The following is a 55,045-nucleotide window of genomic DNA, read 5'->3' as shown; positions in this document are numbered from 1 at the left end:
ACGGGAGGAGCCCCCGCACCGCCTCGTGGCGGGTGCGGGGGCTCCTCCGCGCCGTGGATGGCGGGGTGTCAGACGCCCTCGGACCTGCGCTCGGAGGCGGGTTCCGAAGAGCCGGCGGCGACCTCGGCCGGTGCGACCTCCTCGGGGAACGGCATGGTGCTGAGGTCGAGATCCGGGTTGTCGTCCTGGCCCTCGTAGAGCTCCTGGGCCTCCTCGTGGGTCTCGACCGTGGGGAAGGAGCCCAGCAGCGGCTTGCGGGCCGATTCCTGGAACCAGATCAGGGCGATCCCGGCGAGCGCCGCGAACAGCATGATGTAGAACGCCGGCATGAGGCTGATCCCGGTGGTCTGCAGCAGCCACTGCGAGACGAGCGGGGTGGTGCCGCCGAACAGCGAGACCGACACGTTGTAGGTCAGGCCCATCCCGCTGAAGCGCGTCTTGGTCGGGAACATCGCAGGCAGCGCCGAGGCCGACATCGAGACGAACAGGCCCACGGGGATCGCGACGAGGAACATCGCGCCCATGACCGCCCAGAACGAGTTGAGGTGCATGAGCAGGAAGGCGGGGACCATGAGCACGAGCGCCGCGATCACGGCGGCGAGGTACATGGGCTTGCGGCCCACGCGGTCGCTGAGCTTGCCGACGAGCGGCAGGCACAGGGCCATCACCACGAGCGCCGGGACGGTCGCGAGCGCCGCGCCCGTCGTGTGCAGTCCGATCTCCTCCTCGAGGTAGACCGGCATGTAGCTGGTCAGCGCGTAGCCCGCGGAGTTCGCGGCGGCCACCAGCGCGATGCCCACCAGGATCGTCCCGAGGTTCTCGGAGATCAGCGTGGTCAGGGGCTTGGCCCAGCGGCGGATCGCGCCGGGCTGCGAGGCCTCCTCGCGGGGGGCGTCGGCGACGATCCGCTCGGCCTCGTCGGCGACGGCGGTGTCTGCGGCGGCCGCGGCCTGCTGCTCGTTCTCGAAGGCCGGGGTCTCCGGGATGCGGGTCCGGAGGTAGACGGCCACCGCCCCCAGCGGGATCGCGGTGAGGAACGGGATGCGCCAGCCGTAGTCGGTCATGGCGTCGGGGCCCGAGATGGACTGCGTGATGAGGGTGACGACCGCGACCATCGAGGCGCCGGCGGCGAAACCGAGGTAGGAGCCGAGGTCCAGGTAGGCACCGAAGTACCCGCGCCGCTTGTCCGGCGCGAACTCGGCGACGTAGGTCGTGGCACCGGCGTACTCGCCGCCGGTGGAGAAGCCCTGGACGAGCTTGAGCAGGTACAGCAGCACGAGGGCCGCGCCGCTGCCGACGGTCGCGGCGGTGGGCAGGAGCCCGATCAGCGCGGTCGCGATCGCCATCGCCGCCATCGTGAAGTACAGGACCTTCTGGCGTCCGATCCGGTCGCCGAGCGGGCCCAGGACCAGCCCTCCGATGGGACGCACGATGTACGAGACGGCGAAGCCGAACATGACGGCCAGCAGCTGCAGCGAGTCCGGCAGGCCCGCCGTGAACACGGCGGTCATGGTGACCGTCAGGTACCCGTAGATCCCGAAGTCGTACCACTCCATGAAGTTGCCGACCACCGTGCCGGTGATGGCCGGGCGGACCTTCTTGCCGGGGACGACGTTGATGTCGTCGAGCGCGAGGCGCCGCTTGCGCGAGCGGGGGACACGTCGACGGGACGGGGGGGCCTGGGGAGCTTCCGGCATGGATTCCTCATGCGGTGCAGAGCGATCCCGGGACGGACGCGCACAGCGCGCCGGGACTCACCACATGGTCCCGCTGGATACCGGTCCGGGAGACGGATCCGGATCGCGGATCACGTCACGGGGAGAAGAACGTACTGGCACGGGCCGACCCTGTCATATGCGGGTGACCCGGGTCACAGCATCAGGCGCCTGCGGAGCGGGGCCTCCCATCGGACCCCGTCGGACCCACGGAAGCGCCCGTGACCTCGGGGAACGGCATGTCGTCGAAGTCCAGGTCGGGGTTGTCGTCCTGCCCCTCGTAGAGCTCCTGGGCCTCCTCGTGGGTCTCGACCGTGGGGAAGGACCCCATGAGCGGCTTGCGGGCCGACTCGCGGAACCACAGCAGCGCGATCCCGGCGAGCGCCGCGAACAGCATGATGTAGAAGGCGGGCATGAGGCTGATCCCGGTGGCCTGCAGCAGCGCCTGGGAGACGACCGGGGTGGTCCCGCCGAACAGGGAGACCGAGATGTTGTAGGTGACGCCCATGCCGCTGAACCGGCTCTTGGTGGGGAACAGCGCCGGCAGCGCCGAGGCCGACAGCGACACGTACAGGCCCACGGGGATCGCGACCATGAACATCGCGATCATGACGGCCGCGAACGAGTTCAGGTGCATGACGAGGAAGGCCGGGACCACGAGCACGAGGGTCGCCACGACCGCCGCGTAGTAGGTGGGCCGGCGCCCGATCCGGTCGCTGAGCCGGCCGACGAACGGCAGGCACAGCGACATGACGACGAGGGCCGGGACGGTCGCCAGCGCGGCGCCCGTCGTGTGCAGTCCGATCTCCTCCTCGAGGTAGACCGGCATGTAGCTGGTCAGCGCGTAGCCCGCGGTGTTGGTCGCGGCCACGATGGCGATGCCGATGAGGATGGCCGCCTTGTTGTCGCGGATCAGCGCGACGAGCGGGCGCAGCCAGCGCAGGACGGCGCCGTCCGCGTGGTCGGCCCCGCGTCGGGTCGGCGTGCTGTCCGTGCCGGCGGACCCGGCGTGCCCGTCGGGCGCGTCGGCGCCGGCGGCGAGCTTCTCGTTCTCGAAGGCCGGGGTCTCCGGGATCCTCGAGCGCAGGTAGACGGCGATCGCGCCCAGCGGGATCGCGGTGAGGAAGGGGATGCGCCAGCCGTAGTCGGTCATGGCGTCCGGCCCCGAGATGTGCTGGGTGATGAGGGTGACCACGGCGACGACGGTCGCGCCCGAGGCGAAGCCCAGGTAGGAGCCCATGTCGAGGAAGGACCCGAAGTACCCGCGGTTCTTGTCGGGGGCGAACTCGGCGACGTAGGTCGTGGCACCGGCGTACTCGCCACCGGTGGAGAAGCCCTGGACGAGCTTGAGCAGGTACAGCAGCACGAGGGCCGCGCCGCTGCCGACGGTCGCGGCCGTCGGCAGGAGCCCGATCAGGGCGGTGGCGATCGCCATCGCCGCCATCGTGAAGTACAGGACCTTCTGGCGCCCGATCCGGTCGCCCAGTGGGCCCAGGACCAGGCCGCCGATCGGGCGCACGACGTACGAGACCGCTGATGACCACCACCTCCGGCACCGCCGCCGCCTGACCCGAGACCACACAAGGACACCCCCATGCACGTCATCAAGCAGGCCTTCGGGGCCAATTTCCGGCAGTTCACCATGGTGTTCGCCCTGGTCGCGCTCCTCGTCCTCTTCAACGTCCTCTCCGGTGGGCGGATGCTCACCTCGTCGAACATGCAGAACCTCCTCGCGGGCAACGCCTACGTGCTGATCCTCGCGATCGGCATGGTCATGGTCATCGTGATCGGCCACATCGACCTCTCGGTCGGATCGGTCGCCGGGTTCGTGGGCATGATCGTGGCGCTCTCGGCCCGTGACCTCTCGCTGCCCTGGTGGATCGCGCTGCTGGCGGGTCTCGTGGTCGGCATCCTGATCGGGTGCTGGCACGGGTTCTGGCTGGCCAAGCTCGGGATCCCCGGCTTCATCACGACGCTGGCCGGCATGATGATCTTCCGCGGCGCCGTCATCTGGATCAGCGGCTCGATCAGCGTTCCGGTGCCCCAGGAGCTGCGCTTCCTGGGCTCCGGATACCTCCCCGAGTGGGGCCCGGCCTTCACCGGGCTGAACAACTCGACCCTGCTGCTGGGCATCATCGCGATCGCGTTCCTGGCCTGGAGCCAGCTGTCCACCTACCGTCGCCGGGTGGCCGACGGCGACACCGAGCTGTCGCTGGCCGCCGTGGTCCTGCGGATCGTCCTCATCAGCGCCGTGATCGCCTACGTCACCTGGCTGTTCGGCAGCGGCCGGCCCGGCACCTCGTTCCCCGTGCCCGGCGTGATCCTGGTCGTGCTCGTGATCGTCTACCACGTGCTCACCCAGCGCACCACCTTCGGCCGCCACATCTACGCGGTCGGCGGCAACAAGGCCGTGGCGGCCCTGTCGGGTGTGAGCGTCAACCGCACCTACTTCCTGGTCATGGTCAACATGTCCTTCCTGGCCGCCCTCGCGGGCATCCTGTTCGTCGGCCGCGCCACCTCGGCGGGCCCCACGGACGGCACGATGTGGGAGCTCGACGCGATCGCCGCCGTGTTCATCGGCGGGGCCGCGGTCTCCGGCGGCATCGGCACCGTCACCGCCTCGATGATCGGCGGTCTGGTCATGGCCACCCTGAACAGCGGCCTCATGCTGATGGGCGTCGGAGCGGACAAGACCCAGGTCATCAAGGGCCTCGTGCTCCTGGCCGCCGTCGCCTTCGACGTCTACAACAAGCAGCAGGGCCGCCCCTCGATCTCGGGACGTCTGTTCCCGGGGTCCAAGGTCAAGGCCGAGGAGCCCTCGGCCGAGGACCGCCCGGCGGGCGACGCGATCGGCGACCAGCCCAAGCCCGCGGTCACCGCACCCTGAACCGCGGCGGGCCCGCCCTGTCGCCCCGAACCACCGGGTCCCGCCCCCGCGGGCCCCGGGGCCGGCTCCACCCGGATCCGGTGTTCCCCCCCTCGAACCACCCCGTGCGCGTCCAACGACGGACGACGCACCCACCCCAAGGAGAAACACCATGAAGCGACGGACTTTCAGCCTCGGCGCGGCGGCCATCGCCGGCACCGCCCTGCTCGCCGCCTGCGGCGGCGGCCGTGGAGACTCGGGCTCCGGCGGCGGCAGCGACGAGAAGGGCTTCGCCAAGGATGCCGTGATCGGCGTGTCCCTGCCGTGGCTGGGCACCCAGAACTGGGCCGAGGCCCAGGACATGTTCACCGATCAGCTGAAGAAGGCGGGCTTCGAGCCCCTCGTGCAGGCCGCCGACAACAAGGTGCCCCAGCAGCAGCAGCAGATCGAGGCCATGGTCCAGCGCGGCGCCAAGGTCATCGTCGTCGGCCCGATCGACGGCACCCAGCTGGGCAGCGCCCTCGAGGCCGCCGCCCAGGAGGGCGTCAAGATCATCGGCTACGACCGCCTCATCGAGAACACCGAGGCCGTCGACAGCGTCGTGCAGTTCGGCAGCATCAAGACCGGTGAGCTCCAGGGCCAGTCCCTGCTCGACGGTCTCGCGGCCCGCAAGGGTGCCGGCCCGTACAACATCGAGCTGTTCGGCGGCGGCCCGGCCGACCCCAACGCCCCGAACTTCTTCAACGGTGCGATGACCGTGCTCCAGCCCAAGATCGACGACGGCACCCTCGTGGTCGTCTCCGGCGAGACCAGCTTCCAGCAGGCCGCGACCCCGGACTGGGACAACGGCAAGGCGCAGTCGCGCATGGACTCGCTGCTCTCGGGCAACTACTCCGACAAGAAGATCGACGGTGTGCTGTCCCCCAACGACGGCATCGCCCGCGCGATCCTCACCTCGGCGGCCAACGCCGGCCAGGACGTGCCCGTCGTCACCGGCCTCGACGCCGAGACCGAGTCGGTCACCTCGATCTGGAAGGGCGACCAGTGGTCGACGGTGTACAAGCCGACCACCGCGCTCGTCTCCAAGACGATCGAGATCATCCAGGCCTACCAGACCGGCGGCGACGCCCCGGCGACCGAGGCCAAGGCCGACAACGGCTCCAAGGAGGTCCCGGTCTACGAGCTCGAGCCCGTGGTCGTGACCAAGGACAACGCCAAGGAGGTCTTCAAGGACGATCCGGAGCGCTCCAAGCTCCTCGTCTGAGCGGGGCACGATCCGGTCCCGACCGGATCCCACCCTGCGGGCCCGTGCGGCCCGGACCACCACCGCACGAGACGACGACCCCGGGAGCCCTCCGCGGATCCCGGGGTCGTCCCCGTCCACGCCGGCGGCCGGGGGGACAGAGACGTCCCCCCGGCGCGCGAACGCACCGGCCGTCCCCTGGAACGAGCGCAGCATGGACCGTCCCGAGCAGTCGCCCGGAGGTGTCGCCACCGAACCCACCCCGCCGCGCGGCGGGGGAGAGGTCGGGACATCGGCCTCCCCGACATCGGCCCCCACCGCCACGGGCCCGGCGATGTCGGCCTCCCGATCACGCAGCCGGCCCACCATGCGCGACGTCGCGGCGCGCGCCATGGTCTCGATCAAGACGGTGTCCCGGGTGGTCAACGGCGAGCAGGGCGTCGCCGACGACACGACCCACCGCGTGCAGCGCGCCGCGAGCGAGCTCGGGTACAGCCGGGACGTCGCCGCGGGGTCGCTGCGCAGCGCGCAGGGACGCAGCTGGAGCCTGGGGCTCCTGCTGGGCAGCGTCGGCAACCCCTTCGACGCGAGCATCAGCCGCGGGGTCGACGAGGTGGCCCAGGAGCACGGCGTGACCGTCATCGTCGCGAGCACGGGGGAGAACCCCCACCGGGAGCGCGACCTCGTCCAGGCGCTGATCGGGCGCCGGGTCGATGCGCTCATCATGATGCCGGCACGGGCCGACCAGGCCTACCTCCTGCCCGAGGTGCAGCACGGCACCCCGGTGGTGGTGGTGGACCGCCCCGCGAGCGGGATCGACGTCGACGAGGTCCTGGTGGACAACCGTCGCGGCGCACGCATCGGCGTCGAGCACCTCATCGCCCACGGGCATCGCCGGATCGCGGCGCTCGGGCACGTCTCGCGCCTGCGCACCGTCGCGGACCGCTTCGCGGGGACACGGGACGCCTTCGAGGCCGCGGGGATGGTCCCGGATCCGCGCCTGATGGTCGAGGGGATCGACGACGAGGCGCAGGCGGCGGCGGCCGTGCACGTCCTGCTCGCCCTCGCCGATCCCCCCACGGCGATCTTCTCCTCCCGCAACGAGATCACGGTGGGGGTCGTGCGGGCCCTGCAGTCCGTGGGCATGCAGCATCGGATCGCCGTGGTCGGCTTCGACGACTTCGAGCAGGCCGACCTCCTGGATCCCCCGGTGACCGTCGTGGCCCAGGACCCGGTGGCCACCGGACGCCTGGCCGCAGAACGGGCGTTCGCCCGGATCGGGGACCCGGGCCTGGAGGTCCGCAGCATGGTGCATCCGACCCGGCTGATCGTCCGGAGGTCGTGCGGCTGCCCGGACCCGGGCGTCCCGGAAGGGGACGAGGACCCCGGTACGCTCGGCCCATGAGCGCACAGCGGACCACGATGCTGGTCGACGGCGAGAACATCGACGCGACACTGGGCATGTCGATCCTCGGCCGGCGACCCCAGCCGGAGGAGAGGCCGCGCTGGAACAATCTCCTGGCCCACGTCGAGCGGCACTGGGGGAACCCCGTCCTGGGGCTGTTCTTCCTCGCGGTCGAGGGCGACCTCCCCGCCTCGTTCGTCCAGGCCCTGCGCAACCTCGGGTACCGCCCGGTGCCGCTGCGCGGCGAGGGCAAGGTCGTGGACATCGCGATCCAGCGCACCACCGAGGCCCTGGCGCAGATGGAGGACGACGTCGCGCTCGTCAGCCACGACCGGGACTTCGTGCCGGGCATCGAGACCCTCCTGGAGACCCCCGGCCGTCGCGTCGCGGTGATCGGCTTCGAGGAGTTCATGTCCGCCGATCTCCGCCGGATCCCGGGCATCGAGTTCCTGGATCTCGAGCGCGACGCGGGCGCGTTCACGAGCCCGCTGCCCCGCCTGCGGGTGCTGGACATCGACGAGTTCGACCCCTTCGACTTCCTCTGATCCTCGGCGCCCGCCCCGGCAGGGTCGCCCCGCGAGATCGGAGCGGGCGGGCCGCTCCGACGTGAGGTGCGCGATCCCTCGGCCGCAGGAGCAGAACGTCCCGATGGCCGGGGGCGCGCGGCCCGTACGATGAACGGAGTGTCCCCGGGCGTGCCGCCCGGGAAACCCCGGGCGCTGACGGCGCCGATGACGACTCCCGGGAGGGTGGACGGAGATGTCCGAGTACACAGGCGTGGCGGTCAGCGCGGGTCGCGTGATCGGCAGGGTCCGCACGATGGCACCGCCCGTGACGGAGCCGGATCCCCGCAGCACGATCGCCGACGGCGCGGATCCCGTCGCGGAGTCCAGCCGGATCGCCCTGGCGGCCGCGGCCGTTAAGGAGGCGCTCTCGGTCCGGGCGGAGCGTGCCGAGGGCAACGCGCGCGCGGTCCTGGAGGCCACCGCGCAGATGGCGGCGGACCCGACCCTCGCCCAGACCGCCGAGGGCCTCGTCACCAGCGAGCGCCTGACCGCCGAGCGTGCCGTCTGGCAGGCCGGTGACCAGGTCGCCACGATGCTCGAGAGCCTGGGCGGCTACATGGCCGAGCGCGCCGCGGACGTCAAGGACGTGCGGGCCCGCATCGTCGCCGAGCTGCGCGGCGAGCAGGCGCCGGGCATCCCCGACGCCGCCGAGCCCTTCGTGCTGCTGGCCGTGGACCTCGCGCCCGCCGACACCGCGACGTTGGATCCCCAGAAGGTCATCGCCCTCGTCACCTCCGACGGCGGCCCGCAGTCCCACACCGCGATCCTCGCCCGGCAGCTCGGGCTGCCGGCGGTCGTCGCCGCGCAGGGCATCGACGCGGTGGCCGACGGCACCGAGGTATTCGTCGACGGCGCCCGTGGCACGCTCTCCGACGTGGTCGGCGATCGCGAGCGGGAGCTCGCGAGCGCCTGGGCCGAGCTCCAGGAGCATCCCCTGACCTACGAGGGCGGTGGCGCCCACCTCACCGACGGGGCGACCGTGCCGCTGCTGGCCAACATCGGCGGCGCGGCCGACGGCGCCAAGGCGGTCGCGGCCCATGCCGACGGCGTCGGGCTGTTCCGCACCGAGTTCCTGTTCCTGGACCGGGAGGACGAGCCGGGCGTCGAGGAGCAGCAGAAGGCCTACCGTGCCGTCTTCGAGCAGTTCCCGGGCAAGAAGGTCGTGGTCCGCACCATCGACGCGGGTGCCGACAAGCCCCTCCCGTTCCTCAACGAGGCCGACGAGCCCAACCCGGCCCTGGGCGTGCGCGCCTACCGCACGTCGTGGACGCGGCGCTCGGTGCTGACGAATCAGCTCGACGCGATCGCGGCGGCCGCCGCCGAGACCGAGGCCGATGCCTGGGTGATGGCGCCGATGATCTCGACCGTCGAGGACGTGCGGGACTTCGTGGGCCTGTGCCGCGAGCGGGACATCTCCCCGGCCGGGATCATGGTCGAGACGCCCTCCGCCGCGGTCACCGCGGACCGCTGCCTGGCCGAGTGCGACTTCGCCTCGATCGGCACCAACGACCTCACCCAGTACACGATGGCCGCGGACCGCATGCTCGGCTCGCTCGCCCACCTCAACAACCCCTGGCAGCCGGCGGTCCTCGCCCTCGTGGGCGCGACCTGCACCGGCGCGCGCACGGCAGGCGGCGACCCGGACGCCTTCGGCGGCACGGCCGCCAAGCCCGTGGGCGTGTGCGGCGAGGCCGCGGGGGACCCCGCTCTCGCCGTCGTGCTGGTGGGCCTGGGCGTCAACTCCCTGTCGATGACCCCGCGCTCGCTGCCGGCCGTCGCCGAGGTGCTCTCGACGGTGTCCATCGAGGAGGCGCGTCGCCTGGCGGGCCTCGCCGTGGCCGCCACCACGGCCGACGAGGCACGCGACGCCGTGCGGGCCGAGCTCCCGGTGCTCGAGCGGATCGGCCTCTGAGACATCTGCCCGCCGGCAGCCGCCGGTGCGGCACAGCGTGGGGACGGCTCGGATGCGGGTCCCCGGTCGGGGGCACCCCGGGCCGTCCCCGCGGGCCCGCAGCCCGTGTCCGGGCGGCGGCGCCAGTGCCCGGTGAGACGGGCTCGTCTCAGCGGATATCTCGTATGTCGGACGTCCGAGGCATGTCCCGCGATCTTTCTCCAGGAGAGGCCCCGCAGGTCGAAGGCGCTTTCCGTCGCCCTGGACAATGAATCTCCTGACGAACCCGTGACCCGATAACGGTGTCACGCAAAGGATGGATGTCGTTTCGCGGCAGCTGATCGCGTTCACCCGAGGGCCACCAGCAGGACGGCCCGAGGGAGAGAGACACGACGAGAAGGGGACCCCCATCATGCGTGACGACCACACGAACCAGCCCACGAACGACCTCCGGAGCGCCGGCGGCACCACGCGCCGCGGCCTCCTCGCGGGCCTCGGTCTCGGTCTCGCCGCCGGCGTGGTGAGCCTTAGGGCGGCGAGCGCCGCGGCGGTCCCCGCGCCCAGCGCCGGGTACGACACCGACAGCGGCTACGACCCGGACGGCGGGTACGACCCGGACGGTGGCTATGACCCGGACGGCGGGTACGACCCGGACGGTGGCTATGACCCCGATGGGGGCTATGACCCCGACGGCGCGGCCATCTGATCCGCTGACGTGACGAGCGCGGCGTCCGCCTCAGGGCAGGCGCCGCGCTCGCGTCCGCTCAGCCGGCCAGCGGCAGGGCGGCCCGCAGGAGCGCGCGGTCGTCGTGCGGCAGACGCCGCATGCTGATCAGCTGCACGGTCTCGTCGCCCTTGCCGGCGACCAGCACCGTGTCCCCGGGGCGCGCCATGAGGACGGCCGCGACGATCGCGTCGGCCCGATGGGGGATCTCGAGGCAGTCCGGGCAGCCCGCGCGGACCTCGCGACGGATGCGATCGGGCGGCTCCCTCCGCGGGTTGTCGTCGGTGAGGACGATGAGGTCCGCGAGCTCGGCGGCGATCGCGCCCATCTCGCCGCGCTTGGCGCGGTCACGCTCGCCCCCGGCGCCGAAGACCACCACCAGGCGTCCCTCGACCCGCGGCCGGATGGTCGGCAGCGCCGTGCGCAGGGCGCCGGGGTTGTGGGCCGTGTCGACCATCGCCGTGACCCCCGCGTGCTCCCCGACCACCTCGAGACGACCCGGTGGGGGCGTCACCGTGGACAGCGCGGCGACGACGGCGTCCGGGTCCCCGCCCGCCGCGATGACGGCGGTGGCCGCCAGCAGCAGGTTGGTCACCGCGATCCCGTGCACCGTCGGCAGGGTGACGGGGTACCGGTCCCCGGCGAGGTCGAGGGTGCCGGTGAGGGCGCCGTCCACCTCGCGGGCATCGTCGAGGTGCACGTCCCCGCCCTCGCCCACCGTGATCACCCGGGCGCCGCGGCCCTCCGCGGCCTCGCGCACGCGCTGGCCCTGCTTGCAGTCGGTCGCGAGGACGGCCACCCCGTCGGGGCGCAGGTGGCGTGAGAACAGCGTGAGCTTGGCGGCCCAGTACGCCTCGACGCTGCCGTGGACGTCGAGGTGGTCGCGTTCGAGCCCGGTGCACACCGCCACGTCCACCGGGACGTCCTGGAACAGCCCGTCGGCCAGGATCCCCACGAAGGCCTCGAGCGTGATGGCCTCGGCGCCGTCGCGGACCTGCTCGGCGATGAGCTCGGGGAGATAGGACGTCGACTTGCGGATGTTCGAGGGGTGCAGGACCCCGGCGACATCGGTGATGCCGATCGAGTCGTACCCGGCCGACCGCCACCCTGCTCCGCGCATGAGCTGGATGGTGGCGGTCGCGACGCTGGTCTTGCCGTTGGTCCCCGTGACGGCCGTCGTGATCGGGCGGCCCTCGGGGCGGCGGACGGGCTGGATCATGGTGCTCCTGTCGTCGGGTCGGCGCACGACCCCCGTGCGCCGAAGGCGCGGCGCCGCCGCGAACCCCCACGACAGTGTGACGCACGACGCCCCGGTCCCGCATCGCTGCGGGGCCGGGGCGTCGGGACGACGGGCGTCACTGCTCGGCGTCGAGATCCTTCTCGAGGAGTGCCGCGAGGGCGTCCACGGACGCCTCGGCGCCGTCACCCTCGGCGCGCAGGACGACCTCGTCGCCGTTGCCCGCGCCGAGCGTCATGAGCATGAGGATGCTCGAGGCCTGGACGGCGTTGCCGCCGACCTTCTCGATGGTGACCTGTGCGGGCTGCTCGCCGGCGGCCTTGGAGAAGATGGCCGCGGGACGGGCGTGGAGCCCGGAGGCGCTGGCGATCTTCACGGTGCGCTCTGCCATGGATGTGCCTTTCGGAGATCGGACGTTCGGGATGTGCAGGTGGGGGACAGGTTACAGGCCCGGGACGGGCGTGCCCTGGATCCGTCCGGGGCGGCCGGGAGGGTTCCTGGGGGAGCCTCCCGGCGGCGCCGTGCAGTGGCGTCGGGACGTCAGAGGGACCCGATGCGATCGGCGACGGCCCGGCGCAGCGCTGGGTAGAGCGGATGGTCGGCCGCGAGGCCGGTGATCTCCGCGGTCACCGCATCGGCGTCGCCGCCGCGCAGGATCTGCTGGAGCTGCGTGACCTCCTCGTCGCCCTCGGGGGTGAAGGCGAGCGCCGCGGAGAACGCGCCGACGAGGTGGGAGGCGTCCAGCCCCCGCTCGACGAGCTCGGCGGCGGGGCCGACGATCCGCTCATGGCGCGAGAGCTTGCGCAGCGGGCTGCGCCCCACGCGCTCGACGGTGTCGGGCAGGTAGGGGTTGGCGAACCGGGCGAGGATCTTGGCGAGGTAGGCCTGCTGGACCTCGACGGGGAACCCGTGCTTGGCCACGAGCAGCGCCGAGGTCTCCCCGAGCACACCCTCGACGATCCCGAGGATGTCCGGATCGGCGATCGCGTCGGAGATCTTCTCGATCCCCGCCGCCCAGCCGTACCAGGCTGTCGTGGCGTGCCCCGTGTTGAGCGTGAACAGCTTGCGCTCGATGTAGGGGGAGAGGTCGTCCACGAAGGTCGCGCCGGGGATGTCGGGCACGTGGTCGCCGAAGGGGCCCCGCTCGATGACCCACTCGTAGAACGACTCGACGGTCACGTCGAGCCCGGCGTCCGGGGCCTGGGCCGGGACGATCCGGTCCACCGCGGTGTTGGCGAACTCGGCGCGCCGGTCGAGGTCGTCGCCCTGGTATGCCGTGCGGATCTCGGCGGACAGGATGTCCGTCGCGTTGATCGCGTTCTCGCACGCCATGACGGCCAGCGGTGCGGCGTCGGCCGGGCGGGCCGCGATCCCGGCGGCGATCGCCGGGGCCACGAAGCGCAGGATGTGGGCGCCCACGGCGGTGGTGACGACGTCGGCCGTGGCGATCTGCGCCGTGAGGGCCTCGGGGTCCTGGGCGGAGTTCACGGCGGTGAAGCCCTCGACCACGATGTCCTGCGGTGCGTCGCCGACCACGTGGACCGTGTAGGAGTCCGCGGCATCAAGCTGGGCGATGAGCCCCTCGGCGACGTCGGCGAACACCACCTCGTACCCGGCCTCGTGGAGCAGCAGCCCCACGAACCCGCGCCCGATGTTGCCTGCTCCGAAATGCACTGCCTTCATGTGGGGTTCACTCCTTCTCGTCGAAGATGGCCAGGATCTCGTCGGCGGATCCCGCCTGCTCGAGGCGCTCGACCTGTGCCGGGTTCGAGAACGTCATGGCGACGTTCTGGAGCAGCGCGAGGTGCTCGTCGCCGCGACCGGCGATCCCGACGACGAAGCGCACCGGGTTTCCGTTCCAGTCGATCGGCTCGTCGTAGCGGACGAACGACATGCCCGAGCGGACGATCGCGGACTTCGCCGCGTTCGTGCCGTGGGGGATCGCGAGCCCGTTGCCCATGAACGTCGAGACCGAGCTCTCGCGCTCGTGCATCGCCGCCACGTAGGCGCGGTCGACGGCGCTGGCGCGGACCAGCAGGTCACCGGCCTCGTCGATCGCGGAGTCCGCGGTGGTGGCACGGCCGTGGAGGTCGATGCTCCCCGTGGTCATGACGCCGGCGGCCTCGGGGGCATCCGTGGACCCGGCTGCCGGGGCAGAGGTCTCGACAGCGACCGGTGCGGCCTGGGACTGGGACTGGGACTGGGACTGGGACTGGGACTGTGACGGCGTGCCGGTCCTCCCGTCCGTCGCCTCCGCGATCGAGGCGTCCTCGGTGCCGCCGCCGTCGGCGCGCTCGCGGATCAGCTCGACCACCTCGTCGTAGCGCGGGGAGTTCATGAACTGGTCGACGGCCACGTGCACCGCCGACGGCGTGCGCTGGGCGGCGCGGTCGGCCAGCTCCTTCTGGGTGACGATGAGGTCCCAGTCGTCGCTGAGGTTCGAGATGGCCTTGTTGGTGACCTCGACGTCGTCGAAGCCGGCCGCCCGCACCTTCTTGCGCAGGACCGTCGCGCCCATCGCCGAGGAGCCCATGCCCGCGTCGCAGGCGAAGACGATCCGGCGGATCGGACCGGTGTGCGTGTCCGCGGAGCCGCCCGCCGCGGAGCCGCCGAGGGCCCCGGCGACGGAGGACTTCTTGCCCTTCATCTCCTCCATCTTGGCCGTGGCGGCGGCCAGGTCGCCGTCGTCCTTCTTGCCGATCCGCATGAGCAGCGCGGCCAGGACGAAGGAGACCGCGGCGGCGCCGGCCACCGAGATGATGATCCCGACGTAGGAGTCCGGGGCGGCGTTGCCGAGGATCGCGATGATCGATCCCGGGGCGGCGGGGGCGCGCAGGCCCGTGTCGAACAGGACGTTGAGGAACACGCCGGTCATGCCGCCGCCGATCGCGGCGAGGATGAGGATCGGCTTCATGAGCACGTACGGGAAGTAGATCTCGTGGATGCCGCCGACGAACTGGATGAGTGCCGCACCGGGCGCCGAGGCCTTGGCCGCACCGCGGCCGAAGATCGAGAACGCGAGCAGGATGCCGAGACCCGGCCCGGGGTTGGCCTCGAGGAGGAACAGGATCGACTTGCCCGTGGGGCCGGCGGCCTCGGAGAGTCCCAGCGGGGTCAGCACGCCGTGGTTGATGGCGTTGTTGAGGAAGAAGACCTTGGCCGGCTCGATGAGGATCGACACCAGGGGCAGCAGGCCGAGATGGATGAGCCCCTCGACGCCCGCCGACAGCAGGGTCATCAGCCCGTTGACCAGACGCGCGAGGCCGAAGAATCCGACGATCGCCATGACGAAGCCGAAGATGCCCGCGGAGAACATGTTGACGAGCATCTCGAAGCCGGCCGGGATCCTCTCCTGCCAGAGCTGGTCGAGCTTCTTCATGAGCCACGCGGCCAGCGGCGCCATGATCATCGCGCCGATGAACATGTGGACCTGGCCGAGGGCCTCGTACTTCGCGGGATCGTTGCCGTCGGCGACCCACTGGGCCAGCAGTCGGACGTTCTCCTGCGCGATGAGCGAGTCGGACCCGGCGATCACACCCATGGTGGCGATGACGCCCACGACGGCGCCGCGCGCCTCGTAGACCATGCGACCGCCGGTGTTCGCGATGAGCAGCGGCAGCAGGTAGTGGATCATCGGCCCGACGATCCCGGTGTGGGCCACGCCCTCGGCGTCGGTGAAGCCGCCCAGGGAGGCGACGGGCGTGAAGCCCTTCTCGATGAAGAACGCCGTGAAGATGCCCCACGCGATGAGCGCGGGGATGTTCGGCATGACCATGTTCGACAGCGAGGTGCCGACCTTCTGCAGGGCGACCCGGGGGCTGAAGCCCGGCCGGGTCTCGGTGGTGGTGCTCATCGTGTGTCCTCACTGGGATCCCACGGGTGGCGTCGACGCCGCCTGCGGGGCGGGGATGGGGTCGGCTCGGGGGAGCCGGGCGGCGGCGCCGGCACCGGGGAGCGCGGGGCCGCACGGCGACGGCGTCGTCGCGTCCCATCCTAGGCGCTCGCGCGCCGGATCCCGGGGGGTCCGAAGGTCCCGGTCAGTGGTCCTCGTCGCGCGCGGGCGCGGCGCTCGGCGGGAACACGAAGCGTCCGTACGTCACGTAGCGGAACGCCGTCGAGATGGCCTGGCCGATGAGGTTGCCGGAGATGTTGTCGGCCAGGGGCGTGTGCAGCCCCAGGACGTACCGGGAGAACGCGAGGCAGCCCAGCTGCAGGAGGGAGGCGATGACGTTGATCGTGATGAACACGGCCACGGAGCGGGCGGTGTGCGGCACCGTGCGGTCCGAGAAGGTCCACAGGCGGTTGCCCAGGTAGGTCAGCACCGAGGCGAAGGCGATCGACAGCGCCTTGGCGACCAGGGGGACGTGGAACAGCAGGCCGCGCCCCCACCCCTCCCCGGGGGTCCAGAAGACCAGCAGGTTGTAGACGGCGGCGTCGATGAAGAAGACCGTGCCGCCCACGGTGAGGAACTTCAGGCTCGGGCCCAGGTGGCGGGACACCAGCCCCCGCAGGCCGTGCGCAGCAGGCGGCGGGGTGCCTGCGGCGTCACGGGGCCGCGTCGACGGCGGACGGACGGACTCGGGGCGCGGCACGCGCTGCACTGTACTGCAGGCGGTCCGCGGCGGCGCGTAGCATGCAGGGCGCTCGTACCCGCCATGCCCAGGAGGCAGCCCAGTGATCCCCGTCGCCCTCACCATCGCCGGTTCCGAGGCCACCGGAGGTGCCGGTGCCCAGGCCGATCTCAAGACGTTCCAGCAGCTCGGGACGTTCGGCACCGCGGCGCTGACCTGCATCGTCTCCTTCGACCCGAAGAACGGCTGGGGCCATCGCTTCGTGCCCGTGGACCCGCAGGTGATCGCGGACCAGATCGAGGCGACCACCGCCCTGCACGACATCGACACCGTGAAGATCGGGATGCTCGGCACCCCCGCGACCATCGACACCGTGGCGCACGCGCTCGCCGCCCAGACCTGGAGGAACGTCGTCCTGGACCCGGTGCTCATCTGCAAGGGCCAGGAGCCGGGGGCGGCCCTGGACACGGACAACGCGCTCAGGGAGCAGATCCTGCCGCTGGCGACCTTCGTGACGCCCAACCACTTCGAGTCGATGGCGCTGTCGGGCATGGACGCGATCGAGTCCGTCGAGGACCTGCGCGAGGCGGCCCGCCGCATCCACGAGATCTCCGGTGCCGTCGTGCTCGCCAAGGGCGGCGTGGTCCTGCCGGGCGAGGACGCCGTCGACGTCTTCTTCGACGGGGAGCAGACCGTCGAGCTGCGCAGCCCCAAGGTCGGCGAGGAGCGGGTCTCCGGTGCCGGCTGCACGCTGGCGGCGGCCGTCACCGCCGAGCTCGCCAAGGGCGCCACCCCGCTCGAGGCCGCTCGCACCGCCAAGGCGGTCGTCGACAGCGCGATCGCCCATCGTCAGGGCGGCCATGCGCCGTTCGACGCGGTCTACCAGGGCGCCTACCGCGCCTGATCCCGACGCCGTCCCGGCGGCGCGGACCTTGCACGGGCTGAGGGGCGACCATCGGGCCGGTTATGGGTGCCACGCGCGCGGCGTCCCGCGGAACTGGCCCGCCACCTGCACGAACGGACGCCGCGGCGAGGTCACGGGTCCATCACGAAACGGGAGGGATCTCCCGGTCGACTGGACGCGGGCGGGACCCTGGGCACAGGATCAGGGGATGACGAGTCCTCCCGACGTGCCCGCGGACACCGCTGCCGAGGTCCCCGGAGCCGCGGTCCGCGCGACCTCGGGCCCCGGATCCGAGGCGGTCGGCGACGCACCGCGCGCCTCACGCACCCCCGGCGAGACGCTCATCTCCGTGCGCGGCGTGACCAAGCGCTTCGGCGACTTCACCGCGCTGGACGACGTCTCCCTCGACATCCGTCAGGGCGAGGTCGTCGCCGTGATCGGGGCCTCGGGCTCGGGGAAGTCCACCCTGTGCCGGTGCATCAACCGGCTCGAGACCATCTCGGCCGGGGAGATCGTCATCGACGGGCAGCCCCTGCCCGAGGAGGGCCGTGACCTCGCGCGCCTGCGCTCCGAGGTGGGCATGGTCTTCCAGTCCTTCAACCTCTTCCCGCACCTGCGGGCCGTGGACAACGTGACGCTGGGCCCCACCAAGGTCAAGCACGTCTCCAAGGCCGCCGCGCACGAGGAGGCGATGTCGCTGCTGGCCCGCGTCGGACTGGAGGGCAAGGAGGACAGCCTGCCCTCCCAGCTCTCGGGCGGTCAGCAGCAGCGCGTCGCGATCGCCCGGGCGCTGGCCATGCACCCCAAGGCGCTCCTGTTCGACGAGCCCACCTCGGCGCTGGACCCCGAGGTCATCAAGGAGGTGCTCGACGTCATGACCGAGCTCGCCGAGGGCGGCATGACGATGCTCGTCGTCACCCACGAGATGGGCTTCGCCCGGCACGTCTGCGACCGGGTCGTGTTCATGGACGGCGGCCGGATCCTCGAGGAGTCCGAGCCCGAGGCCTTCTTCACCGACCCGCGCACCGATCGTGCCCGCGCCTTCCTGTCCAAGATCCTCGCCCACTGAAGACCGGCCCCGGCGCGTGTCCGCGGGACCCCACAGCCCCTCCTGTCCGTGACCTCGGGCAGACCCCTCAGATCGGAGTCACCATGACCACCGCACGTCGCCCCTCGCGCCGCATCCTGCTCGGCGCCGCCGCCCTGCTGCCGGTCGGCGCAGCCCTCGCCGCCTGCACCGACAGCGGCTCCGACGCCCCCGCCGCCCCGGGGGGATCCGAGAGCGCCGCCTCGGGGGCGGACTTCGACGCGATCATCGCCGCCGGACCGGTGGCCGCCGATGCCGACATCGCCGCGAGCGCGTGGGCCCAGAAGGTCAAGGACGCCGGGAAGCTCACCCGCGGCGGCACGATCGTCAACCAGGTCTTCTCCCTTCAGGACCCCTCCACCGGGAAGGTCACCGGCTTCGACGGCGGGCTCACCCAGCTGCTGGCCCAGTACATCCTCGGCAAGGACTCGACCGACAAGATCGACTACATCGACACCACGGTCGACACCCGCGAGACGATGCTCGTCAACGGCACCGTCGACACCGTCATCGCGACCTACTCGATCACCGCCCCGCGGCTCGAGAAGATCGACTTCGCCGGCCCCTACTACCTCTCCGGCACCTCGATCCAGGTGCGCACCGAGGACAAGGACTCCATCACCGACGTCGCGGACCTCACGGGCAAGAAGCTCGTGACGCAGTCCAACTCGACCGGCATCACCGCGATCGAGGAGAACGTCAAGGACCCCGCGTCGGTCCAGCAGCTCCCCGACAACGAGTCCTGCGTGACCGGCCTCAAGCAAGGACGGTTCGACGCCTACGTCCTGGACCAGGGCGTCCTGCTGGGCAACTCCAAGGCCGACCCCACGGTCACCGTGGTCGGCAAGCCGTTCACGGAGGACCCCTACGGCATCGGACTGCCCAAGGACAGCGGCGCCCTCGACTTCGTCAACGCCTTCCTCACCGCGATCGAGGAGGACGGCACCTGGAAGAAGCTGTACGACGCGACCATCGGGACCGTCATCGAGGGCGCGGCGCCCACGCCGCCCACCCCGGGCGACCTGCCCACCGCCTGAGCCCGCGGGCACCCGTCGCCCGGCGCGGCGGGTGCCCGGCCGCGTCACCGACCCCAGGAGTGCGCCATGGAGTTCCTCGCCCGCGGGGCAGAGATCGTCCGCGACAACCTGCCGCTGCTGCTCAGCGGCATCGGCATCACCATCGCGCTGTCCGTGCTCGGCTACGCGGCCGCGCTCGTGCTGGGCACCGTGCTCGCCGTCTGCCGCGTCAGCCCCATCCCTCCGCTGCGCTGGGTGGCCACGCTCTACGTCGAGATCTTCCGCAACATCCCGCTCCTGAGCCTCCTGGTGCTGCTGGCCTTCGGCATGCCGGACGCCGGACTGCTGCTGCCGCTGTTCTGGACCGGAGTGCTGGGCCTGGCGCTGTCCAGCGCGGCGTTCGTCTGCGAGAACATCCGCTCGGGTATCAACACCGTGCCCGTGGGCCATGCCGAGGCCGCACGGTCCATCGGCCTGGGCTTCACCGGGGTGCTGCGGTTCGTGGTGCTGCCCCAGGCGTTCCGCACGATGGTCCAGCCCCTGGTCAACGTCTTCATCGGCACGACCATCGGCAGCTCGCTGTGCGCCGCGATCGCGGTGGCGGAGCTGACCTACGTCACCCAGCAGCTGAACACCCAGTACGCCGAGGCCGTGATCATGTTCGTCATCGCCGCGGCCGTCTACGTCGTCCTCGCCCTGCTCGTCGCCCTCGCGGGCGGCCGGATCGAGAAAGCCGTCTCGTCGACCTCGCGCCGCACCCGTCGGCCGAGCGTCGCGGCAGGGGCCCAGGCATGAGCGCCCGCACCGACACCGCGACCGCCGTCCTCTTCGACGCGCCCGGGCCGCGGGGCCGCCGCCGGATCGCGATCATCTCGATCCTGAGCGTGCTGGTGATCCTCGGGATCGTGACCCTCGCGGTGCTGCAGCTGCGCAGCCGCGGCCAGCTCGACGTGAGCCGGTGGGTGCCGTTCCTGCAGGGCGACTACATCGTCTTCCTGGGGCGCGGGCTCGTGGGGACCCTGACCGCCACCGCCGTCGCGGCCGTGTTCGCGTTCCCCCTCGCGCTGCTGCTGGCCCTCGGACGGCTGTCCTCCGTGCCGATCCTGAGCTGGCTGGTGACGGGATGGATCGAGTTCTTCCGCGCCGTCCCGCTGCTGCTGGTCGTCTACTTCTTCCTGCTCGCGCTGCCGGGGCCGGCGATCGGGATCACCCTGCCGCGCTTCTGGATGCTGGTGATCCCGATGATCCTGGTGAGCTCGGCGACCACCGCCGAGGTGTTCCGCGCCGGGATCAAGGCCGTGGACCGCGGGCAGTGGGAGGCGGCCGAGGCCATCGGCCTCTCGCGCAAGCAGATCCTGCGCGCGGTGATCCTGCCGCAGGCGATCCGCCTGGTGCTGCCCAGCCTGGTGCTGGCCCTGGTGAGCCTGCTCAAGGACTCGACCCTGGGCTTCGTGGTGAGCTACAACGAGCTGCAGTTCCAGGGCAAGAACCTCGTCGGGTTCACCCGGCTGCTGCTCCAGACCTACGTCATCGTCTCGGTGGTCTACATCGTGCTGAACTTCCTGCTGACGCGCCTCGCGATCGTGCTCGAGAAGCGGATGCGCCGCCGGGCCGGTGCCCCGCGCGCCCGCGCCGTCTGAGAGCTCCGGACCGGGACTCGCTCCCGTATCGCGGCGTCCGCCCCGGTGCGCCTGCCGGGCCGGTCGCGCGTCCCCGGCGCATGTGGCGGACGTCATCGCACGGCTGCGGCCCGCGGCGTAGCGTGGTGGGCGGCCCGCCGACGTGCCGCGCCGCTCCCCGTCGTCGTCCCCTCCCGGAAAGCTGGTCCTCGCGCATGTGCCGCCTGCTCGGTGTCGTCACCCGTTCCGCCGCCCCCCTCGTCGAGGCCGTCCCCGAGGAGCTGCCGCTGTTCACGGCGCTCTCGGAGCGGCACAAGGACGGCTGGGGCGTCGCCTCCTACGGCGGGAGCGCCCCCGCGGGCGGCCCCCGGGTGCGCAAGGGCATCGACACCGCCCGCGCCTCGACCGCGTACGGCGAGGCCGTGGCCGAGGCCGACGGCGACCTCACGGTGGTGCATCTGCGCCGCGCCAGCGAGGGCCTGGTCCTGACCCTCGAGAACACCCATCCCTTCGTCGAGGGGGACGTCACCTTCTCCCACAACGGGCAGTTCGACATGCCCGAGGGCTTCCGCGAGCACGTGCTGAGCCTGGGCGGCCGCCCGGTCGAGGGCACCACCGACTCCGAGCTCTACTTCTCCCTCATCACGGTCCATGCCCGCGAGCACGGCTGGGCCGAGGCCGTCCAGCGCGCCGCGATGGACGTGCACCGCCTGGTGACCGAGCGCGGCGGACGCATCCCCGAGGGGCTCAACTGCCTGCTGACCACGCCGCACGAGCTCGTGGCCTACGCCCACTCGGACCCCGACCAGCTGCGCCCGGACGCCCCGTGGGAGACCTACGACCTCCGGTTCCGCGCCGACGAGGCGACGGGCCGGGTGCTCGTGAGCTCGACCGGCTACCCTCAGGCCGGCTTCACCTCGATCCGCCAGGGCGAGGCGATCACCATCGCCCGCGGCACGCTCGACGTGCGTCACCACGCGCCGCGCGCCGACTTCGTGCCGGCCCCCGCACAGCTCGCCGGGGAGCAGGCCTGGGCGGCCTCCCGCGCCGGCGACGCCGGGGCCCAGGGCTCGCGCGTCGCGAGCTGACGGCGCAGCGGACCTCGGCCGCGCGCCGACCGCCGCGGGTCCACCGTGCACTGCGGGTCCCATGGCCGCAGCGGGGCCCACGATCAGGGTGGATCCTTCGGGCAGCGCGGGTCCGTCGGGCATGGCGCCCCACGGATCCGCTCGCCGGGCCTCAGGGCGCGGCGGCCTCGGCCAGGAGAGCCGCCCCGGCCTCGGTGTCCTCGTCGCTCCCGCCGAAGCCGATCACCACCCCGGGACGCGGGGACCCGCCGGACCAGTACCGCGCGAGCGAGCCCACCCGCACGCCGCGCTCGAGCGACCTCGCCAGCACCTCCTCCTCGGGGCGCTCGGTCAGCGCGATCGCGGCGAGCCCGCCCGGGACCTCCTGGAGACGGATGCCCGGAGCGTCCGCGAGCCGCCCCCGCAGCCGGTCCAGTCGTCGCCGGTGGGCGGCGCGGGCCCTCAGCAGGTGCCGTTCGAGGCCTCCGCGGTCGAGGTAGCCCGCGAGGGCACGCTGGGCGACCTCGCCGCTGCTCGCGCCGAGCACCGCCCGGGCGTGCCGCACGGGTGCGCGCAACGGCTCGGGCACGGTGATGTGGCCGATCGCGACCGCGGGGGTCAGCAGCGAGGACGCGCTGCCCAGCAGGACCACCCGCTCCCCCCGGGCGTCGAGGCCCGCGAGCGCCGGGAGCGGGGCGCCGTCCCAGCGCCACTCGGCCGTGTGCTCGTCCTCGACCACGAGGAACCCCTCGGTCACGGCGCGATCGAGGATCTCCAGCCGTCGGGCCAGCGGCAGGGAGCCGCCGAGGGGGTACTGGTGCGAGGGCGTCACGACGAGCACGTCGATCCCCGCCGGGATCCGTGACGGATCCACGCCGGAGGCGTCGGCCGGGGCCGCGAGCACCCGGTGCCCCAGCAGCTCGGGCACCTGTCGCAGGCTCGGATAGCCGGGCTCCTCGAAGGCCACCGCGAGCGGGCGCCCCCGATCCGCGGCGAGCGCGGTGAGCACGAGGCGCAGTCCGTCGCGGGCCCCGGCCGTGACCACCACGCGCTCCGGGTCGACCTGCACCGCACGCACGCGCCGCAGCCGGTCCGCGAGCGCCGCCCGGAGCGCCGGGTCGCCCTCCGGCGCCGAGCGGGGCGAGGGCGTGCGGGCGGCGGCCTCGCGCCAGGCGGCTCGCCAGGCGGGATCCGGCAGGTCCGGGGCGACGACCGTGCCCGGTCGCAGATCGAGCACGGGGTGCGGGGCCTCCGCGGACAGGGCTGCGGCCCGCCGCGCACCGGAGGCACCATGTGCTCCCGGCACGCACGGTGACCGGAGATCCCTCGGGGCCGGACGGGGCACGGGCAGGGACAGGTCCGGGTCCACGACCGTGCCGTCACCCGTCCGCGAGCGCAGATAGCCCTCGGCGACCAGCTGCTCGAAGGCGGCGACGACGCTGCCCCGGGCCACTCCGAGGGACTGGGCGAGAGCCCGGGTGGAGGGGACGGGCTCGCCGGGCCGCAGGGTGCCATCGGCCACGAGGCTCCTGACCTGGGAGGCCAGGCGCGAGGGCAGGGGCCCCGAGCCCTCCTGGGGGTTCAGCGGCAGCGTGACGCTGCGAGCGGTGCGGACGATGGCGTGCCTCCGGGCTCCTGGACGATGCGGCGCGGGCGGCCACTGCGAATGGTCCATCTGAAGTGGCCGTCAATGGAGCTTCCCATGAACCATTGGCAGCGCGCAGGATGGTCCGCATGACCTCTCCCGAGACCCCCGTGCCCTCCGTCGTCACCGCCTCCGATGGCGGTCGCACCGGGGGGACCCTCGTCCAGCGCGGCCTGGCCGACATGCTCAAGGGCGGCGTCATCATGGACGTCGTCACCGCCGAGCAGGCCCGGATCGCCGAGGACGCCGGCGCCGTGGCCGTGATGGCGCTCGAGCGGGTCCCCGCCGACATCCGCGCGACGGGCGGCGTGGCGCGCATGAGCGACCCGGCCCTCATCGAGGAGATCATCGCGACCGTGTCGATCCCCGTCATGGCCAAGGCCCGGATCGGCCATCAGGTCGAGGCCCAGGTGCTCGAGCACCTGGGGGTCGACTACATCGACGAGTCCGAGGTGCTGAGTCCCGCCGACCACGCCCACCACATCGACAAGCGACGCTTCACGGTGCCCTTCGTGTGCGGTGCCACGAACCTCGGCGAGGCCCTGCGCCGCATCAACGAGGGCGCCGCGATGATCCGCTCCAAGGGCGAGGCGGGCACCGGGGACGTCTCCGAGGCCACCCGTCACCTGCGCACCATCAACCGGCAGATCACCGAGCTCACCGCGCTCGCGAAGGAGGCGCCCGAGGAGCTGTACGTCGCCGCCAAGGAGCTGCAGGCCCCCTACGAGCTGGTCCGCGAGGTGGCCGAGCACGGCGAACTGCCCGTGGTGCTCTTCACCGCCGGAGGCATCGCGACCCCCGCCGACGCCGCCTTCATGATGCAGCTCGGCGCCGACGGCGTGTTCGTGGGCTCCGGGATCTTCACCACCGGGGACCCCGCCCGCCGCGCCGCCGCGATCGTCGCCGCGACCGCCTCCTTCGACGACCCGGCCGCGATCGCGGACGCCTCGCGGGGCCTGGGCCCGGCGATGGTCGGGATCTCCGTCGCGGACCTGCCCGCGCCGCACCGTCTGGCCGAGCGCGGATGGTGACCACCGACGGCCCCGCCACGGGGAACGATGCCGTGAGGACCCCTGGCGCCGGGGACGACCGTCCCGTCCGCGTGGGCGTCCTCGCCGTCCAGGGCGGGGTGCGCGAGCACGTGCAGCTGCTCGAGCGCCTCGGCGCCGACGTGGTGCCCGTGCGCCGCGCCTCCCAGCTGGCGGACATCGAGGCGCTCGTGCTGCCCGGCGGCGAGTCGACCGTCATCGACCGCCTCACCCGGATCCTGTCGCTGGCCCAGCCGGTGCGCGCGGCCGTCGAGGACGGGCTGCCCGTCCTGGGGACCTGTGCGGGCCTGATCCTGCTGGCCGACCGCCTGGTCGATCCGGGACCCGGCCAGCAGACCATCGGCGGGCTCGACGTGACCGTGCGTCGCAACGCCTTCGGCCCGCAGATCGTCTCGAGCGAGGAGGAGGTCACGACGGCCCTGGGAACCGTCCGGGCGGCGTACATCCGTGCGCCCGAGGTGCTCGAGGTGGGGCCCGGCGTCGAGATCATCGCGCGTCGCGGTGCAGGTCAGGACGATGTCGAGGCGCCGATCGTCGCCGTCTCCCGCGGAGACGTGCTGGGGATCGCCTTCCACCCCGAGCTCACGGGGGACGCCACGATCCACACGGAGCTGCTGCGCCGGGCCCGGGCGCGACGCCCTGTGACCGGTGATGAACGGCCCAAGCGGAGCTGATGTCGGTTCGTCGGACCGGTCGCGTAGGGTGGCCGCACCCGTCGACGAGGGGCACGGCCCATGCCGTGCAGGCAGGAGTTCCCGCGTGATCCGTTTCGAAGAGGTGGGCAAGTCCTACCCGGGCGGCTCGACCGCCGTCGAGGACTTCTCCTACACGATCGACTCCCACGCGAGCGTCGTGCTCGTCGGGACCAGCGGCTCGGGCAAGACCACCCTGCTGCGCATGGTCAACCGCATGGTGGACCCCACCCGCGGCCGCGTGCTCATCGACGACGAGGACGTCGCCCGGGTGGACCCTGTCAAGCTCCGACGTCGCATCGGCTACGTCATGCAGTCCAGCGGTCTGCTGCCGCACCGCACCGTCGTGGACAACGTCGCGACCGTCCCGGTGCTCACCGGCACCCCCAAGCGGGAGGCGCGGGCGCACGCCCTGGACCTCCTGGAGATGGTGGGGCTGAGTCGCGACCTCGGGTCCCGCTACCCCTCGCAGCTCTCCGGCGGCCAGCAGCAGCGGGTGGGCGTGGCCCGAGCCCTGGCCTCGGACCCCAACATCCTGCTCATGGACGAGCCCTTCGGCGCCGTCGACCCGATCGTCCGCGCCGAGCTCCAGTCCGAGCTGCTGCGGCTCCAGAAGGACCTCGGCAAGACCATCCTGTTCGTCACCCACGACATCGACGAGGCCTTCCTGCTGGGGGACCAGGTCGTCGTGCTCAAGCCCGGCGGGGAGATCGCCCAGGCCGGCACGCCCCAGGAGATCGTCGCGAATCCCGCCGACTCCTTCGTCGAGAGCTTCATCGGCACCGCGAGCGGCAAGCGTTCCCTGCACATCGAGACCGTCGAGGGCACGCCCGTCGTGGTCGACGGCTCCGGGCACGCCATCGGTGTGCTCGACGAGGCCGCGCCCGTGCGCGGCACTGCGGGCGGCGACCCCCGATGACCTGGGTCCTCGGCAACCTCGACACGATCTCCGAGCAGCTGCTCGCCCATCTCCTGCAGGCGCTGCCGCCGATCGTGCTGTCGTTCGTGCTGGCCGTGCCGCTGGCCAAGCTGGTCGGCGGCATCGCCTGGGTACGGGGCACCGTGGGCATCGCCTCGGGGCTGCTGTACGCCGTGCCCTCGCTGCCGCTGTTCATCGTCCTGCCGCTCGTGCTGGGCACGGGCATCCGCAGCACCGCCAACATCATCGTCGCGCTGACCCTGTACGGTCTCGCGCTCATGGTGCCCAGTGCGATCGGGGCCTTCCGCAGCGTGAGCCGTGACCCTCTGCAGTCCGCGACCGCGCAGGGGTTCGCTCCCTTCGCGAGGTTCTGGCAGGTCGAGCTCCCGCTCGCGGGTCCGGTGCTGCTGGCCGGGCTGCGCGTGGTCGCGGTGTCCACGGTCTCCCTCGTCACCGTCGGCGGCGTCCTGGGCATCCCGAGCCTCGGCGCCCTCTTCATCGACGGCTTCCAGCGCGGGATCATCGCGGAGATCGTCACCGGGATCGTGCTCACCGCGGTGCTGGCGATCGTGCTGGACCAGCTGCTGGTGCTGCTGGGTCGGGTGCTGATGCCCTGGAACCGCGCCTCGGCCACGCGGAGCGGGGGTGGGCGCGCCCACCGGCATGCGGCGGCGTCCGGGCCCGCCCCGGAGCAGACCGCCACCGCGGCTCCGGCCGCCGCTGAGGGGCAGGTGACCCGATGAACCAGTTCCTCGAGGCCTTCGCGTGGATCGCGGACCCCTACCGCTGGAGCGGCCCCGACGGGATCCCCGCCCGGCTGCTCGAGCACCTCGGCTACACGCTGATCGGCGTGGGCATCGCCGCGGTCATCGCCATCCCGCTGGGGTTGCTGGTGGGGCACACCCGCAAGGGCCGCGGCTTCGCGGTCGCCGCCTCCGGTGCCGCCCGCGCCCTGCCCACCCTGGGCCTCGTGACCCTGTTCGGGCTGCTGCTGGGGATCGGCCTCGTGGCGCCCGTGCTGGCCTTCGTGATCCTCGCGATCCCCTCCCTGCTGGCCGGCGCGTACTCGGCGTGCGAGTCCGTGGATCCGCGCACCGTGGACGCCGCCCGCGCCCAGGGCATGACCGCATGGCAGATCCTCACCCGCGTCGAGATCCCGCTGGGCGCACCGCTGCTCATCTCGGGGCTGCGCTCAGCGACCCTGCAGGTCGTGGCCACCGCCATGCTCGCCGCGTACATCGGCAACGGCGGCCTCGGCCGCTACATCTTCCTGGGCCTGAAGACCCAGGACTACGCCCAGATGCTCGCCGGGTCGATCCTCGTGATCGGCCTCGCGATCGTCCTGGAGGTCGTCCTCCTGCTCGTCCAGCGGATCGTCGCCCCGCGCGGCGGGACCACCGCCTGAACCTCACCGTCCGCACCCCGCACGACCACCCCCGGAAGGACCTCTCATGAACGCACCCCGCACCCCCCTGAGCCGTCGCAGCGCCCTGGGCCTGCTCGGCATCGGCTCGACCGCCGCCGCGCTCGCTGCCTGCTCGAGCGAGGACCCGCTGGCCAAGGAGTCCGCCAGCTCCTCCGACGGCGGCGCCGCGACGGGCGCCCTCGTCGTCGGCTCCCAGGCCTACTACTCCAACGAGATCATCGCGGAGCTGTTCGCGCAGGTCATCGAGAAGGACGGCACCGAGGTCAAGCGCGAGTACCAGATCGGCCAGCGCGAGGTCTACCTCCCCGAGCTCGAGTCCGGCGCGGTCGACATCTTCCCGGAGTACACGGGCAACCTCCTGCAGTACCTCGACAAGAACGCCGGCACCGGCGACTCGGCCGCGGTCGCCGAGGAGCTCGCCTCCGCACTGCCCTCCGGTCTGACGGCCCTGCCCTTCGCGGCGGCGACCGATCAGGACTCCTACAACACGACCAAGGAGTTCGCCGAGCAGAACTCCCTGAAGAGCCTCGCGGACCTCGCGGGGATCTCCGGGCTCAAGGTCGCCGCCAACAGCGAGTTCCAGACCCGCCCCTACGGCCCGGAGGGCCTGAAGAAGGAGTACGGCGCCGACGTCGAGCTGGTCCCCGTGGAGGACAGCGGCGGCCCCCTCACGGTCAAGGCGCTGACCGACGGCAGCGTGCAGCTGGCCGACATCTACTCCGCGGATCCCTCGATCGCCAAGAACGGGTTCGTGACGCTCGAGGATCCCAAGGCCCTCGTGCTCCCGCAGAACGTGGTGCCGATCGTCTCGAAGCGGGCCGACGACACGGTCAAGGCCTCGATCAAGAAGGTCACCGACGCGCTGACCACGAAGGACCTCATCGCCCTGAACACCCAGAGCGTCGACGAGCAGAAGAAGTCCGCGGACATCGCCAAGGCCTGGCTCACCGAGAAGGGGCTCGTGTGACGGTCATCGGGATCACCGGCGCGACGGGCCGGATCGGCCGTCGCGTCGCCGCGCTGCTCGCCGGGGCCACGCCCCCGGCGGGCGGCGACGCACCCACCCTGCGTCTCATCGCGCGGGACGCCTCGCGGGCGCCGGGGATCCCCGGCACCGAGGTGGCCGAGGCGACCTTCGCGGACGGCGCGGCGTGCGAGAGGGCGTTCGCGGGGGTGGACGTGCTGCTGCTCGTCTCCGCCGCGGAGGCCCCGGACCGCCTCGAGCAGCACCGGACGGCGGTGCGAGCCGCCGCGCAGGCAGGGGTGGGGCACATCGTCTACACCTCGTTCCTCGGTGCCTCCGCCCAGGCGGAGTTCACGCTGGCCCGCGACCACGGCGCCACCGAGGACGCGATCCGTGCGGCGGGACCTGCCTGGACCTTCCTGCGGGACAGCTTCTACGCCGACGTCCTGCTGGACTTCGCCGGCCCGGACCGGACCATCCGCGGACCGGCGGGGGAGGGGCGCTGCGCCTTCGTGGCACGTGAGGACGTCGCCGAGGTCGCCGCGCGCGTGCTCGCCGATCCCGCGCCGTGGTCGGGTCGGGCTCTCGAGCTCACCGGTCCCGTGGCCGTGACCTTCCCGGAGGCGGCGCAGATCATGATGGCCGCACTCGGCGAGGAGTTCCGGTACGTCGACGAGACGATCCCGGAGGCCCGCGCCTCCCGCGCGCAGTACGATCCCCAGCCCTGGCAGCTCGACGCGTGGATCTCCACCTACACGGCGATCGGCTCGGGTGCCCTGGACGTCGTGAGCCAGGACGTCCGGGAGGTCACCGGGCACGCGCCGCGCACAATCGCCGAGGTCGTCGTCTCGCCGCTGTGACGGTCGCCGACGACCGACAGCTCGGTCGACTCCCCTGACTCCTCAGGGTCGGTGTGGCACGGTGGAGGCATGACCACCACAGAGACCTCGATCACCGTCAGCCGCGTCATCGACGCGTCCGCCAAGGACATCTTCGACCTCCTCACCCTCCCGCGCCGCCACCAGGAGTTCGACGGCTCGGGCTTCGTCCGCGCCGACGAGAAGTCCCAGCGCATCCAGGGCGTGGGAGACGTGTTCGTCATGAACATGGAGGGCGAGCACATGGGCGGGGAGTACCGCATGTACAACCACGTCACCGCGTACGACGAGAACAAGATGGTGGGCTGGAAGCCCGCGCAGGAGGAGTCCAAGGACGAGCCCGGCGGCTGGGAATGGCTGTACACGCTCAAGGCCGAGGACGCCGACCACACCGAGGTCTCCCTGACCTACGACTGGTCCAAGGTCACCGACCCCAAGCTCCTCCCGATCTTCCCGTTGGTCTCCGCCGATCAGCTCGACGAGTCGCTGAACCTGCTGGCCGCGGCGGTCACGAATCCCTGACGCCGCCCCGAGCCGCGGCCCGGTCCCGGACGTCGAGGCGTCCCGACCGGCACGACGGAGCCCTCCGGGACCAATGGGTCGCGGAGGGCTCCATCTCGCCGGGGCCGTGCAGATCGGCGCAGCGGCGTCGCGGGTCCTGAGCCGCCGTCCTCTCAGGAGGTCGCGGCGGCCGGCACGACGTCCAGCACCAGCAGGCGCACGCCGTTGGAGTACGTCGCGTCCTCGACGAGGTCCAGCCGGGTGAAGCGGTCCCCGTCCTCGGCGAACAGCCGCTTCCCGGCGCCCAGCAGCAGCGGGAACGTCAGCAGGTGGTAGCGGTCCACGAGGCCCCTCGCCGCGAGGGACCGCGCGAGGGTCCCGGAGCCGTGGACGATGATCGGCCCGCCCTCGGTCTCCTTGAGCTCCCGCACGGCGTCGAGCGAGGGCAGACGGTGGCAGTGGCCCCAGGCGGTCGCCTCCACGGCGGCGTCCTCGAGGGTCGTGCTCACGACGTACTTGGGCAGGGCGTTGTAGTGCGCGAACTGGTCCTCCATCGAGGGCCACACCGGCGCGAACTCCTCGAAGGAGACGCGTCCCAGCAGCAGGGCGGTCGCCTCGAGCTGCTCGCGGCCCTTGATGTCGTAGGCCTCGGGCACGAACTCCACGTCCCAGAAGGTCCAGCCCGCGTGCGGGTGATCGCCGCCGCCCGGGGCCTCGATGACGCCGTCGACGGTGATGAGCTCGGTGACCACGATCGGCCTGCGGCCCACGCCCGTCCGCAGCGGTGGGGAGACTGCCATCAGGCGGCCTCGGGATCCGGCTGGTGGATCCCGAAGACGTTGTTCTCGGAGTCCAGGTAGTAGCCTTGCCAGGCCATGCCGGGCAGGGCGAACTTCGCCAGGGCCTCCGCGCCGCCTGCGGCCAGGATCGCCCGCTCCGCGGCGGAGTAGTCCGCGACGCCGATCGTCAGCACCGCCCGGCGCGGGATTCGGTCCCGGGCGCAGCACGATCGCACCGTCGATGCCCTCGCCCTGGCCGGTGCGCAGGCCGATGTACGGGGTGCCGGCGTACTCCGACCAGTCCTGCCCTCCCAGCCGAAGGCCGCGGCGTAGAAGGCGGCGGCGCGCGGGACGTCCTCGGCCTGGATCTCGAAGTGGACGGGTCGTCCGCCCGTGAAGCGCTCGGCCTCCGGGGTCCCGTCGGGGTTCTCGTGCGCGGAATCGGTCATGGGAGCACCTCCGGGGCTGCGGCCGCTCGACGCGGCCGGACTGCGCACAGCATAGGCCGCGAGAGGTGCCTCACACCCCGTGCCTGCGCGGGAGGTGTGCAGGCTCCTCGCCGCCGAGTGGTCACCTCCCGTTCAACATCGTCACCCAGCCCGTTCCCGGAGCGCTCCTACCGTCGCTCCTCGTGACCACCACCGATCCGACCCCGGCGCCGAGCCCGCCCGCGGCGGGGGCTCCCGCGAGCAGGGCCTCGCGGCTGCCCGCGCGGACGAGCACCTCGGGTGGCGCGCGCGCCAAGCACTGGGCTCTGTTCCTCGCGCTCCTCCTGCCCAACCTCATGCTGCTGGCCGTCTTCACGTACCGGCCGCTGCTGGACAACATCCGGCTGTCGTTCTTCGACTGGAACATCTCCAGCCCCACGGCGACCTTCATCGGCCTGGACAACTACGTCGAGTGGTTCACGTCCTCGGGCACCTGGCAGATCGTCTCGAACACGGTGATCTTCACGGTCGCAGTGGTCGCGGGGTCGATGGGGCTGGGCCTGGTGCTGGCGCTGCTGCTGGACCAGAAGCTCCGCGGCCGCAACCTGGTGCGCTCGGCGATCTTCGCGCCCTTCGTGCTCTCGGGCGCGGCCGTCGGCATCGCCTTCCAGTTCGTGTTCGACCCGCGGTTCGGGATGATCCACGACCTGCTGGACCGGATCGGCGTCGGCACCCCGGACTTCTACCAGGCGCCCGGGTGGGCGCTGTTCATGATCACCGTGACGTACATGTGGAAGAACGTCGGGTACAGCTTCGTCATCTACCTCGCGGCCCTCCAGGGCACCCGCCAGGACCTCGCCGAGGCCGCCGCGATCGACCACGCCTCGACCTGGACGGCTTTCCGCAAGGTGACCCTGCCGCAGCTGCGGCCCACCACGTTCTTCCTGTCGATCACCGTCATGCTCAACTCCCTGCAGGTCTTCGACATCATCAACGTGATGACCCGCGGCGGACCCCAGGGCGACGGCACCACCACGATGATCTTCCAGGTCTACCAGGAGACCTTCGTCAACCAGCGCGCCGGGTACGGAGCCACGGTCGCCACGGTGATGTTCGTGGTGCTCCTGCTCATCACCCTGATCCAGGTGCGCGCCATGGACTCCGGGAGGACCCGATGACCACGCGTCCCTCGATCCTGCGCCAGGTGCTCGGCTATGCCGGCATGCTCGTGGCCCTCGCCGTCGTCGTCGTGCCGCTGGCGTGGATCCTCATCGCGAGCTTCAAGACCCAGGGCGACATCTACACGCTGCCGGCCACCTGGATCCCACGGCCGATCACGCTGGACAACTACGCGACGCTGTTCACGGACATCCCCTTCGCGACCTACCTGCACAACTCGCTGATCATCGCCGGGTCGCTGACCCTCATCAAGGTGGTCCTGGGCGTCATGAGCGCTTACGCGCTGGTGTTCTCCGACGTCCCGCGGCGCCTGCGCTCGGTGCTGTTCGTGGTGATCGTCGCCGCGCTCATGATCCCCAACCAGATCACGGTCATCTCGAACTACGCGATCATCGCCCAGGCCGGTCTGCGCAACACCTTCGTGGGCATCATCGTGCCGCTGGCGGGCGTGGCCTTCGGGACGTTCCTCATGCGCAACCACTTCCTGAGCCTGCCCACCGAGATCATCGAGGCCGCCCGCATGGACGCCGCCGGACCCATGCGGACCCTGTTCCGCGTGGTCCTGCCCATGAGCTGGCCCACCCTCATCGCCTTCGTGCTCATCACGCTCGTCAACGAGTGGAACGAGTACCTGTGGCCGTTCCTCATGTCCGACCAGGCCGGCACCGCGCCGCTGCCCATCGGCCTGACGCTCCTGCAGAACAACGAGGGCGTCTCGAACTGGGGCCCGATCATGGCCGGCACCATCATCACGATGCTGCCGATCCTCATCGTCTTCCTGATCCTGCAGCGCCCGATGATCAAGGGCCTCACCTCCGGGGCGGTCAAGGGATGACCTCCGCCCGCAGAACCCCCTCCACGTCCCCCCGTCCGTCCCGCACCATCCGTCTCGCAAGGAGATCCTCATGACCGTCCGCACCCCCCTCACCCGCCGCAGCCTCCTGGGCCTGACCGCAGCCCTCGCCGGGAGCGCGGGCCTCGCCGCGTGCGCCGGCACAGGCGGCACCTCCGAGCAGGGCGGCGACGCCAAGAAGCTCCAGTTCTGGTCCAACCACCCGGGTTCCTCCAAGGACCTCGAGACCCAGCTCATCAAGAACTTCGAGAAGCAGAGCGACGGCGTGACGATCACGCTGGTCGACGGCGGGCAGAACTACGAGGAGGTGCAGCAGAAGTTCAACGCCGCGCTCTCCGGCGGCCAGCTGCCCGACATCGTCGTGGTCTCGGACGTCACCTGGTTCAACTTCGCCCTCAATGAGCAGATCACCCCGCTCGAGGACCTCTTCGACAAGGCCGGTGTCAAGGCCGAGGACTACGTCAAGCCCCTGTACGAGGACTACGCCTTCGGCGGCAAGCACTACGCGCTGCCGTACTCGCGCTCCACGCCGCTCTTCTACTACAACAAGGACATGTGGTCCAAGGCCGGCCTGCCCGACAACGGCCCGGAGTCCTGGGACCAGCTCGTCGAGTGGGCCCAGCCGCTCAAGGACGCGGGCGCGCCCCTGTCCTTCGTGACCGGTGACGGCGTGGGCTACCTCGACTGGATCGCCCAGGGGCTGCTGTGGTCCAAGGGCGGCGCGTACTCCGATCAGTACACCGCGAAGTTCACCGACCCCGCGACGATCGAGGCCGCGACCCTGCTGCAGAACTTCAAGAAGACGGGCCTGTACGACGTCTCGACCGATCCGGCTCCGGTCTTCAGCTCCGGCCAGGCCGCCGCGATGATCGAGTCCACCGGCTCCCTCAAGGGCATCCTCGACGGCTCGGCCGGCAAGTTCGAGGTGGGCACCGCCTTCCTCCCCGGCCCCGAGGGCAAGGCCTGCCCCACCGGCGGCGCCGGCCTCGCGATCCCCGCCGGGATCTCCGAGGAGCGCAAGGTCAACGCGCTCAAGGCCATCGGCTTCCTCACGAGCGCCGAGTCCACCGCGACGTTCGCCGAGGGCACCGGCTACATGCCCGTCCAGACGGCGGCGCTGGAGTCGGACACCATGAAGGCCTACCTCGAGAAGACCCCGCAGGCCCAGACCGCGCTGGACCAGCTGCCCCACACCCACTCCCAGGACTTCGCCCGGGTGTTCGTCGCCGGCGGCGGCAAGGAGATCGGCGGGGCGTGGGACAAGATCATCCAGGGCGGCGACGTGGCCTCGGTGTTCGGCGAGGTGCAGACCTGGATGGAGCCCAAGCTGGCCGAGCTCGCCAAGAAGGCGAAGTGATCGACGCATGGCATCGGTGACCTACGACGGCGCGACCCTCGTCTACCCGGGCAACGACGCGCCGTCCGTGGACTCCCTGGACCTGGACGTGACCGACGGGGAGTTCCTGGTCCTCGTCGGCCCGTCCGGCTCCGGCAAGTCCACGGCCCTGCGCATGCTCGCCGGTCTCGAGAACGTCACGTCGGGCTCGATCCGGATCGGCGACGCGGACGTCTCGCGCACCTCCCCGCAGGACCGGGACGTCGCGATGGTGTTCCAGTCCTACGCGCTGTACCCGAACATGTCGGTGCGCCAGAACATGGCGTTCGCGCTGACCAACCTCAAGAGCCCCAAGGACGAGATCGCCCGCAGGGTCGAGGAGGCCGCGCGGATCCTGCACCTGGACGGGCTCCTGGAGCGCAAGCCCAAGGCCCTCTCGGGCGGGCAGCGGCAGCGGGTCGCGATGGGCCGGGCGATCGTGCGGCGTCCCGCCGTGTTCTGCATGGACGAGCCGCTGTCGAATCTCGACGCCAAGCTGCGGGTGTCGACCCGCGGGGAGATCTCCGATCTCCAGCGGCGCCTGGGCACGACCACGGTCTACGTCACGCACGACCAGGTCGAGGCGATGACGATGGGCCACCGCGTCGCGGTGCTCGCCGACGGGAAGCTCCAGCAGGCCGCGACCCCGGCGGAGATCTACCGGGACCCGGTGAACCTGTTCGTGGCCACCTTCATGGGCTCGCCCGCGATGAACCTGTTCACCGTCCCGGTCCGCGAGGGACGAGTGGAGCTGGCGGAGGGCCTCGTGCTCGATACCCCGCACGAGGCGGGGGAGTCGGTCGTCGTCGGCATCCGTGCCGAGGAGTGGGACGTCAAGCCCGCCGGCACCCCCGGCACGCTCGACGTGCGGGTCCAGAACGTCGAGGCACTGGGTTCGGAGTCCTTCGCCTACGGCGAGGTGCAGAACCTCGCCGCGGGCGTGACCGTGACCGTGCCCCGCGTGGTGGTCCGGCTGGACCGTCGGGTGCCGGTGGCCGTCGACGAGGACTTCGCGGTGGCCCCCGTGGTCACGGACGTGCGCTGGTTCGACCCGGAGTCCGGGGCGGCGCTCGCGCGGCGCTGACCTCTCGACGCCTTCGGGAGGCACGACGGGCGCGCACCGGGCCGTGAGGCCGCGGTGCGTGCCCGTCGACGTCGGGCTACCCTCCGGAGGATGGCCGATCCCGTCCGGGCGGTCCCGTGCCCGTCGACAGGAGCCCCGCCGTGGACGGTGAGACGCTGCACCGCGTGGCCCGCGCACGGGCCGAGGAGCTTCCCGGAACCACCTGCGAGCAGCCCTTCGGGCCGGGCGCGGACGTCTTCAAGGTCGCCGGGAAGATGTTCCTCCTGCTCGCCGACCGCGGGGAGGGCCACATCTCGGTCAAGATCGATCCGGCCGATGCCACGGTGCTGCGGGCCATGCATCCGCAGATCATCGAGGGCTATCACCTGAACAAGCGCCACTGGGTCTCGATCATGGCCGATGCCGATGCCGATGCCGATGCCGATGCCGATGCCGATGCCGACGGCGCGCGCGGCTCCGGGCCCGCGGCGCGGGTCGACGAAGCCCTGCTGAGTGATCTGGTCACCGAGTCCTACCTGCTGGTCGTCGCCTCCCTCCCGCGACGCTCGCGCCCGGTGGATCCGGAGACCTTCCTCCGCCCCTCGCAGCACGAGGGCTCGCGCTCGGCTCCTCCCATCGCGGACTAGGCTCGCCCCCATGGCAGGGGAGTCCCGCAGCAGGCGCATCACCACCGTCCGTCTCCGTGGGGACCGGCTGTACGCGGGACGACGAGGACGCCGGCCCGCCGTCGAGGAACCGCTGGACCTGCGACTGCGTGGGATGCACCTCGAGACGCTGCTGCGCACCCCGGGTCACGACATCGAGCTCGCCCACGGCCACCTGTTCGCCGCGGGGACGATCACCGGCCGCGAGGACGTGGGGGAGGCCCGGTACTGCGACGGCGCCGTCACCGTCGCCGAGACCGGCTTGGCGCAGAACACGTACAACGTGCTCGATGTCGCCGTGCGCGACCTCGCCGCAGGATTCGTGGTCCCGTCGCCGGGCCTGGGCCTGGGCCTGGGCCCGGACGGGTCGGAGGTCGCAGGTCGCTCCGCGTCATCGGACCGGCCCGCGCCGACCGAGGACCCGGAACGGGCGATCACGGGGGAGCAGAGCATCGCGGACGTCCTGATCCGCCGCCCCGATCCGCTCGGCGCGACACCATCGCAGGATCCCGCCGTGCTGTTCGCCGGTGCACGTGCGCTCCTGGCCTCCGGCACCGATGACCAGGCGAGGACCCGCGGGCTCCTGCTGGACGCGCGGGGCGAGGCCCTGGCCTCGCGCGAGGACGTGCACCCGGAGAACCTGGTCGACAAGCTCGTCGGCTGGGCCCTGCTCGCAGGGCAGCTCCCGCTGAGCGGTGCGGCGCTGGTCCTGACGGGACCTGTCGGATTCGGGGTCGTCCGACGCGCATTCCTCGCGGGTGCTCCTGTCGTGGCGGCGACCGGGCCCGCGACCTCCCTCGCCCTCGATGCCGCGGAGGCCTTCGGCATCACGCTGGTCACCGCGCTCGCCAAAGGAGCGGACGGGGATGCGCACGCGGAGGTCCTCACCCACCCCGAGCGGCTGGATCTCACGCAGGCGCGATGACCTCACCGGCCCATCCCGCGACGTGCCAGGTCCCGACCGCGTCGCTCAGGACCGCACGGATCCCGCGTCCCCGAGAGTCGCGATCGCCGTCGCGCTGACCGCCGCCGCGTCGTCCAGGAGCGCGGGCACGTCGGCGCCGATGAACGCCCGCACCAGGCCGTACGGCGACAGCCGGGTCGCGATCACCAGGATCTCCTGCAGCTCGGGGGAGACGGACCCGTACCGTCGCGCGCACAGGTCCCCGGTCGCCCCGTCGATGTCGTCGTTCACGTGCTCCACCGCGGCCCGGATGCTCTCGGGCCCGCCCTGGAGCAGGTGCTGCCGGCTGAACAGGGTCATCGCCCGGGCCTCGGCCGGATGCGCGCGGCAGTGGGCCGGAACGTGCCGTGCGGCCGCCTCGATCGCCGCCTGCGGGTCCGGGAGGCGCAGTGCCGCGAGGAAGCCGACGTGGAAACGCCGGATAGAGCGCACCCAGAGCGATGCCAGGAGCTCTTCCCGGGATCGGAAGCGGTGGTAGATCGAGCCGACGGGAGCGCCGGCCGCGCGCCCGACGTCGGCCACCGACACCTGCGGGCCGTGGTCGAGCACCGCGCGGGCCGCGGCGTCGAGCAGGTCATCGGCGGAGAACTTCGCAGGTCTGGACATCGGGGCCGATCCTACCTACGCTCCGGAACATGCATTCTAGAACGCGCACTCTATTTGAGGCGGGCGTGGTCGGGAGATCGCCGCAGCGCTGGGCCCGATGGGCGGCCTGGGGTGCCTTCGCCTGCGCGGTGCCGTCGGTGCTGTGGCGTCTGGCGATGCTCGCAGGAGCAGACCTGGGCTTCGCCGAGGCCGCCTCGTTCCGCGAGGATCCGGGGCTCGTGGTGTACGTCCTCGCGCTGGACGCGGCCGAGATCCTCGCCGGCCTCGCCTGCCTGGGGCTGGTCATGGCCTGGGGCGAACGCGTCCCGCGGTGGATCCCGGGACTCGGCGGTCGGCGGATCCACCGGCTGCTCCCCACTGCGCTGGGGGCGGCAGGAGCGGCCGCCCTCGCCGGGATCTTCGTGCCGGTGCTCGGGTCGATCGCGCTCGCGGCGCTCGGCGTCACCGAGGGGTGGACCCCCTCGGCGGCCATGTCCGGAGGGCAGACGGCCCTGCTCCTCGCCTGCTATCTCCCGCTGCTCGCCTGGCCGGTGCTGCTCGTCGTCGCTCTTGTCGGGTACTGGCGGCGCCGGGCTCCGGTGCGGGCCTGACCCATCACCCCAGCGCCAGCAGGCTCGCCGCCGTCACCTCGTCGAGCACCAGGTCCGTCGCCGCTCCCGCGAGCAGGGCCGCCCGCAGCGGCACCGCCTTGCGGGTCCCCGCGGCGATGAGCACGCGGCGCGGGATCCGCGACAGCACCCGCGGGTCCGGCCCGGAGCAGCGCTCGTTCATCCGGATCCCCTCGGTGGTGCCGTCGGCGCGCAGGAACACCGTGCACACGTCGCCCACCGCGCCGTCGGAGCGCAAGCTGCGCACGTCGTCGGCGGTCAGGTAGTTGCCCGCGTAGACGTGGCTGGGCACCTCGGCATCGAAGGCGCCCACGCCGAACACCGCGAGGCCGCAGCGCTGCTGGGCGGCCAGCACCCGGCGCACCGAGCGCTCGCGCCACATCGCCTCCTTGGTCGCGGGGTAGTCGAAGAAGGCGGGCACCGGGAACTGCTGGACGGTCGCGTCCCACACCGAGGCCGCCCGGGCCAGCACCGTCGAGACGTAGGTCAGGCCCGAGCCCTCGGTGTCGATCGCGCCGTTGAGCTGGACGATCTGCAGCCCAGGTGTGGGGCGCGGACCCAGCTCGCCCACCATCGCCGCGATCGTCGTCCCCCAGGCCAGGCCCACCGACATGGCGGGCTCGAGCATCCCCTCGACGACGTGCGCGGCGACGGCCGCCGTCTGGCGCAGGCGATCGCGCTCGGTGCCCCCGGGCTGTGCGGTCACCACGCGGGCGTCGACGCCGAAGCGGCGCTCGAGCGCCCTCTGCTGATCGGCCACGCGCCGCACGCCCGGGGGGTGCAGGCTGATCCGGACGATGTCCGCATCCCGGGCATCGCGCAGCAGCCTCGAGACCGTCGAGCGCGAGACGCCGAGGCTCCCGGCGACGGCCTCCATCGTCCAGCCCTCGTCGTAGTACATCCGTGCAGCCTCATAGGCCCCATCGAGCCTCTCCTCGGTGCTCATGGCGCCAGTTTTGCACGTTCGTGCAGCCGTCTTGCATCGGGTCGCACGTCGGCCCACCATGTGAGGGTTGATCCCGATGCGAAGGAGCATTCCGTGGCGTCCACCAGCCGCTCTCTGCTGAGCCCCCAGACCCGCGCCGAGCACCTCGCCCGGCTCGAGGCCGCCACCGCCGAAAACCCGCTCGACGTGTTCGTCGTGGGCGGCGGCGTCACCGGCGCCGGTGCCGCGTTCGACGCCGCGACCCGCGGGATGTCCGTCGGCCTCGTCGAGGCCCAGGACTTCGCGCACGGCACGTCCTCGCGGTCCTCCAAGCTCATGCACGGCGGCCTGCGCTACCTGCAGATGCTCGACTTCAAGCTCGTGGCCGAGGCGCTGCGCGAGCGCGATTTGCTGCTGACGCGCACCGCGCCGCATCTGGTCAAGCCCGTCGCCTTCGTCTTCCCCTTCTTCCGCAAGGTCGTCGACCGTGCGTTCATCGGCTCCGGTGTCGCCCTCTACGACGGCATGCAGATGGTCGGCCGCAAGCGCGCCGTCCCGATGCACCGCCACCTCGGCCACACCAAGCTCGAGAAGGTCTTCCCGGCGCTGGACGGCGACAAGGTCGTCGGCGCGCTGGAGTACTACGACGCCCAGATGGACGACGCCCGCTTCGTCGCGATGCTCGCCCGCTCGGCCGCCGAGAACGACGCCGCGGTCGTCAACTACACCCGGGTCATCGAGTACCTGCATGACGGCCCCCGCGTCGTCGGCGCCCGCGTGCGGGACGAGGAGTCCGGCCGTGAGTTCGACGTCCACGCCCGCCAGACCATCCTCGCGGGCGGCGTCTGGACCCAGCAGCAGCAGGAGCTCGCCGGCGCGGAGACCGGACTCGAGGTCCTCGCCTCCAAGGGCATCCACATCACCGTGGCGCGCGAGGCGATCCCCGCCGTGCCCCACACCGGGATCATCACGCAGACCGAGAAGTCGGTGCTGTTCATCATCCCCAACGACGAGTACTGGGTGATCGGCACGACCGACACCCCGTGGAAGCAGGACGTCGCCACGCCCGCCGCGACCAGCGACGACATCGACTACGTGCTCGAGCACGCCAACGCGATCCTGGAGTCGAAGCTGACGCGGGACGACGTGATCGGCGTCTACACCGGCCTGCGCCCGCTGCTGCAGCCCGTCAAGAAGGGCGGCGACGCCTCGACGAAGGTCTCCCGCGAGCACACAGTGATGGAGGTCGAGCCGGGCCTGACCGCGATCGCGGGCGGGAAGTACACGACGTACCGCGTCATGGCCGAGGACGTCGTGGACTTCGCGATCAAGGACGACTTCCCGGGCCGTGCATGCCTGACCACCTCGATCCCCGTGATCGGCGCCCAGGGCTACGAGAGCCTGGTGCGCGACAAGGACGCGATCGCCCGCCGCTACGGCTTCGACGCCGTGCGCATCGACCGCCTGCTGTTCCGGTACGGTGCCCTGCTGACGGACCTGCTCGCCCTCATCGACGAGGACCCCTCGTTGAACGCCCCCCTCGAGCACGCCCCCCGCTACCTGCGGGCCGAGGTGCTGTACGCCGTGACGGCCGAGGGTGCGCGCCACGTGGGCGACGTCCTGGAGCGCCGCACCCGCAGCGACTACGAGATCCGCGACCGCGGCGCGGCGGCGGCCGACGAGGTCGCCGCGATCCTGGCACCCGTGCTCGGCTGGGACGCCGAGCGCGAGCAGCTCGAGGCGCAGACGTACCGCGACTACATCGCGGCCCGCCTGCGGAGCGAGGCCACCCACGACGACGCGGATGCCGCGGCGGCGGTGGCGAGCGTGCCCGAGGCGCCCGGCCGCATCGCCGGTGCCGCCTCGCACGTGCCCGAGGCGACTGCCCGGGCCTGAGCCCGGTGCCCGATCCTCCCGGTCGGGCGCCGTCCGGTCCGTGCGCGAGCACGGCCCGTTCCCGGGGGCAGCACAGGCCGCCCCTCCCCACCCCACCCCACCCCACCCCCGGCGCATCGCCGGGATCTCACCGGGACCGCACGGACGCGGCCCGTTCTCGATGAGGAGAAACCATGGGAGCCATCTTCCTGCATGAGATCGCCGGCACGGCGATCCTGACCCTGCTCGGCGGTGGCGTGGTCGCCAACGTCGTGCTCACCAAGAACAAGGGGAAGGACGGCGGCTGGCTTCTCATCAACTTCGGCTGGGGCCTCGCCGTCTTCGCCGGTGTCTACGTCGCCTTCGCGACCGGCGCCCACCTGAACCCTGCCGTCACCCTGGGCCTCGCGGCCTCCGGCAACGACCTCTTCCCCGGCAACGAGGCACTGGGCCTGCCCGCCATCGCGGCGACCCTGCCCAACATCGTGGCGTACATCGTCGCCCAGATGATCGGTGCCTTCCTGGGAGCTGTGATCTGCTGGATCGCGTACAAGAAGCACTACGACGAGGAGACGGACGCCGGGAACATCCTGGGCACCTTCTCGACCGGCCCCGCCATCCGCGCCTACGGCTGGAACTTCGTCACCGAGGTCATCGCGACCTTCGTGCTCGTCTTCATCATCCTGCTGTTCGGCAAGACCCCCGCGGGCCTCGGCCCGTTGGCCGTCGCGCTGCTGGTCGTCGGCATCGGCGCCTCCCTCGGCGGGCCCACCGGCTACGCCATCAACCCCGCCCGTGACCTCGGCCCCCGCCTGGCCCACGCGATCCTCCCGATCCGCCACAAGGGCGGCTCCGACTGGAGCTACTCGTGGGTCCCGGTCTTCGGCCCCATCGTCGGCGGCGTGCTCGCGGGCCTGGTCTCGCTGCTCGTCGTCTGACCTGCACCGCATCCACCGCACATCCGTGAGAACGAAGGAGTTCCGATGAACGAGCAGCAGCAGTACATCCTCGCGATCGACCAGGGCACGACGTCCTCCCGCGCGATCGTCTTCGACCACGCCGGACAGATCGTCTCGACCGGCCAGAAGGAGCACGAGCAGATCTTCCCGCGCGCCGGCTGGGTCGAGCACGATCCGCTGGAGATCTGGCGCAACATCCGCACCGTCGTCGGCGACGCCCTGACCGGCGCCGACATCAACCGCCACCAGCTCGCGGCGGTGGGCATCACCAACCAGCGCGAGACCGCGGTGGTCTGGGACAAGAACACCGGCGAACCCGTCTACAACGCGATCGTCTGGCAGGACACCCGCACCAACCGCATCTGCGACGAGCTCGCGGGCGACGAGGGTGCCGACAAGTACAAGGAGCGCGTGGGCCTCCCGCTCGCCACCTACTTCTCGGGACCCAAGGTCAAGTGGATCCTCGACAACGTCGAGGGCGCCCGCGAGAAGGCCGAGGCCGGCGAGCTGCTGTTCGGCAACACCGACTCGTGGGTCGTGTGGAACCTGACCGGCGGCACCGAGGGCGGCGTGCACGTCACCGACGTCACCAACGCCTCGCGCACGATGCTCATGAACATCGCGACCCTCGACTGGAACGAGGACATCGCCGCGGACATGGGCATCCCGCTGTCGATGCTCCCGGAGATCAAGTCCTCCTCCGAGGTCTACGGGTACGGCCGCAAGCGGGGCCTGCTCATCGACACCCCGGTCGCGGGCATCCTGGGCGACCAGCAGGCCGCGACCTTCGGCCAGGCGTGCTTCGAGGTGGGCCAGGCCAAGAACACCTATGGCACCGGCAACTTCATGCTCATCAACACCGGCGAGGAGCTGGTGCACTCCGAGAACGGCCTGCTGACCACGGTCTGCTACAAGATCGGCGACAACAAGCCGGTCTACGCGCTCGAGGGCTCGGTGGCCGTGACCGGCTCGCTGGTCCAGTGGGTGCGCGACAACCTGGGCATCATCTCGAGCGCCCCGGAGATCGAGGAGCTGGCGCAGAAGGTCGACGACAACGGCGGCTGCTACGTGGTCCCGGCGTTCTCGGGCCTGTTCGCGCCGTACTGGAAGTCCGATGCCCGCGGTGCGATCGTCGGCCTGACCCGGTACGTCAACCGCAACCACATCGCCCGCGCGGTGCTGGAGTCCACGGCCTTCCAGTCCGCCGAGGTCCTCGAGGCCATGAACGCGGACTCCGGCGTGGACCTCACCGAGCTCAAGGTCGACGGCGGCATGGTCGCCAACGAGACCCTCATGCAGTTCCAGGCCGACCTCCTGGGCGTGCCCGTCGTGCGCCCCAAGGTCACCGAGACCACCGCCCTCGGCGCCGCGTACGCGGCCGGCATCGCGGTGGGCTTCTGGGACGGCGAGCAGGACGTCATCGACAACTGGGCCGAGGACAAGCGCTGGGAGCCGAAGATGGACACCGAGACCCGCGAGCGCTCGCTGCGCCTGTGGAAGAAGGCCGTCGAGCGGACCTTCGACTGGGTGGACGACGACGTCGAGGCCGCCGGCGGGGAGTGATCCCGCGCCGAACGGCAGCATCCAGGACGGCCCGATCCCGCGTGAGCGGGGCCGGGCCGTCCCTGCGTGTCCGGGAGCGTGAGGGCCCGGCCCCCGGCGCGGTCACTCCTGGAGGGCCGTGCCCCGCATCTCCGGCAGCGTGAGCGCCGCGACCGCCGCGACCACGAAGGACCCGGCGAACACGCCGAACGTGAGCACCTGCCCGCCCCAGAGCACGAGGACGGGCACGGCGAGCGGGGCGATGATCGAGGCGATCCGGCCGAAGCCCGCGGCGGCACCTGAGCCGGTCGCGCGCACCGAGGTCGGGTAGAGCTCCGGCCCGGTCGCGTACAGCGCGCCCCACGCCCCGAGGTTGAAGAACGACAGGAAGCAGCCGGCCACGATGATCGTCGCCTCGGTCGAGGCGAGACCGAAGGCCGCGGCCGAGACGGCCGATCCCGCGAGGAACAGCACGAGGGTGCCGCGGCGGCCCAGCCTCTCGATCAGCCAGGCGGAACAGGCGTACCCGGGCAGCTGCGCGAGCGTGATGATGAGGGTGAAGGTGAACGAGCGGGTGAGGTCGAAGCCGCGGTCCACCAGCAGCGTCGGGATCCAGATGAAGGCGCCGTAGTAGGAGAGGTTCACGCAGAACCACACGACCCACAGCGAGGCCGTGCGACCGCGGAGGCCGCGGGACCAGATCGATGGACGACGGCCTGTCGCGGCGGGCTCCGCGGTCGGGCCGTACGTGGGGGCGGCGACGCTGGCGGCGCTCTCGAAGGAGCGGACGGCGCGCTCGGCCTCCTCGGTCCGGCCCCGCTTCTCGAGGTGGCGCACGGACTCGGGCAGCTTCCAGCGCACGATGATCGCCCACAGCGCGGGCGCGGTGCCCAGGGCGAGCGCCCAGCGCCAGCCGTCCTCCCCGTGGGCGGCGATGAAGGTGCCGATCAGGGCGGCGAGGATCCAGCCGAGCGCCCAGAAGGCCTCGAGCCACACCACCACCCGGCCGCGGATCCGTCGCGGAGCGTACTCGCTGACGAGCGTCGAGGCGACGGGGAGCTCCGCGCCGAGGCCCAGCCCCACCACGACCCGCAGCGCCACGAGCATGAACAGTCCCACCGACAGCGCCGAGGCGCCCGTGGCCAGGCCGAAGACCAGCAGTGTCACGACGACGACCTGGCGGCGGCCGATCCGATCGGCCAGGACGCCGCCCAGGACGGCACCGATGGCCATGCCCACGAAGCCCGCCGAGGCGATGAGGGAGGCTTCGCCCTTGCCGATGCCCCAGTGCACCCCGAGCGCCGCGATGACGAACGAGATGAGGCCGACGTCCATCGCGTCCAGGGCCCAGCCGATCCCGTACGCCCCGAGCAGCCGCCGGTGCTTCCCGGTGAAGGGCAGGCGGTCCAGGCGCTGGGGACGGGTGAGGCCGTCGCCGGGGGCGAGGGGCTCGGGGGAGGTGGTGGTCGCAGGGGTGGTGGTCATGGCACCTCGAGAGGTCGGGGCGGCGCGTGCGGGGGATCCGCCGGAGGGCGGTCGGACGGGCCGGGACGGGTGGGCGCCGCCGGACCTGCCGCGGTGCGGCGGGGCCTCCGGACGGGGGAGCGCTCGGCGAGAGCGTAGTGTCCCGGCGCGCAGCGGGGAAAGGCGGAGCCTCGGGCATGGGACCGGAGGGCCGGAGTCTGTGAGGATGTGGGGCATGAACGAGCTGCTGCCGGATCCGGTGTACTTCGCGACGCTGCCCAAGGTCATCACCTCGGGGGCGGTGATCCTGCGCGACGAGACCGGGCGCTTCGTCATCGAGAAGCCCAACTACCGCGACCACTGGCTGCTGCCCGGCGGCGGGGTCGACCCAGGGGAGGACGCCCGCGAATGCGCCCGCCGGGAGGTGGCCGAGGAGCTGGGGCTCGACATCGAGGTGGGGCGGCTGCTCGCGATCGACTGGGCCCCCTCGCGGGCGGAGGTGTCGGCGCCGATGGGAGTGCACTTCCTGTTCGACGGCGGCGTGATCCCCGCGGCGGTGCTCGAGGCGCAGATCGTCCCGCAGGCCGCGGAGCTCGACGACTGGCGGCTGATCGGCCCCGAGGAGGCGTACCTGCTCAGCGGCTGGGGGGCCGATCGTGCCCTCCGGGCCCTCGAGGTCCTGGCCGGTCGCGCGCAGCCGGACCTCGTGGCGCACCCGCTCCGCTGATCCCGCCGTCCCGCCCGTGCGCGCGGGGCGTCGTCAGGACCGCACCAGGCGCACGCGGGTCCCGGGCGGGCACTGCGCGAGCAGATCCATCGCCGCAGCGGTGAGGACGCCGATCACGGGATACCCCCCGGTGGTGGGATGGTCGGGCCCGAACACGACCGGGAGTCCCGAGGGCGGGACCTGGATGCTGCCGAGGACCGCCGGCTCGCTGGGGAGGGAGGACGCCCCGGAGGGCACCGGGAGCGGCGGACCGTCCAGGCGCATGCCGATCCGGTCGGAATCCGGCCGCACGGTCCACACGGTGCCCAGCAGGGCCGTGACCGCCTCCGGACCCAGCAGATCGTCCCGTGGCCCGAGCACGATCCCGAGGGCGCGCGGGGCACCCGGGGCAGGGTGCGGGGATGCGGATCGCCCCGGCGGGTCCTGCGGGGGCGATCCGGAGGAGTCCTGCCGGGTGCCGTCGCCCGGGGGCGCGTCGTCGAGGATCGGGACGGCCTCGAGCAGGGCGGCGGCAGCCGGACGGAGCCGCGCGCCGCGCGTGAGCGGCGCGGGCCCCAGGCCCGACAGGGTGTCGCGGGACGCCGAGCCGAGCGCTGTCGGCGCGTCGAGGGCCCCACGCACCGCGACCACGGTGCGCAGGCCCCCGGTGACGGGGCCGATCCGGACGACGTCCCCCGCATCGAGCGCGAGGCGCACGGGCGATCCGGGCCCGGCCACGGTGCCGAGGTCCGTGCCGTCCGCGGCAAGGACCTGCAGCGGAGCCGGGGCGCCGGCGCACGCCAGCAGGGTCGGGCGCTCGGCACGTAGCGTGAGGGGGCCGATCAGCATCTCCAGGGCCGGGGCGTGGATCGGGTTCCCGACCGCCGCGTTCGCGAGCGCGAGAGCGGTGCGGTCCGCCGCCCCGGAGGCCGTCACGCCGAGGTCCGCCCTCCCGGGGCGTCCCGCGTCCTGGATCAGGGTCAGGGGGCCGGGATCGAGGATCGTGAGCGCCCACCGGTCGGAGGAGGCCGTCGGCCCGGCCACGCCGGAGGCGGCGGGTGCCCCGGCGTCCGGCCGCGCCGTGGCCGGGCCGTCCCGGTCCCCGTGGAGTTCGACGTGCGGACGCACGGCCGTGAAGCGCACGGTGGTGCCGGGGGACAGCAGCGCGGGCGGCTGCGCCGCGGGGTCCCAGGTGCGGACGGCCGTGCGCCCGATGAGCTGCCACCCGCCCGGGGAGTCCCCGGGATACACGGCGCTGTATCCCGCAGCCAGGGCCACGGACCCGCTCGGGACGCGCGTGCGGGGGACCGTGCGCCGTGGTACGTCCCACGGGGGCCGACCCTGGGCATCGGCCCGGGAGTCCTCGCGGCGATGGGCCGTGCCGGAGGTCGGCACCAGGTAGGCGAAACCGGGCGCGAAGCCGACGAAGGCGGCGGTCCACGGCGCCTGCGTGTGGGCGGCGACGAGGGCCTCGGGGGTGCGTCCCAGCAGGGCCGCGACCTCCGCGAGGTCCTCGCCGTCGTAGCTCACGGGGATCTCGACCTCGCGCGTCGCGGCCGTCCCGACGGCGGTCGCGGCGAGCACGTGCAGGGCGTCCCGGACCCGCACGAGATCGACGGGGGTCGCCGCGGCCAGCAGCAGCGTCCGTTCGGCGGGCACGAGCTCGACGAGCCCGGGAGGTGCCAGGGCCCGCAGCGCGGCCGCCGCCGCGAGGACGGAGGCCGTGTCCGGGTAGTCGGCGAGGACCGCCAGCTCGCCGGTGCGGTGCACGGCCCGCGGTGGGGCCAGGAACGTGCGACGCGGCGTCTGGGGAGAGGCCATGCCCGATCCTCGCACGCGGCCCGTCAGAGGGCGGAGGCCAGGCCGAGGCCGTGCGCGACCAGCCCGTCGCGGACCGCCCGGGCGAGGGCCACGGCACCGGGGGTGTCGCCATGCAGGCAGATGGAGTCGACGGCCAGATCGCCGCCCGCCGGCGAGCGGCCATCGGCCAGGAGCAGCGCCTGGTCGAGCACGGCTCCCGGCGCGGTGAGCACCGCACCGGGGCGCGTGCGCGGCACGAGGGTCCCGTCGGGCAGGTAGGCGCGGTCGGCGAAGCCCTCGCGGACCACCCGGATCCCGGCGTCCTCGGCGCGCGTCGCGACCAGCGATCCCGGGGCCGCCACGAGCGCGAGCTCGCCTCCGAGGTCGCGCAGCGCGGCGACGACCGCGGCGGCCTGGCCGTCGTGGTGGGCGAGCGCGCCGTACAGCGCGCCGTGCGGCTTGACGCCCCGCACCTCCGTGCCGACCGCACGGGCGAGCGCCATCAGCGCGCCCGTCTGCGCGATCACCTCATCGCGCAGGGGACCGGCGGGCATGTCCACGAAGCGCCGTCCGAAGCCGCGCAGGTCCGGATAGGACACGTGCGCCGTGACCGCGACGCCGTGGTCGCGCGCCGCCGTGAGGGCGCTGCGCATGGTGGCGGGATCCCCCGCATGGCCCCCACAGGCGATGTTCGCGGTGGTGACGACCTCGCACATCGCGGCATCGTCGCCCATCGTCCAGTCCCCGTAGCCCTCGCCGAGATCCGCGTTCAGATCGATCGCATCCATGTGCCCATGGTGCGCCACGCGGATCCCGTGCCGCTCCTAGACTCCACGGGTATGGACGACGAGGTGCACGGGGACCCGCGATACGACCGGCACGAGCCGGTCGCGGCCCGGGCCGACAGGAACTTCAACGAGCTCCTCCAGGAGATCCGGGTGCTCCAGACGGGATCCCAGATCCTCGCGGCCTTCCTGGTCGTCCTGCCCTTCCAGTCCCGCTTCGCGGAGCTCGACGAGGTGCAGGTGCGCTGGTACCTCGGGGTCCTGACCCTGTCGCTCCTGATCGTGGCGGTGCTGCTGACCCCCGTCGCCATCCACCGCGCCCTCTTCGGCCGCCGGATCAAGGACGAGATCGTGCTGGCCGTCGGTCGGATCGTCCGGATCGCCCTCGTGCTGCTGTCCCTGCTGCTGGTGGGCGTGGCGGTGCTCGTGGTCGACGTCGTGGTGGGACGCGGGGCCGCGCTCGCCGCCGGGGTCGCGGCTGCTGCGATCGTGCTGGTGCTCCAGGTCCTCGTGCCCTGGATCGTGGCGCGGTCCTCCTGAGCGGAGGACGCTCCCGCTCGCTGCAGGGAGTGCGCGTGCTCCGGAACGGGAGGCGCCCACGCCCGATGCGGGGCTGCGCGTCCTCCAGGACGGGAGGTGCTCACGTCCGATGCAGGGCTGCGCGGTCCGGGCCCAGCCCGAGGTCGCGCATCCACGCCGCGAGCACGTCCTCGACGCGTCCGTGGACCCGTTCGCTCGCGAGCCCGTCGGCGCGGGTGGGGCCGTCGTTGATCACCACCACGGGCCGTCCGGCCGCGGCGGCCGCCCGGACGAAGCGCAGGCCGGACATGACCGTGAGGCTCGATCCCAGGACCAGCAGGGAGCCGGCAGCCCGCACGCCCGCATGGGCGGCGCGGACGTCCTCGGGGCGGGCGCTCTCCCCGAAGAACACCACATCCGGTTTGAGCATCCCGCCGCAGACGGCGCACGGCGGGTACCGGAAGGTGGAGGTGCGGTCGACCTCGGCGTCCCCGTCGGGCGCGCGGGCGGCATCGACCGCGAGCTCCGGCAGCTGTCGTGCGACGGCCGGGTTCATGGCCAGCAGGCGGTCGTGGAGACCCCCACGTGAGATCGTCGTCCCGCATGCGAGGCAGCGCACCCGGTCCAGGCGTCCGTGCAGGTCGATGACCGGCGAGGACCCGGCCCGCTGATGGAGCCCGTCGACGTTCTGGGTGATGACCGTGCCGATCCGCAGGGAGGGGCCCAGCCGGGCGAGCCGGCGGTGTGCGGCGCCGGGCCGGGCGCGGGAGAACGCCACCCACCCCACGGTCGACCGCGCCCAGTAGCGACGGCGGGCCAGATCCGAGCCGATGAACTCCTGGTACGACATGGGCGTGCGCGGGACGGCACCGACCCCGCGATAGTCGGGCAGTCCCGAGCCCGTCGAGACCCCGGCACCGGTGAGGACCGCGGGTCGGGTATGCGTCAGGGCCGACAAGGCCGCGCGCACGGTCTCTGCGGAGCTCACCACCCCGTAGCCGCCACGGGGGTCCGGCCCCCAGGGCGAGAGACGGATCGTGGACCGGGGGACGGCTCCCGCGGAGGCGAACCACCGGCCGACGTCGGTCCCGGCGCGGTCGCCCGAGTGCCGGGCCTCGCGACCATGATCCTCCATGGTCTCCAGGGTAGTGACCGTTCGCGGGGCGGGACGGGGACGGGACCGCTCAGGCGATGACCTCGCGTCGCGCGCGGTCCACCGGGTGCGCGGGGGCCTGGCCACGCACGAGCCGACGGACCTCCTCGATGGCCGACTCGGCCATGCGGTGCAGCTCATTGCCCTGGGACCCGGCCAGATGGGGGGTCACGGCGATGCCGGGCAGGTCCCACAGCGGATCGTCGGGGGACAGGTCGTCATGGACGTCGAGGACGGCGGATATCCGGCCCTGGACGAGCTCGGCGCGCAGCGCGTCGATGTCCACGAGGGTGGGGCGGGCGGTGTTGATGAAGGTCGCGCCGTCGCGCATCGAGGCCAGGAGCGTGGCATCGACCATCCCCTGCGTCGGGGGCACGTCGGGGGCGTGGAGGCTGACGACGTCGCTGACCGCGAACAGCTCGTCGAGCTCGACCTTGCGGGCGCCGAGCGCCGCGATCCCCGCGGCGTCGACGAACGGGTCGGCGATGAGGACCTCCATGTCGAAGGGTCGCAGCAGACCGGCGACGAGGCGTCCGATGTGGGAGGCGCCGATGAGCCCGACCGCCGAGCCGTAGCAGCCCGTGGCCGCGGGTGCCCCCCGATCCCGGCCGTAGCTCGAGCGGTAGGTGTGCTCGAGGGCCAGGGTGTTCTTCCCGGCCAGGAGGATCCAGGCCAGCGTGAACTCGGCGACCGGGACGGCGTTGGCCGCCGTCGCGCTGGTGAGCACGATGTCCTCGCGCGACCACAGCGCGTCCCCCGCCACGAACCGCACGGTCCCGGCGGTGTGCACGACCGCCCGGAGGTGCGGCATGCGGTCGAGCTCGGCAGCGTCCACGCGCGGGCTGCCCCAGCCGGTCAGGATGATCTCGACGCGGTCCAGGAGCGCGGGGTCCGCGGCGGCGAGGTCGTCGATCACCATGCCGGGGTCGAGGTCGGCCAGCTTCGTCAGCTCGAGGAGCTGGTCGGGGGTGAACATCCGTGCGGGGAGATCGCGATCCATGACGAGCGCTGCGAGCATCGGTGCCTCCGGGGGCGTCGCCCACCGCCGTCGGCGGGGCGGATCGAGGTTCGGGCGCGCGATCGGAGCGGTCGCGCACGACGATGCCACGGTACCGGCAAGGGTGTGCCCGCACGGGGCGATCGGGGGCGACGGTCCGGTCAGCTCTGCTTCCAGTACCCCAGCGCATGGATGCGGTCCCGGGGGACCCCGACCTGCTTGCGCAGGGCGCCGGAGACCCTGCGCGTCCGGGCCGCCTCGAGGCTCACGAAGGCCACGGCCCCGGCGGGCAGTGCGCCCGCAGCCGCGATCGCCGCGGCCTCGATCGACCCGTCGCGGTCGAACCAGCGGATCTCTGCCCCCTCCCGTGCGGGCAGGGGCAGCACCTCGGCGTCGTCCGAGTACCCGCGCTCCATGAGGACGGTGGCAGGCAGGTCGGGGGAGCGACGCAGCATGTCGGCGATGGCGGGAAGGGAGGCGCCGTCGCCCACCGCGAGCAGCTGCGACGGGGCGTCGGCGAGCGGGTTCTTGCCGTTGAGGATGCTGACGTCGATCTCGTCACCCGGACGCGCATCGCGTGCCCACTGCGAGGCGATCCCGGGATGGAGGTAGAACTCCATCGCGGCGGTGCCGGTGGTCGGGTCCGGATCCACGAGGGTGTAGGCGCGCTGGTGGCCCTTGCCGGAGGCATCGGTGAACCACAGCCGGAGCCAGTACGTGGGGTAGACGTCGTCGGTCGAGAGGACATCGCGGACGTCCACGCGCAGCCGCACGAAGTGCTCGGACACCTCCTCACGGGACATCACCGAGATGCGGGTGTCGCGGGCCCGCCAGGCGCGCAGGATCACCCCGTTGACGCCACGGCGCGGGGCGCTGACGCGAGGGCCGTCGGAGGCCGCGGGATCGGACGGGTCCGCGGAGCGCGCAGGGTCCGACGGGTCAGCGGGGCCCGATGGGTCGGACGGGTCCGAAGGATGCGAGGGGTCGGACGGGCCGGCGGGCGCGGCAGCGGTCATGGTGAGGACTCCCGGGAGGCTCTGGTGAGGGGAGCCTCACCATACCTCCCGGGGGTTCGTCGCGGCGGATCCGGTCGGTGCCCGGTCAGGCCCCGGCCGCGGGGGCGGCGCGCAGCACGCGCGCCTGCTCCTGAGCGCGGATCGCGAGCTCGACGGCCTTGAAGGCGTGCGCCTGGGTCATCGCGTTCTCGGTCCGGTGGAGGACGTCCAGGATCAGCTCTCCGAAGAACGGGTAGCCGACCTTGCCGGTCGCGTCGATCCGGTGCTCGCCGGCGCCGTCCACGAGGATCACCTGGCCCGGACCGGCGTCCGTGGTCACGTCGACGTACTTACGCAGCTCGAGGTACCCCTCGGTACCCAGCACGAACGTGCGCCCGTCGCCCCACGTCCGCAGCCCGTCGGGCGTGAACCAGTCCACCCGGACGTAGCCGGCGGCGCCGCTGGACAGGGCGATGTGGGCGTCGCCGTAGTCGTCGAGCTCGGGGTGGTCCGGATGGCCGAAGTTGCCGATCGCGCTGGAGAGGACGTCGGCGTCGTCAGAGCCCGTGAAGGAGAGCATCTGCTCGAAGTTGTGGCTGCCGATGTCGGTGAGGATCCCGCCGTACTGCGCCGTGCGGTAGAACCAGTCGGGTCGGGAGGCGGGGTCGCCGAGCCGGTGGGGGCCCATGCCCTGGACCTGGACCACCTCGCCGATCGCGCCGCGGTCGATGAGCTGTCCCGCGAGCACCGCCGCCTCGACGTGGATCCGCTCGGAGTAGTACACGGCGTACTTGCGGCCGGTCCGCTCCGTCGCCTCACGGGCCGCCGCGAGCTGATCGAGGGTCGTCAGGGGGGTCTTGTCGGTGAAGTAGTCCTTGCCGGCCTTGATGACGCGCAGTCCCAGGGCCGCCCGCTCGGAGGGGATGGCGGCCGCGGCGACCAGGAGCACGCGGTCGTCGGCGAGGATCTCCTCCTCGCTGCTGGCGATGCGCACCTGCGGGAAATGGGTGCGGAAGGCCTCCGCCCGCTCGGGCTGAGGGTCGTACACCCAGGTCAGCTCACCTCCGGCGCCGATCAGCCCCTCGCACATGCCGACGATGTGCCCGTGGTCGAGGTGCATCGCCGCGAAGGCGAAGTCGCCGGGCGAGACGACGGGTCGGGGCATCGGGGCCGGTGCGTAGTTCGCGCCCTCGGAGATGGCCATGGGGGTCCTTCCACGGTGACTGGGGGGGGGGAGAGACGTGCGGCGATGCCGACGCCCGGGCCGTGCGCGGCGATGCCGGACGGTCCTCGCCTCCGAGGTTCCTCCATCGGCGGCGGGCCGATGCGGGAGGTGCCGGAGGTTGCCATGGCGCGGTGCGCCGGGAGCGGGCCGGTCGTCGCAGGCCCGGAGGTCGGAGGTCCGGATGTCCGCGTCCCGGATGTCGCGGCCGGGATGCCGGAACCGCGGCGGACGCGGACGGGCCGCGCCCGGCTCAGCCGTGCCGCAGGAGGTCGTCCATCGGGGTGAAGTCCGAGAACTCCGGATCGCGACCCGGTGCACGTGCGGCATCGGTCCCGGTCGCGCCCGGACCGGCAGCGTTCGGGGCGGATGCATCATCGGCACCCTCCCCGGGCGCGGCCTCGCCCTCCGTCGATGCATCGATGGGGACGCGCGAGGGACCGCCGAGCAGGGCCGCGAGCTCGCGGCCTGCCCGGCGGGCTCGCGCGGCGAGCGGCTGCTCGTCGCCCTCGCCGCGCGGGGTGATCCCGAAGTCGGCGCTCGCGGCGAACACCGCGGTCGGGACGATCTCGGCCTTGAGGAACACGAACATCGGCCGGATCGCGTACTCGAGGGCCAGGGAGTGTCGGGCGGTGCCCGCCGTCGCGCCGAGCAGCACCGGGGTGCCGGCCCAGACGTCCATCGGCAGCACGTCGATGAGGGTCTTGAACAGGCCGGACGCCCCCGTGTTGAAGATCGGGGAGACCGCGACGACGGCGTCGGCCCCGCGGATCTCGCGGATCAGCGCGGTCAGGCGCTCGCCGGGGAAGCCCGAGAGCATCGCCTCGGTGGCCTCACGGGCGTACTCGCGGGCCTCGACGGTCCGCACCTCGACCTCGGCGCCCTGCGCGGACAGGGCATCGCGGGCGGCGCCGGTGAGCAGGTCCGTGAGCAGGCGGGTCGAGCTGGGGGTGGAGAGCCCCGCGCTGAGCGCGAGGACGTGCAGGGTGCGAGCGGTCGTCATGCCGCCCTCCTCTCAGGACAGGCGCGGACGGGCGGTGTCGTCCTCCGCGCGCAGGCCGGTCCAATTGTCTCCCGTGCCGAATCGGTACGCGGCGTCGAATGCGCCACGTTCGGCCTCGGCCGCGGCCACGAGGCGCGCGTGGGTCGGTGCGTCGGGCACGTGCGCCGGGCGCCGCGCGTCCAGCTCCTTGCGCAGCACCGGCACGACCTCCGTGCCCAGCAGCTCGATCTGCTCCATGACCGTCCTGCGGGGCAGGCCGGCGTGGTCCATGAGGAACATCTGGCGCTGGTAGTCGCCCACCTCGTCGGCCATGGTCAGGTAGCGCTCGACCACCTGCTCGGGGGAGCCGACGGTCAGGGGCGTCTGGGCGGTGAAGTCCTCGAGCGAGGGGCCGCCGCCGTAGACCGGGGCGTTGTCGAAGTACGGGCGGAACTCGGAGATCGCGTCCTGGGAGTTCCTGCGCATGAACGCCTGACCGCCCAGTCCCACGATCGCCTGATCGGCGGTGCCGTGGCCGTAGTGCTCGAAGCGCTCGCGGTACAGCTGGACCATCTGCCGGGTGTGGGTGAGCGGCCAGAAGATGTTGTTGTGGAGG

Annotated in this window: 53 protein-coding genes (1 of these 53 running past the window's edge); 32 read left to right on the top strand and 21 right to left on the bottom strand. The window is 72.3% G+C overall.

What is annotated here, in order from left to right; genetic code table 11:
- Positions 1-68: 68 nt before the first annotated feature.
- On the bottom strand, positions 69-1,697 hold the full coding sequence (locus ACT3TZ_RS02220) for an MFS transporter (RefSeq protein WP_444581761.1): 1,629 nt from the start codon (positions 1,695-1,697) through the stop codon (positions 69-71).
- Between the two features lie 181 nt (positions 1,698-1,878).
- Entirely contained in the window at positions 1,879-3,297 is a 1,419-nt protein-coding gene (locus ACT3TZ_RS02215; protein ID WP_444581760.1) for an MFS transporter, read from the bottom strand.
- A gap of 12 nt (positions 3,298-3,309) precedes the next feature.
- On the opposite strand from ACT3TZ_RS02215, the gene ACT3TZ_RS02210 reads away from it, so the two are divergent.
- The 6 genes from ACT3TZ_RS02210 to ACT3TZ_RS02185 all read left to right on the top strand — a co-directional run bounded on the left by ACT3TZ_RS02210 (position 3,310) and on the right by ACT3TZ_RS02185 (position 10,392).
- Positions 3,310-4,602 carry a sugar ABC transporter permease gene (locus ACT3TZ_RS02210; RefSeq protein WP_444581759.1) on the top strand — a complete coding sequence of 431 codons (1,293 nt, stop codon included), beginning with the start codon at positions 3,310-3,312 and terminating at the stop codon, positions 4,600-4,602.
- A 151-nt stretch (positions 4,603-4,753) separates the two neighbouring features.
- Positions 4,754-5,845, top strand: coding sequence for a substrate-binding domain-containing protein (locus ACT3TZ_RS02205; protein ID WP_444581758.1), 1,092 nt, complete (start codon positions 4,754-4,756; stop codon positions 5,843-5,845).
- 193 nt (positions 5,846-6,038) lie between these two features.
- On the top strand, positions 6,039-7,229 hold the full coding sequence (locus ACT3TZ_RS02200) for a LacI family DNA-binding transcriptional regulator (RefSeq protein ID WP_444581757.1): 1,191 nt from the start codon (positions 6,039-6,041) through the stop codon (positions 7,227-7,229).
- Positions 7,226-7,774, top strand: coding sequence for an NYN domain-containing protein (locus tag ACT3TZ_RS02195; RefSeq protein ID WP_444581756.1), 549 nt, complete (start codon positions 7,226-7,228; stop codon positions 7,772-7,774). Before ACT3TZ_RS02200 ends, ACT3TZ_RS02195 begins: the two co-directional genes overlap by 4 nt.
- A 214-nt stretch (positions 7,775-7,988) precedes the next feature.
- The gene (ptsP, locus tag ACT3TZ_RS02190) at positions 7,989-9,707 is read left to right on the top strand and encodes a phosphoenolpyruvate--protein phosphotransferase (RefSeq protein ID WP_444581755.1); all 1,719 of its coding nucleotides are present in this window, start codon (positions 7,989-7,991) and stop codon (positions 9,705-9,707) included.
- Positions 9,708-10,098: 391 nt separating this feature from the next.
- A complete protein-coding gene (locus ACT3TZ_RS02185) occupies positions 10,099-10,392 on the top strand; it encodes a hypothetical protein (RefSeq protein WP_444581754.1) in 294 nt (97 codons plus the stop codon).
- A gap of 58 nt (positions 10,393-10,450) precedes the next feature.
- Here ACT3TZ_RS02185 and ACT3TZ_RS02180 read toward each other — a convergent pair whose 3' ends face one another.
- The 5 genes from ACT3TZ_RS02180 to ACT3TZ_RS02160 all read right to left on the bottom strand — a co-directional run bounded on the left by ACT3TZ_RS02180 (position 10,451) and on the right by ACT3TZ_RS02160 (position 16,239).
- A complete protein-coding gene (locus ACT3TZ_RS02180) occupies positions 10,451-11,629 on the bottom strand; it encodes a Mur ligase family protein (RefSeq protein ID WP_444581753.1) in 1,179 nt (392 codons plus the stop codon).
- A gap of 136 nt (positions 11,630-11,765) precedes the next feature.
- Complete coding sequence (locus tag ACT3TZ_RS02175; RefSeq protein WP_444581752.1) at positions 11,766-12,038, bottom strand: HPr family phosphocarrier protein; 273 nt, start codon at positions 12,036-12,038, stop codon at positions 11,766-11,768.
- 149 nt (positions 12,039-12,187) lie between these two features.
- Positions 12,188-13,330 (bottom strand): mannitol-1-phosphate 5-dehydrogenase, encoded by a 1,143-nt coding sequence (locus ACT3TZ_RS02170; protein WP_444581751.1) that lies wholly within the window; start codon positions 13,328-13,330, stop codon positions 12,188-12,190.
- A gap of 7 nt (positions 13,331-13,337) precedes the next feature.
- Positions 13,338-15,500, bottom strand: a complete 2,163-nt coding sequence (locus ACT3TZ_RS02165) for a PTS sugar transporter subunit IIA (protein ID WP_444581750.1) — start codon at positions 15,498-15,500, stop codon at positions 13,338-13,340.
- Between the two features lie 184 nt (positions 15,501-15,684).
- Positions 15,685-16,239 carry a GtrA family protein gene (locus ACT3TZ_RS02160; RefSeq protein WP_444581749.1) on the bottom strand — a complete coding sequence of 185 codons (555 nt, stop codon included), beginning with the start codon at positions 16,237-16,239 and terminating at the stop codon, positions 15,685-15,687.
- Between the two features lie 82 nt (positions 16,240-16,321).
- Here ACT3TZ_RS02160 and ACT3TZ_RS02155 point away from each other — a divergent pair, with 82 nt between their 5' ends.
- From ACT3TZ_RS02155 to ACT3TZ_RS02130, 6 genes are all read left to right on the top strand, one after another.
- On the top strand, positions 16,322-17,122 hold the full coding sequence (locus ACT3TZ_RS02155; protein WP_444581748.1) for a hydroxymethylpyrimidine/phosphomethylpyrimidine kinase: 801 nt from the start codon (positions 16,322-16,324) through the stop codon (positions 17,120-17,122).
- 208 nt (positions 17,123-17,330) lie between these two features.
- The gene (locus ACT3TZ_RS02150) at positions 17,331-18,191 is read left to right on the top strand and encodes an amino acid ABC transporter ATP-binding protein (protein ID WP_444581747.1); all 861 of its coding nucleotides are present in this window, start codon (positions 17,331-17,333) and stop codon (positions 18,189-18,191) included.
- An 83-nt stretch (positions 18,192-18,274) separates the two neighbouring features.
- A complete protein-coding gene (locus ACT3TZ_RS02145; RefSeq protein WP_444581746.1) occupies positions 18,275-19,246 on the top strand; it encodes a glutamate ABC transporter substrate-binding protein in 972 nt (323 codons plus the stop codon).
- A gap of 66 nt (positions 19,247-19,312) precedes the next feature.
- Entirely contained in the window at positions 19,313-20,020 is a 708-nt protein-coding gene (locus ACT3TZ_RS02140) for an amino acid ABC transporter permease (protein WP_444581745.1), read from the top strand.
- Positions 20,017-20,865, top strand: coding sequence for an ABC transporter permease subunit (locus tag ACT3TZ_RS02135; protein WP_444581744.1), 849 nt, complete (start codon positions 20,017-20,019; stop codon positions 20,863-20,865). Before ACT3TZ_RS02140 ends, ACT3TZ_RS02135 begins: the two co-directional genes overlap by 4 nt.
- 194 nt (positions 20,866-21,059) lie before the next feature.
- Positions 21,060-21,932, top strand: coding sequence for a class II glutamine amidotransferase (locus ACT3TZ_RS02130; protein ID WP_444581743.1), 873 nt, complete (start codon positions 21,060-21,062; stop codon positions 21,930-21,932).
- A gap of 151 nt (positions 21,933-22,083) precedes the next feature.
- On the opposite strand, the gene pdxR is transcribed toward ACT3TZ_RS02130, so the two are convergent.
- Complete coding sequence (gene pdxR, locus ACT3TZ_RS02125) at positions 22,084-23,586, bottom strand: MocR-like pyridoxine biosynthesis transcription factor PdxR (RefSeq protein WP_444581742.1); 1,503 nt, start codon at positions 23,584-23,586, stop codon at positions 22,084-22,086.
- A gap of 59 nt (positions 23,587-23,645) precedes the next feature.
- Here pdxR and pdxS point away from each other — a divergent pair, with 59 nt between their 5' ends.
- From pdxS to ACT3TZ_RS02085, 8 genes are all read left to right on the top strand, one after another.
- Positions 23,646-24,587: a pyridoxal 5'-phosphate synthase lyase subunit PdxS gene (gene pdxS / locus ACT3TZ_RS02120; RefSeq protein WP_444581741.1), complete on the top strand. Its 942-nt coding sequence runs from the start codon at positions 23,646-23,648 to the stop codon at positions 24,585-24,587.
- Between the two features lie 32 nt (positions 24,588-24,619).
- Positions 24,620-25,279 (top strand): pyridoxal 5'-phosphate synthase glutaminase subunit PdxT, encoded by a 660-nt coding sequence (gene pdxT, locus ACT3TZ_RS02115; RefSeq protein ID WP_444581740.1) that lies wholly within the window; start codon positions 24,620-24,622, stop codon positions 25,277-25,279.
- An 85-nt stretch (positions 25,280-25,364) separates the two neighbouring features.
- A complete protein-coding gene (locus tag ACT3TZ_RS02110) occupies positions 25,365-26,216 on the top strand; it encodes an ABC transporter ATP-binding protein (RefSeq protein ID WP_444581739.1) in 852 nt (283 codons plus the stop codon).
- The gene (locus ACT3TZ_RS02105) at positions 26,213-26,959 is read left to right on the top strand and encodes an ABC transporter permease (RefSeq protein ID WP_444581738.1); all 747 of its coding nucleotides are present in this window, start codon (positions 26,213-26,215) and stop codon (positions 26,957-26,959) included. Before ACT3TZ_RS02110 ends, ACT3TZ_RS02105 begins: the two co-directional genes overlap by 4 nt.
- Positions 26,956-27,621 (top strand): ABC transporter permease, encoded by a 666-nt coding sequence (locus ACT3TZ_RS02100; RefSeq protein WP_444581737.1) that lies wholly within the window; start codon positions 26,956-26,958, stop codon positions 27,619-27,621. Before ACT3TZ_RS02105 ends, ACT3TZ_RS02100 begins: the two co-directional genes overlap by 4 nt.
- 46 nt (positions 27,622-27,667) lie before the next feature.
- Positions 27,668-28,609, top strand: a complete 942-nt coding sequence (locus ACT3TZ_RS02095; RefSeq protein WP_444581736.1) for an ABC transporter substrate-binding protein — start codon at positions 27,668-27,670, stop codon at positions 28,607-28,609.
- A complete protein-coding gene (locus ACT3TZ_RS02090) occupies positions 28,606-29,466 on the top strand; it encodes an SDR family oxidoreductase (protein ID WP_444581735.1) in 861 nt (286 codons plus the stop codon). The genes ACT3TZ_RS02095 and ACT3TZ_RS02090 overlap by 4 nt, the downstream gene beginning before the upstream one ends.
- Before the next feature lie 69 nt (positions 29,467-29,535).
- The gene (locus ACT3TZ_RS02085; protein ID WP_444581734.1) at positions 29,536-30,006 is read left to right on the top strand and encodes an SRPBCC family protein; all 471 of its coding nucleotides are present in this window, start codon (positions 29,536-29,538) and stop codon (positions 30,004-30,006) included.
- 152 nt (positions 30,007-30,158) lie between these two features.
- Here ACT3TZ_RS02085 and ACT3TZ_RS02080 read toward each other — a convergent pair whose 3' ends face one another.
- Complete coding sequence (locus ACT3TZ_RS02080) at positions 30,159-30,785, bottom strand: dihydrofolate reductase family protein (protein WP_444581733.1); 627 nt, start codon at positions 30,783-30,785, stop codon at positions 30,159-30,161.
- A complete protein-coding gene (locus tag ACT3TZ_RS02075; RefSeq protein WP_444581732.1) occupies positions 30,785-31,213 on the bottom strand; it encodes a VOC family protein in 429 nt (142 codons plus the stop codon). The genes ACT3TZ_RS02080 and ACT3TZ_RS02075 overlap by 1 nt, the downstream gene beginning before the upstream one ends.
- A 182-nt stretch (positions 31,214-31,395) precedes the next feature.
- On the opposite strand from ACT3TZ_RS02075, the gene ACT3TZ_RS02070 reads away from it, so the two are divergent.
- The 6 genes from ACT3TZ_RS02070 (at position 31,396) to ACT3TZ_RS02045 (ending at position 37,252) form a co-directional block, all read left to right on the top strand.
- The gene (locus ACT3TZ_RS02070; protein WP_444581731.1) at positions 31,396-32,370 is read left to right on the top strand and encodes a carbohydrate ABC transporter permease; all 975 of its coding nucleotides are present in this window, start codon (positions 31,396-31,398) and stop codon (positions 32,368-32,370) included.
- A complete protein-coding gene (locus ACT3TZ_RS02065; protein WP_444581730.1) occupies positions 32,367-33,206 on the top strand; it encodes a carbohydrate ABC transporter permease in 840 nt (279 codons plus the stop codon). Before ACT3TZ_RS02070 ends, ACT3TZ_RS02065 begins: the two co-directional genes overlap by 4 nt.
- 70 nt (positions 33,207-33,276) lie before the next feature.
- Complete coding sequence (locus ACT3TZ_RS02060) at positions 33,277-34,581, top strand: ABC transporter substrate-binding protein (protein WP_444581729.1); 1,305 nt, start codon at positions 33,277-33,279, stop codon at positions 34,579-34,581.
- 7 nt (positions 34,582-34,588) lie between these two features.
- Positions 34,589-35,683, top strand: coding sequence for an ABC transporter ATP-binding protein (locus ACT3TZ_RS02055; RefSeq protein ID WP_444581728.1), 1,095 nt, complete (start codon positions 34,589-34,591; stop codon positions 35,681-35,683).
- A gap of 140 nt (positions 35,684-35,823) precedes the next feature.
- Positions 35,824-36,309, top strand: a complete 486-nt coding sequence (locus tag ACT3TZ_RS02050) for an MmcQ/YjbR family DNA-binding protein (RefSeq protein ID WP_444581727.1) — start codon at positions 35,824-35,826, stop codon at positions 36,307-36,309.
- A gap of 10 nt (positions 36,310-36,319) precedes the next feature.
- Positions 36,320-37,252 (top strand): formate dehydrogenase accessory sulfurtransferase FdhD, encoded by a 933-nt coding sequence (locus tag ACT3TZ_RS02045; protein ID WP_444581726.1) that lies wholly within the window; start codon positions 36,320-36,322, stop codon positions 37,250-37,252.
- Between the two features lie 45 nt (positions 37,253-37,297).
- On the opposite strand, the gene ACT3TZ_RS02040 is transcribed toward ACT3TZ_RS02045, so the two are convergent.
- Positions 37,298-37,897, bottom strand: coding sequence for a TetR/AcrR family transcriptional regulator (locus tag ACT3TZ_RS02040; RefSeq protein ID WP_444581725.1), 600 nt, complete (start codon positions 37,895-37,897; stop codon positions 37,298-37,300).
- A gap of 29 nt (positions 37,898-37,926) precedes the next feature.
- On the opposite strand from ACT3TZ_RS02040, the gene ACT3TZ_RS02035 reads away from it, so the two are divergent.
- Positions 37,927-38,487 (top strand): hypothetical protein, encoded by a 561-nt coding sequence (locus ACT3TZ_RS02035; RefSeq protein WP_444581724.1) that lies wholly within the window; start codon positions 37,927-37,929, stop codon positions 38,485-38,487.
- A 4-nt stretch (positions 38,488-38,491) separates the two neighbouring features.
- Here the strand turns inward: ACT3TZ_RS02035 and ACT3TZ_RS02030 are convergent, their stop codons facing one another.
- Entirely contained in the window at positions 38,492-39,451 is a 960-nt protein-coding gene (locus ACT3TZ_RS02030; RefSeq protein WP_444581723.1) for a sugar-binding transcriptional regulator, read from the bottom strand.
- Positions 39,452-39,544: 93 nt separating this feature from the next.
- Between ACT3TZ_RS02030 and ACT3TZ_RS02025 the strand changes: the two genes are divergently transcribed.
- The 3 genes from ACT3TZ_RS02025 (at position 39,545) to glpK (ending at position 43,827) form a co-directional block, all read left to right on the top strand.
- The gene (locus ACT3TZ_RS02025) at positions 39,545-41,326 is read left to right on the top strand and encodes a glycerol-3-phosphate dehydrogenase/oxidase (protein ID WP_444581722.1); all 1,782 of its coding nucleotides are present in this window, start codon (positions 39,545-39,547) and stop codon (positions 41,324-41,326) included.
- 173 nt (positions 41,327-41,499) lie between these two features.
- Positions 41,500-42,243, top strand: coding sequence for an MIP/aquaporin family protein (locus ACT3TZ_RS02020; RefSeq protein ID WP_444581721.1), 744 nt, complete (start codon positions 41,500-41,502; stop codon positions 42,241-42,243).
- A 45-nt stretch (positions 42,244-42,288) separates the two neighbouring features.
- The gene (glpK, locus tag ACT3TZ_RS02015; protein ID WP_444581720.1) at positions 42,289-43,827 is read left to right on the top strand and encodes a glycerol kinase GlpK; all 1,539 of its coding nucleotides are present in this window, start codon (positions 42,289-42,291) and stop codon (positions 43,825-43,827) included.
- A gap of 102 nt (positions 43,828-43,929) precedes the next feature.
- Here the strand turns inward: glpK and ACT3TZ_RS02010 are convergent, their stop codons facing one another.
- Positions 43,930-45,291, bottom strand: a complete 1,362-nt coding sequence (locus tag ACT3TZ_RS02010; RefSeq protein ID WP_444581719.1) for an MFS transporter — start codon at positions 45,289-45,291, stop codon at positions 43,930-43,932.
- Positions 45,292-45,505: 214 nt separating this feature from the next.
- Between ACT3TZ_RS02010 and ACT3TZ_RS02005 the strand changes: the two genes are divergently transcribed.
- Complete coding sequence (locus ACT3TZ_RS02005; protein ID WP_444581718.1) at positions 45,506-45,997, top strand: NUDIX domain-containing protein; 492 nt, start codon at positions 45,506-45,508, stop codon at positions 45,995-45,997.
- A gap of 33 nt (positions 45,998-46,030) precedes the next feature.
- On the opposite strand, the gene ACT3TZ_RS02000 is transcribed toward ACT3TZ_RS02005, so the two are convergent.
- On the bottom strand, positions 46,031-47,797 hold the full coding sequence (locus ACT3TZ_RS02000; protein ID WP_444581717.1) for a carboxyltransferase domain-containing protein: 1,767 nt from the start codon (positions 47,795-47,797) through the stop codon (positions 46,031-46,033).
- 23 nt (positions 47,798-47,820) lie between these two features.
- Positions 47,821-48,564, bottom strand: a complete 744-nt coding sequence (locus tag ACT3TZ_RS01995) for a LamB/YcsF family protein (protein WP_444581716.1) — start codon at positions 48,562-48,564, stop codon at positions 47,821-47,823.
- Positions 48,565-48,615: 51 nt separating this feature from the next.
- Between ACT3TZ_RS01995 and ACT3TZ_RS01990 the strand changes: the two genes are divergently transcribed.
- Entirely contained in the window at positions 48,616-49,101 is a 486-nt protein-coding gene (locus ACT3TZ_RS01990; protein WP_444581715.1) for a DUF6328 family protein, read from the top strand.
- Between the two features lie 100 nt (positions 49,102-49,201).
- Here the strand turns inward: ACT3TZ_RS01990 and ACT3TZ_RS01985 are convergent, their stop codons facing one another.
- The 6 genes from ACT3TZ_RS01985 to ACT3TZ_RS01960 all read right to left on the bottom strand — a co-directional run.
- Positions 49,202-50,215 (bottom strand): NAD-dependent protein deacetylase, encoded by a 1,014-nt coding sequence (locus ACT3TZ_RS01985; protein ID WP_444581714.1) that lies wholly within the window; start codon positions 50,213-50,215, stop codon positions 49,202-49,204.
- 49 nt (positions 50,216-50,264) lie between these two features.
- A complete protein-coding gene (locus ACT3TZ_RS01980; RefSeq protein WP_444581713.1) occupies positions 50,265-51,251 on the bottom strand; it encodes a hydroxyacid dehydrogenase in 987 nt (328 codons plus the stop codon).
- A gap of 140 nt (positions 51,252-51,391) precedes the next feature.
- Positions 51,392-52,246, bottom strand: a complete 855-nt coding sequence (locus ACT3TZ_RS01975) for an SIP domain-containing protein (RefSeq protein WP_444581712.1) — start codon at positions 52,244-52,246, stop codon at positions 51,392-51,394.
- A gap of 85 nt (positions 52,247-52,331) precedes the next feature.
- Positions 52,332-53,429 (bottom strand): Gfo/Idh/MocA family protein, encoded by a 1,098-nt coding sequence (locus tag ACT3TZ_RS01970; protein WP_444581711.1) that lies wholly within the window; start codon positions 53,427-53,429, stop codon positions 52,332-52,334.
- A gap of 271 nt (positions 53,430-53,700) precedes the next feature.
- Positions 53,701-54,450: a CE1759 family FMN reductase gene (locus tag ACT3TZ_RS01965; protein WP_444581710.1), complete on the bottom strand. Its 750-nt coding sequence runs from the start codon at positions 54,448-54,450 to the stop codon at positions 53,701-53,703.
- Between the two features lie 12 nt (positions 54,451-54,462).
- Positions 54,463-55,045 carry the final stretch of an LLM class flavin-dependent oxidoreductase gene (locus ACT3TZ_RS01960; protein WP_444581709.1) on the bottom strand. It continues 590 nt past the right edge of the window, so the window shows 583 of its 1,173 coding nt (coding positions 591-1,173); its start codon lies beyond the right edge, outside the window; the stop codon is at positions 54,463-54,465.

Source organism: Brachybacterium sp. AOP25-B2-12, assembly GCF_052378625.1.
Taxonomy (GTDB): domain Bacteria; phylum Actinomycetota; class Actinomycetes; order Actinomycetales; family Dermabacteraceae; genus Brachybacterium.
The sequence above is the reverse complement of the archived record's forward strand: the minus strand, read 5'-3'. Positions and strand labels throughout refer to the sequence as shown.

What these genes read in the sequence shown, in the direction of transcription:
- ACT3TZ_RS02220 (WP_444581761.1), bottom strand. Translation starts at nt 1,697, where the DNA reads ATGCCGGAAGCTCCCCAGGCCCCCCCGTCCCGTCGACGTGTCCCCCGC.
- ACT3TZ_RS02210 (WP_444581759.1), top strand. Translation starts at nt 3,310, where the DNA reads ATGCACGTCATCAAGCAGGCCTTCGGGGCCAATTTCCGGCAGTTCACC.
- ACT3TZ_RS02205 (WP_444581758.1), top strand. Translation starts at nt 4,754, where the DNA reads ATGAAGCGACGGACTTTCAGCCTCGGCGCGGCGGCCATCGCCGGCACC.
- ACT3TZ_RS02200 (WP_444581757.1), top strand. Translation starts at nt 6,039, where the DNA reads ATGGACCGTCCCGAGCAGTCGCCCGGAGGTGTCGCCACCGAACCCACC.
- ACT3TZ_RS02195 (WP_444581756.1), top strand. Translation starts at nt 7,226, where the DNA reads ATGAGCGCACAGCGGACCACGATGCTGGTCGACGGCGAGAACATCGAC.
- ptsP (WP_444581755.1), top strand. Translation starts at nt 7,989, where the DNA reads ATGTCCGAGTACACAGGCGTGGCGGTCAGCGCGGGTCGCGTGATCGGC.
- ACT3TZ_RS02185 (WP_444581754.1), top strand. Translation starts at nt 10,099, where the DNA reads ATGCGTGACGACCACACGAACCAGCCCACGAACGACCTCCGGAGCGCC.
- ACT3TZ_RS02180 (WP_444581753.1), bottom strand. Translation starts at nt 11,629, where the DNA reads ATGATCCAGCCCGTCCGCCGCCCCGAGGGCCGCCCGATCACGACGGCC.
- ACT3TZ_RS02175 (WP_444581752.1), bottom strand. Translation starts at nt 12,038, where the DNA reads ATGGCAGAGCGCACCGTGAAGATCGCCAGCGCCTCCGGGCTCCACGCC.
- ACT3TZ_RS02170 (WP_444581751.1), bottom strand. Translation starts at nt 13,330, where the DNA reads ATGAAGGCAGTGCATTTCGGAGCAGGCAACATCGGGCGCGGGTTCGTG.
- ACT3TZ_RS02165 (WP_444581750.1), bottom strand. Translation starts at nt 15,500, where the DNA reads ATGAGCACCACCACCGAGACCCGGCCGGGCTTCAGCCCCCGGGTCGCC.
- ACT3TZ_RS02150 (WP_444581747.1), top strand. Translation starts at nt 17,331, where the DNA reads ATGACGAGTCCTCCCGACGTGCCCGCGGACACCGCTGCCGAGGTCCCC.
- ACT3TZ_RS02145 (WP_444581746.1), top strand. Translation starts at nt 18,275, where the DNA reads ATGACCACCGCACGTCGCCCCTCGCGCCGCATCCTGCTCGGCGCCGCC.
- ACT3TZ_RS02140 (WP_444581745.1), top strand. Translation starts at nt 19,313, where the DNA reads ATGGAGTTCCTCGCCCGCGGGGCAGAGATCGTCCGCGACAACCTGCCG.
- ACT3TZ_RS02135 (WP_444581744.1), top strand. Translation starts at nt 20,017, where the DNA reads ATGAGCGCCCGCACCGACACCGCGACCGCCGTCCTCTTCGACGCGCCC.
- ACT3TZ_RS02130 (WP_444581743.1), top strand. Translation starts at nt 21,060, where the DNA reads ATGTGCCGCCTGCTCGGTGTCGTCACCCGTTCCGCCGCCCCCCTCGTC.
- pdxR (WP_444581742.1), bottom strand. Translation starts at nt 23,586, where the DNA reads ATGGACCATTCGCAGTGGCCGCCCGCGCCGCATCGTCCAGGAGCCCGG.
- pdxS (WP_444581741.1), top strand. Translation starts at nt 23,646, where the DNA reads ATGACCTCTCCCGAGACCCCCGTGCCCTCCGTCGTCACCGCCTCCGAT.
- ACT3TZ_RS02105 (WP_444581738.1), top strand. Translation starts at nt 26,213, where the DNA reads ATGACCTGGGTCCTCGGCAACCTCGACACGATCTCCGAGCAGCTGCTC.
- ACT3TZ_RS02100 (WP_444581737.1), top strand. Translation starts at nt 26,956, where the DNA reads ATGAACCAGTTCCTCGAGGCCTTCGCGTGGATCGCGGACCCCTACCGC.
- ACT3TZ_RS02095 (WP_444581736.1), top strand. Translation starts at nt 27,668, where the DNA reads ATGAACGCACCCCGCACCCCCCTGAGCCGTCGCAGCGCCCTGGGCCTG.
- ACT3TZ_RS02085 (WP_444581734.1), top strand. Translation starts at nt 29,536, where the DNA reads ATGACCACCACAGAGACCTCGATCACCGTCAGCCGCGTCATCGACGCG.
- ACT3TZ_RS02080 (WP_444581733.1), bottom strand. Translation starts at nt 30,785, where the DNA reads ATGGCAGTCTCCCCACCGCTGCGGACGGGCGTGGGCCGCAGGCCGATC.
- ACT3TZ_RS02075 (WP_444581732.1), bottom strand. Translation starts at nt 31,213, where the DNA reads ATGACCGATTCCGCGCACGAGAACCCCGACGGGACCCCGGAGGCCGAG.
- ACT3TZ_RS02065 (WP_444581730.1), top strand. Translation starts at nt 32,367, where the DNA reads ATGACCACGCGTCCCTCGATCCTGCGCCAGGTGCTCGGCTATGCCGGC.
- ACT3TZ_RS02060 (WP_444581729.1), top strand. Translation starts at nt 33,277, where the DNA reads ATGACCGTCCGCACCCCCCTCACCCGCCGCAGCCTCCTGGGCCTGACC.
- ACT3TZ_RS02055 (WP_444581728.1), top strand. Translation starts at nt 34,589, where the DNA reads ATGGCATCGGTGACCTACGACGGCGCGACCCTCGTCTACCCGGGCAAC.
- ACT3TZ_RS02045 (WP_444581726.1), top strand. Translation starts at nt 36,320, where the DNA reads ATGGCAGGGGAGTCCCGCAGCAGGCGCATCACCACCGTCCGTCTCCGT.
- ACT3TZ_RS02040 (WP_444581725.1), bottom strand. Translation starts at nt 37,897, where the DNA reads ATGTCCAGACCTGCGAAGTTCTCCGCCGATGACCTGCTCGACGCCGCG.
- ACT3TZ_RS02035 (WP_444581724.1), top strand. Translation starts at nt 37,927, where the DNA reads ATGCATTCTAGAACGCGCACTCTATTTGAGGCGGGCGTGGTCGGGAGA.
- ACT3TZ_RS02030 (WP_444581723.1), bottom strand. Translation starts at nt 39,451, where the DNA reads ATGAGCACCGAGGAGAGGCTCGATGGGGCCTATGAGGCTGCACGGATG.
- ACT3TZ_RS02020 (WP_444581721.1), top strand. Translation starts at nt 41,500, where the DNA reads ATGGGAGCCATCTTCCTGCATGAGATCGCCGGCACGGCGATCCTGACC.
- glpK (WP_444581720.1), top strand. Translation starts at nt 42,289, where the DNA reads ATGAACGAGCAGCAGCAGTACATCCTCGCGATCGACCAGGGCACGACG.
- ACT3TZ_RS02010 (WP_444581719.1), bottom strand. Translation starts at nt 45,291, where the DNA reads ATGACCACCACCCCTGCGACCACCACCTCCCCCGAGCCCCTCGCCCCC.
- ACT3TZ_RS02005 (WP_444581718.1), top strand. Translation starts at nt 45,506, where the DNA reads ATGAACGAGCTGCTGCCGGATCCGGTGTACTTCGCGACGCTGCCCAAG.
- ACT3TZ_RS02000 (WP_444581717.1), bottom strand. Translation starts at nt 47,797, where the DNA reads ATGGCCTCTCCCCAGACGCCGCGTCGCACGTTCCTGGCCCCACCGCGG.
- ACT3TZ_RS01995 (WP_444581716.1), bottom strand. Translation starts at nt 48,564, where the DNA reads ATGGATGCGATCGATCTGAACGCGGATCTCGGCGAGGGCTACGGGGAC.
- ACT3TZ_RS01990 (WP_444581715.1), top strand. Translation starts at nt 48,616, where the DNA reads ATGGACGACGAGGTGCACGGGGACCCGCGATACGACCGGCACGAGCCG.
- ACT3TZ_RS01985 (WP_444581714.1), bottom strand. Translation starts at nt 50,215, where the DNA reads ATGGAGGATCATGGTCGCGAGGCCCGGCACTCGGGCGACCGCGCCGGG.
- ACT3TZ_RS01980 (WP_444581713.1), bottom strand. Translation starts at nt 51,251, where the DNA reads ATGCTCGCAGCGCTCGTCATGGATCGCGATCTCCCCGCACGGATGTTC.
- ACT3TZ_RS01975 (WP_444581712.1), bottom strand. Translation starts at nt 52,246, where the DNA reads ATGACCGCTGCCGCGCCCGCCGGCCCGTCCGACCCCTCGCATCCTTCG.
- ACT3TZ_RS01970 (WP_444581711.1), bottom strand. Translation starts at nt 53,429, where the DNA reads ATGGCCATCTCCGAGGGCGCGAACTACGCACCGGCCCCGATGCCCCGA.
- ACT3TZ_RS01965 (WP_444581710.1), bottom strand. Translation starts at nt 54,450, where the DNA reads ATGACGACCGCTCGCACCCTGCACGTCCTCGCGCTCAGCGCGGGGCTC.